Below are 45796 nucleotides of genomic sequence, written 5' to 3'. Positions count from 1 at the left end.
TTGCCGGCGAACCGGGCGCTGCGGTGTATCTGCCGCACGGCGTTATCGTTCTTCGCTGTAGGAGCCAGGCTTGCCGGCGAACCGGGCGCTGCGGTGTATCTGCCGCACGGCGTTATCGTTCTTCGCTGTAGGAGCCAGGCTTGCCGGCGAACCGGGCGCTGCGGTTTACCTGTTGCACCGCGTTATCGTTCTTCGCCTGTAGGAGCCAGGCTTGCCGGCGAACCGGGCACTGCGGTGTACCTGTCGCACCGCGTTATCGTTCTTCGCGGGCAAGCCTCGCTCCTACAGGCGAACCGGGCGCTGCGGTGTATCTGTCGCACCGCGTTATCGTTCTTCGCGGGCAAGCCTCGCTCCTACAGGCGAACCGGGCGCGGCGGTGTATCTGTTGCACCGCGTTATCGTTCTTCGCGGGCAAGCCTGAACGCCGCCCACTCCCTCCTACATCAACAAATGCCCCGTCACGTCCCCGATCATCTCCAAGTGCGAATAATCACGAAAGCTGAACCGCCAAATCCCGCCGACACACTCGAATTCATCAAAGTAGCGCCCGGCGGCGATGGGTTGCAGGGGCAGGGTGTCGGTGGCCTGAAGCACGGTGTAGCAGGAGCGAACCGTCGCGATTCCCGCGGCTACGTCGATGTCGATGATGGGGTTGCTGATGACGTGTCTGGTGCGGGGCGTGCCGCAGGGGTAGAGCTTGATTCGCTGTTGCCAGATGCCCAGCAGGGCTGTGTGATCAAGGAAGTCGCCCTGGCTTTGCACCTTGATGCGGGCATGACGAAACAGCTCGGCGGCCTCGACCAGTTGGCCGCTGTCCAGGCATTCGGCGTAACGGTAGAGCAGGTTGCTGATCTGTACGGCGCTGGTAGTCATGGTGATCCTCAAAAAAAACCGCTGGAACCTGACAAGGTTCCAGCGGCGCAGTGGTGTGGGGGAGAGGGTCAGGCAGTCGCGGCCTGGTTCGGTGCGAGCAGCGGGGCGGGGCTCTTCATGTGGTGGCGGTAACGCGGCAGCGCCAGGGTCAGGAACACGCTGGCCAGCACCAGCATTGACACCGACGAAGCCAGGGCATAGCGCAGGGATTCACTGCCCAGGGTCGGCACGAAGAAGTCGCTGAGCATGCCTACGAACAGCGGCCCGACACCGACGCCCAGCAGGGTCATGGACATGACGAAAATCGCCGTGGCCTGGGCCAGTCGCGTGGCCGGGAACAGGTGGGTAATGGCGCTCAGGCACGGTGTTGCCCACCACACACCGAAGAAGGCGAAGGCGCTGTAGAACAGGAACGCCTGTGGCACCGCGATGCTGCCGATATGGAACGCCAGGCCCTGGGGCCAGAGGAAGTACGCCAGGGCGAACGGGATGCTGATCAACGTGCCCAGGAGGGGCACGCCGATTTGCCAGCCGACATCGCGCCGCGCCATGCGGTCGGTGAGCATGCCGCACATCAGGGTGCCGACGGTCGCACCGGTACCGCCCACCACGCCCACCAGGAATCCGGCTTCTTGCAGGTTGAGGCCGTGGGAACGGATCAGGAAGCTCGGGCTCCAGGTGCCGATGGCGTAGCCGGCAATCGCCGCCGCGCCGCCGGTGAGTACCAGCCACAGGAACGAGGGCATGCGAAACAGCTCGACGAGGGTCTTGAGCCAGCCATCCTGTTGCGCCGCGACGTTGCTCAGCGGCACTGCGCGCTTGGGCGCCCGCACGGTCAGCAGCAGAAGCAGGCCAAGGAAGATGCCGGGCGCGCCGATAAGCAAGAACGCGTAGCGCCAACCGTGGTGCTGGGCGATCCAGCCGCCCAGGCCCAGGCCAACGATCGCTCCCAGGCTGGAACCGAGCATCAGCACTGACAGGGCAGTGGAACGGCGGTTCGCCGGGTATAAATCCGAGACCATGGCCACCGACGGCGCCGTACCGCCAGCCTCGCCAACGGCCACGCCGACCCGTGCCAGAACCAGGGTCAAAAAGCTGCCGGCCATGCCGCAGAGCATGGTCATCAGGCTCCAGGCAATGCAGCTGAAGGCGATCACCGGCTTGCGTCCGATGCGGTCCGACAGGCGCCCCAGCGGGAAGCCGAACACAGTGTAGAACACGGCGAAGGTCACCCCCGACAGCAGGCCGATGCCGGTATCGGAAATGCCGAATTCGAGCTTCACCGGCTCGATCAGGATTGCCATCAACTGGCGGTCGATGTAGTTGAACACATAGATGCTGGCGAGCACGAACAACGCGTAGTGCGTTCGCCATGTCACGGGGGATTGGTTCACTGCGGGTGCTCCCGGTTTTGTTCTGGTTGCCGCGATGTTCGGCTTGTCGCGGTTTTTTTTCATCGTCCGTTCAGACCATCTTTGCCGTTCCCGCAAGCGGTGTTTCAGATGCACCGCGTCGTCCTGTTCGCCGGCAAGCCTGGCTCCTACGTGCGTACAAACGATGCGGTATCGGGATCGCCTTGTCGATAGTGAACCTAGTCTTGTCGGACGATGTTTCGCTCGCGTTCAACGTCAATCATTCAGCCCATATTCGCTGGCGTGTCAGTGCTTGCCCAAGCTGCGGCAAGCGATTCGACAGCCTGAAAACAAAAAAGCTGAGGAATTGAAATGAGCGTCTTGTTCGAGCCGGTCACCCTGGGCGAGCTGCAACTGGCCAATCGCATTGTCATGGCGCCCATGACCCGCAGCCGTGCCCTTGCCGATGCAGTACCCGGTAGCGAGATGGTCGAGTACTATCGTCAGCGTGCCAGTGCCGGGTTGATCGTGGCCGAGGGCACCGCGCCGTCCGCGAGTGGCCTGGGCTATTGCCGGACCCCGGCCATTTACAGCAGCGAACAGATCGCCGGATGGCAACGGGTCACCGAGGCCGTGCATGCCGAGGGCGGGTGCATCGTCCTGCAACTGATGCACGTCGGCCGCGCGGCCAGCCAGCACAACAAACCGGCAGGCGCTGCGACGGTGGCACCTTCGGCGTTGCGTGCGCGGACCCAGGTGTTCAGTGACGCCGCGGGCCTGGTCGATACCGACGAGCCACAGGCGCTGAGCCTTCAGGGTATTGACGAGGCCATCGAAAACTATCGCCAGGCCGCATTGAATGCGCGCCTGGCAGGCTTCGACGGTGTCGAGCTGCACTGCACCAGCGGTTATCTGCCGATGCAATTCATGGCCTCTGGCAGCAATCAGCGCAACGATGCCTACGGCGGTGATGTGGCGGGGCGGGTGCGTTTTGCCAAGGAAGTGATCGAGGCCATGGCCAGCGCGATCGGCGCCGGACGCGTCGGCTTTCGCCTGTGCCCCGGCAATCCCTACAACGACATCGACGACCAGGATCCGGCTGCCACGGCGGCCGCCTTGTGTGAAGCCGTAGCGCCGTTGGACCTGGCTTACCTGCACATCATGCGCTCGCCATTGGCAGACCTCAATGCCTTCGCCCTGGCGCGTCAACACAGTCCTCATGCGTTGATTCTCAACGATGGTTTCGACGGTCCTTCGGCCAGTGCCGCTCTCGCGTCGGGCGAGGGGGCTGCCGTGTCGTTTGCTCGTCACTTTATTGCCAACCCCGATCTGGTGGATCGCTTGAAGCGTGGCCTCCCACTGAGCCGCTTCGACCGCAAGACCCTCTACACGCCGGGCTCGGCTGGCTACTCGGATTACCCCGCCTATCAAGTAATCGCCCAAGAGGTGGCGCAATGAATCTGAACGACTTGACCGGCGTCCTGCCGACCCAACCGGTGTCACGGGAACAGACCCAGGCGCTGCTTGACCAGCGCGCTGCCGCTGCCGGGAAGATCAAGCCGGGCGACCTCTACACCCTGGCCGACCGCCTGGAACATCAGGCACATGAACAGGGTGAGCGCCCGTTCCTGATCTACGGCGAACAGACCCTGAGCTATTTTGAGGTCGATGCGCGGGCCAATCAGATGGCTCACACGTTTTATGCCAACGGCCTGCGCGCCGGCGATGTCTGTGCCCTGTCCATGGAAAACCGCCCGGCGTTTTTTTGCACCTGGTTCGGCCTGGTCAAGCTCGGGGTCGTGGTGGCGTTCATCAACACTCAGGTCAGCGGCCGCCCGCTGCTGCATGCGTTGCAAACCACCGATGCCAAGGCGTTGGTGATCGGTGAAGAATGCCTGGCCAATGTGCAGGCCACCGAAGGCTTTCCGGACCTGCCATGCTGGCTGATACGCGACGCGGAAAATCCCTGGACAGGGCCGCTGCCCAAGGGCATCGACGGGCATTTCGATGCGCGCCTGGAGAAAGCCCCGCGCACACCGTTTCCCCGCGATATCCGCGCGCACATCGATGCCCAGACGCCAACCCTGTTGATTTTTACCTCGGGCACCACCGGCTTGCCCAAGGCGGCGCGCTACAGCCACATGCGCTGGATGTCCTCGGGCGATGTGATGGAAACCACCCTGCAAGCCACTTGCGAGGATGTGTTCTATTGCTGCCTGCCGCTGTACCACGGCGCCGCTGCCACGTCGGTGACCTCCACCGCGCTGCGGGTGGGTGCTGCCATCGTGGTGCGCCGCAAGTTCAGCGTGCGAGAGTTCTGGAAGGACGTCGCGCGTCATCAGATCAGCATCTTCCAGTATATCGGTGAGATCTGCCGCTACCTGCTCAATCAGCCGCTGCACGCGGGTGAGCGCGAGCACAGTCTGCGCTGCATGCTCGGCGCCGGGTTGTCACCGGACTCCTGGCAGCGCTGGCTGGAGCGCTTCGGTCCGATCCAGGTGTTCGAGGGTTGGGGCGCCACCGAGGCCAATACCACGGTAATCAACGTCGACAACTATTTCGGCTCTTGCGGCCGCGTGCCGGACTGGAACAAAACCAACCTGCGGCTGGTGCGGTACGACATCGAAAACGACTGTCACCCACGGGACGAAAACGGTTACTACCAAGTTTGCAAAGTGGGCGAGATTGGCGAGGCGATGGGCTTTATCGTCGATCACCCTGAGATCGGTGGCGGACGTTTCGAGGGCTACACCTCAAGCGAGGCCACCGAGAGCAAAATCCGCCGCAATGTGTTTCGCGAGGGTGATGCCTACTGGAGCTCCGGCGACTTGCTGCGCGAGGACGCCGACGGTTACTGCTACTTCGTCGACCGCATCGGCGATACCTACCGCTGGAAGAGCGAGAACGTGTCGACCCAGGAAGTGGCGGACGCGCTGAGCGATCTGTCGGGCCTGGAACTGATCAACATCTATGGCGTCCAGGTACCGGGCCATGAAGGACGCGCCGGCATGGCCGCGGTGCTGATGCAGGAGGGCCGGGCGTTTGATCCGGCCGCCCTGTACGCCCTCACCGAAGCGCGCCTGCCGCGCTATGCAGCCCCGGTGTTCGTACGGGTCACCCAGTCGGCAGACCTGACGGCCAGCTTCAAGCTGCGCAAGGTGGATCTGCAGCGCCAGGGCTACTGTCCGTCCCGTTGCAGCGATCCGCTGTTAATTCGCGACGAGCACGCCCGCACCTATGTGCCTTATTCGGCAGAGGCCCTGGCGCGGGCCGGCCTGTCGCCATTCGTGGTGGCCGACCATGGCTGATCTCGACGACAACGGTCACGAACTGCGCGGCGGCCTGCGGTATCCATGGCCCCAGGCGCCTGATTCCGGACAGGTGCGCGAAGTGGCGCCAGGTGTCTGGTGGTTGCGTATGCCGCTGCCGTTTCGCCTGGACCACATCAACCTCTATCTGCTGCGCCACACCGACGGCTGGGTGGTGGTGGACACCGGCATGAACACCGAGCAGACCCGCGAAGTCTGGGACCGGGTACTGAAGGAAGTGTGTGCCGGCCTGCCGCTGCTGGCAGTGGTCTGCACCCACTTTCACTCCGATCATGCCGGGGTGGCCGCATGGCTTTCGGAGCGCTTTCAATGCCCGGTGTACATGACCGCCAGCGAGTTCCAGTCGCTGCACCTCAAGTTTCCCGCCGGTCAACCACCGGGCTGGGACTTCCTCGACTTCTACCGCAAGGCCGGCGTGGTTGACGAGCAAAGCACCGAGATGTTCGCGGTGATGAGCAATGCCCATTTTCTGCCCGCGCCGCTGAACCATTACCGCCGTTTGCGCGAGGGCAGCCTCCTGAATATCGGTGGCCGCACCTGGCAGGTGGTCATCGGCCGCGGCCACTCGCCGGAACATGCCTGTCTGTATGCCGCCGATGACGGCTTGCTGATCTCCGGCGACCAGGTGCTGCCGCGCATCACCTCCACCGTCGGCGTGCATGCCACGGAGCCATTGGCCAATCCGCTGCGCGACTGGCTCGATTCCATCGAGCATTTGCGCAGCTTGCCCGACAGCGTGCTGGTGCTGCCGGCGCACGAGCGGCCGTTTTTCAATTTGCATCAGCGCCTGGATCAGCTGGACGCCCATCACCGGGGGCATCTGGCGCAGATGCTGGCCAACTGTGACGAGCCGCGCACCGTGCTCGAACTGATGGCCGTGTTGTTTCCCAGGTTGTCGGGTCGTTTCGACGAACTGATGGCGCTGGGCGAAACGTTGGCCCATGCCAACTACCTGGTGGCCGAAGGGTCGCTTGCGCGGGAAGAGGACCGGGGGTGTTTTCGCTACCGGCGTGCTGTAAGGGGAGCGTGCGCTGTTACTCCGCTCAACGTGTTTTGAGCGGATGGCACGGCAGCAGTGTTGAACATTCCAGGCAACCAACCGGTTGCCCTTGAGGAGAATCAGTGTGATCAACAACAAAAATAACTCTACGGTCATGGTTTCGAGCGCCTTTCAGGTCAGCGGCCTGGCGGCGGCGATTGCGCTGGTGTCCACGCCGGTATGGGCCGGTGAAACCTTCGAGTTCGACAACGGCGCGACCATCGACTGGTCGGTGACTACCAGCTACGGCATTGGTGTGCGCACCGGCAGTCAGAGCGATCGCCTGCTGACGGTCAACGCCGACGATGCCAACCGCAACTTCGACAGTGGCAGCCTCACCACCAACCGCGTGGGCGCGCTGGCGGAAATGATCCTGCGTAAGGACAACTACGGCGCCGTGGTGCGCGGCAGTACCTTCTACGACGACGTCTACCACAGCGGCAACGATAACGATTCGCCCGCCACCGTGAACAAAAACGGCAGCAACGACGAGTTCACCAGTGACACCCGTTATTACAGTGGCGGTCGCAGCAAACTGCTGGATGCCTATGTGTTCAGCGGCTGGCGCTTTGACAACGACACCATGCTGGACGTCAAGGCCGGGCGTCACATCGAATCCTGGGGCGAGAGTCTGTTCTACCCGGGTGTGAACGGCGTACAGAACCCGTCTGACGCGGTAAAAGCGTCCCAGCCGGGTGTCGAGGTCAAGGAAATACTCTTGCCGGTGGGCCAGTTCTCCGGCTCGTTCCGACTGAATCCCCAGCTGACCTTCGGTGCATACGTGCAATACGAATGGAAGGGCACCGAACTACCGCCGGTGGGTAGCTACCTGTCGAGCAGCGACGTGGTTGGCCCCGGTCGCGAGTTCATCTACGCCAATGGCCAGAAGATCGCTTACCGTGGCACCGACGAACCGCGCGATGGCGGCCAGTGGGGTGTGCAGATGCGCTACCGCCCAGTACCGGCCATCGAGCTGTCGCTGTTTCACGTCAACTACCACGACAAGAACCCGGCCACCGCCCTGGTCGGCTACGACCCGCTCCCAGTGGGCGGTGGCCTCAACGCCTTCGTCAGCAATGGTTACCGGATCAAGTACTTCGAAGACATCAAGCTGACCGGCATCAGCGCCTCGACCAAGATCGGCGACACCCAGGTCGGCGCCGAATGGTCGTACCGCGACGGTGCGCCGGTGATGGTCAATACCGGCCTTGGCGCGGTGCCGGCCAAAGGCAAGGGCCAGCAAATGCAGTTGTCGGCGATCCGTATCCTGGGGAACCGTCCCTGGGCCAGCCAGACCAGCCTGACTGCCGAAATCATTCGCGTGCAGGTCGACAGCGTCGAATCCGCTTCGGCGGCGCCCAACCTGCAAGGCGTGAACCTGTTGCCTTCCCTGGCACCTCTAGTGGCGTCTTCCGATGACTATACCTACAGCACAGCCGCGGGCTTCCGCACCAAGTCTTCCAGCGCCTACACCGTGGGCGCATCGTTCAGTTATCCGGGAGTTTTCCAGGGCTGGGATCTGGAAGTCCCCTTCAGCTTCTCCAACGTCTTCAGCGGCTCCACGCCCATGGCCGGCAGTATCTCCGGCGTCGCCGGCGACCGACGCCTGAGCGCGGGCACGACCTTCAAGTACCTGGGCAACCTGGAACTCGGCTTGAAGTACATCAGCTACCTGGGTGACGCGGACCCGGTCAACCGTCCGTTCGCCGACCGCGACTACGCCACGTTCTCGATGAAATACACCTTCTGATCGACTTCGCAAGGTCCGGATCGTCTGACGTACCCGGACCTTCAACACAACCTGGAAATCGCCGCAGCGTAACGCTTCGGCATGGAGGCACTATGGGGCTCAAAGGGCATGCGGCCATTGTTGGCACCGCACAATACAAACCGGAAAAATACGCGACCGCGCCCAAGATGTTCCACCTTGAGCAAGTTGCCGACCTGGCGGCCCAGGCCCTGCGCGATGCCGGGCTCAAGGCCTCGGACCTCGATGGGCTGGTGATCAACGGCCCGCATTTTCATGAAGCCTCGGTGTTCGTACCGGCGATGGCCGCCGAGTACCTGGGCCTGCGCCTGAACTTCGCCGAAGTGGTCGACCTGGGCGGCTGCACATCGGTGGGCATGGTCTGGCGCGCGGCCGCGGCCATCGAACTGGGGCTGTGCCAGGCCGTGCTATGCGTCATCCCGGCGCGCATGGCACCGTTGGGTCCTGACGAGGACCCCGGCTGGATGGCCCGGTCCATGCGTTTCGGTGGACACAGCACAGCGTTCGGCGCGCCCGAGGCCGAGTTCGACCTGCCTTACGGGCACATGGGCCAGAACACCGGCTACGCGATGATCGCCCAGCGATATGCCGCACAGTATGACTACGACCAGCGGGCGATGGCCAAGATCGCCGTCGACCAGCGCACCAACGCCCTGGCCAATCCGCAGGCGATGTTCTACGGCCAGCCGTTGACCATCGAACAGGTACTGGCCAGCAAAATGGTCGCCGACCCGTTGCACGTCCTGGAAATCGTCATGCCGGTGGCCGGTGGCGCCGCGATGATCATCACCAACAAGGAAGTGGCGGCACGGTCCCGCAAGCGTCCGGCCTTCATTACCGGGTTTGGCGAACACCTGGCGTTCAAGTCGCCGTCCTATGCCGAAGACATGCTGAACACGCCGATTGGTCCTGCTTCCCAGCGGGCCTTTGCGATGGCCGGGCTCAAGCCCAAGGACGTCGATGCCGCGCAGATCTACGACTGCTACACCATCACCACCTTGCTGACCCTGGAAGATGCCGGTTTCTGTGGCAAGGGCGAGGGCATGGCGTTCGTGCGCGAACACGACCTGACCTGGCGTGGCGATTTCCCTATGAACACCCATGGCGGGCAACTCAGTTTCGGTCAGTCGGCCTCGGCCGGTGGCATGAGCCAGGTGATCGAGGCGGTGACGCAGATCGCCGGCACTGCCGGTGAGCGTCAACTGGGGCGCTGTGACAGCGTCTACGTCTCCGGCACCGGCGGCGTGATGAGCGAGCAGGGCGCATTGATACTTCAGGGAGCATAAGCACATGTCCAACAACAAACCGATGCCGGTGGCGACGCAGATTTCCGCACCGTTCTGGGAGGGCCTGAAGGCTCGCCGCCTGTTGATCCAGCAATGCAACGCCTGTGCGCACTGGAACTTCTACCCGCGCCGGCATTGCACGGTGTGCCTGGAACATGACCTGGCCTGGCGCGAAGTCGACGGCACCGCGACGCTGTACAGCTACACCGTGACGCGCATTGCCACCTTGCCCGATTTTATCGATGAAATGCCGCAGAAACTGGCGGTGGTCGAGTTGGCCCAAGGGGTGCGCATCAATACCAACCTGGTGGGGCTTGATGAAGCCGAAATACGCATCGGCATGCCATTGCAGCCGGTGTTCGCCGAAGTCGACGCCAAGGGCAACCGCCTGCTGCGTTTTACCGGGGTGGACAAGGATGCGGTGGGCCTTGAATCTCTGCCCGCGCTGGACAGCGAACCGGCGCCTGTCGTGTCGCAGCAATCGCCCGTCCGGCAGATCGACCTCAACGATGGGCCGGCCTTGCAGGCCCTGGTCAGCGAGCAGTTCAGCGACTGGAGCAACGTGGTGCTGGTCGATCAGGCATTGATCGACGCCTTTGCCCAGTTGTCGGGCGATGATTACTGGATCCATACCGATCCGGAGCGGGCGCGCCTGCAAAGCCCGTTCGGCGGCACCATCGCCCATGGCGCGCTGGTCCAGGTGCTGCAGTCGCGGATGAAACTGGCGCTGGGCTTCGAGGTCAGCGGCTACACCACCCAGATCAACTACGGCTCCGATCGCTTGCGCTTCCCGGCGCCAGTGCCGGCCGGTTCGCGGATCCATTCGCGGGCCCGGGTGAAAAAAGTCGAGGTGTCAGCGCGCGGCACCCAACTGACCCTGGAACTCAATATCCATGTCGTGGGCCAGGACCGGCCGTCGGTGATCAACGAACTGGTGATCCTCTACATCGCCTGATCGCCCCGCCCCTGTTCGCGGGCAAGCCTCGCTCCTACAGGCGAAGAACGATGACGCGGTGTACCTGAGACACCGCGGCGTCTGGTTCGCCTGTAGGAGCCAGGCTTGCCGGCGAAGATCGATAACGCGGTGTTTCAGATAAACCGCAGTGCCTGGTTCGCGGGCAAGCCTCGCTCCTACAAATCTCTGCGTCGCACACACATCCCCGTCCTGTGCCATTTGCGCCAATGCATAAGCCATTTGGACGATGTGTCACCCCGCGCCTTGCGCCGACTATCCCCTCAGAGGCAAGCCATCTCGATTGCCTCGCATGCCCTGGCGCCTGACAAGAACAAGAGGATCGGCCCTATGACTTGCCCCATGCACACGTGCCTTAGACAGGAGCATTACTCATGCGCTCTGTGATCGGCTACGCGGTTTGCCTGGTGGTCGCCTTGACCATCGGCTACACCTTTTCCCCAAAATCCCCGCCGCAAGCGGAACTGTTGGCCACACGCCCGGACCGGGTGCAGATCAACGGCCTGCTCAATCTGGGCACGCGCGTGGTAGCCGTGGGTGAGCGCGGCAGCATTCTGCTCAGCGACGATCAGGGCGTCAGCTGGCAACCAGCCAGCGTCGCCACGCAGCGCAATGCCACCCTGACTGCCGTCGTGGCACTGGACGACAAGCGCTTGCTCGCCGTCGGGCATGACGGCTGGATCCTGCGTTCGATAGACGCCGGCAGCAGTTGGCAGGAAATACGTTACGACGCCGATCTGGGCGAACCGCTGCTCGGCATCTGGACCGGCGGTGGCGACAACGTCATGGCGTTCGGCAGCTTCGGCAAGTTCTATCAATCCGTCGATGCCGGGCAAACCTGGACGCCGCAGTCCCTGGACATCGACAGCGCGCACCTCAACAGCATGGCCGGTGGCGACGATGGCCGGCGCATGCTGGTGGGGGAGCAGGGCCTGATGCTGCGCACGGCCGATGCCGGTCAGCACTGGCAGACCTTGCCGGCGTTCTACAGTGGCTCGCTGTTCGGCATCGTGCGTCTGAGCGCGGATAACTGGGTGACCTACGGTATGCGCGGGCATGTGTTCGTCAGCCACGACTTCGGCGAGAGCTGGACCCGGATCAACGTGGGCAACCAGCTGCCGTTGTACGGCCATGTGGTGCTGCCCGATCACTCGGGGCTGGTGATCGTAGGCGCCGGCAGCTCGGTAGTGCGCCTGGATGCTCAGGGCGCGCTGGTGGGTGTCGAACGCCTGGCAGGGCTCGGTACGTTGACCTCGGCGACGATGGTCGGCTCGCGGCTGCTGGTGGGTGGCGAGCGCGGAGTATTGCAGGGTTCAGGTGGCAGCGTTGCTGCCCTAGTGGCCAAACAGGCCACCCGGTAAATGAGAGGCAGGCAATGAATCAAGGTAAACACTGGGTGACGCGTTGCGTTGAAACGTGCGCCGACCATCTGATGGCCTGGCGCAAGGGGCTGCTGTTGCTGTTCGTGCTGGTGACGCTGGGCCTGGGCTACAGCGCCACCCACACGCAGCTGGATCCGGGGTTCAACAAACAGATCCCGGTGACGCATCCCTACATGGTCAACTTTCTCAAATTCAGCCGCTACTTCACCGGCGCCAACCGCCTCCTGGTGAGCGTGCGCTGGAAAGGCGAGGGTGACATCTATAACGCCCAGTACCTCGAGACCCTGCGCAAAGTCACCGACGACGTGTTTTTCATTTCCGGGGTCAGCCGCCCCAGCGTGACGTCGCTGTTTACCGCCAATGTGCGTTACATCGAAATTACCGAGGAAGGTTTTTTTGGCGACGTGGTGGTGCCTCCGCGCTTTAGCGGCACCCTCGCGGACCTGGCGCAGGTACGCAGCAACACGGCGGCCTCCGGACAGGTAGGCCGGCTGGTGGCCAATGACCTGAAGTCGGCCATGGTCCGCGCCGACCTGCAGGACACCGACCCCAAGACCGGCCAGCCGGTGTCCTATGTCGATATCGCCAAGCGCCTGGAAGAAATCCGCGCCAAGTACAACAGTCCCGATATCGAGATCAACATTGTCGGCTTCGCCAAACTGGTGGGCGATGTGGTCGAAGGGCTGAACACGGTAATCGGCTTTTTTGTCGTGGCCTTCGTGATCACCGGGTTGCTGCTGTGGCTGTATTCCCGTTCCCTGCGCTTGACCGTGGTGGCGTTGGTGGTGGCGTTGCTGCCGGTGGTCTGGCTGCTGGGCCTGTTGCCGTTGCTGGGGTTGGGCATTGATCCGATGTCGATCCTGGTGCCGTTCCTGATCTTCTCCATCGGCGTGTCCCATGCGGTGCAGATGACCAACGCCTGGAAGCAGGATGTGCTGGCCGGCAGCACTTCCAGGGACGCGGCGCGTTCGGCGTTCTGCAAGATTTTCATTCCCGGTTCCCTGGCCTTGTTGATGAACGCCCTGGGATTTGCGGTGATCATGTTGATCGACATTCCCATCGTCCACGAACTGGGGGTGACGGCCTGCATCGGCGTGATGCTGATGATCATCACCAACAAACTGATGCTGCCCATCATCATTTCCTACCTGCGCCTGGAGCCCGCGCTATTGCGTCGGGCACAATCACGTCCTGCGGGCAGGCACCGCCTGTGGTGGCGCCTGTCGGCGCTGGCCGAACCGGGGCCAGCCCTCGGGGTGTTCGCCATCAGTCTGTTGCTCCTGGCGGGCGGGGCCTACAAGGCTCGCGACCTGGCGGTGGGCGATATCGGTGCCGGCGCGCCGGAGCTGCGGGCCGATTCCCGCTATAACCTGGACAACGGCAAAATCATCAGCAGCTATTCCATCGGCCTCGATGTGATGTCGGTGTTCGTCCAGGTCAAGGGCGTCGAAGAAGGCTGCCTGTCGCCCACCGTGATGCGTGCGGTGGAAGCCTTCGATTTCCGCATGCGCACTGTTTCAGGTGTGCAGTCGATCCAGAGCGTGGCGGATATGGGCAAGCGGGTAATCGCCGGTAATAACGAAGGCAATCCGCGCTGGGCGGCGATTCCAGGATCGCCCCGTGGCCTGAGTCAGGGCGCGCGGGCCTATGTGCCCGATGACGGGCTGGTCACCGACGGCTGCCAGCAGATGCAGATCCTGGTGTTCCTTGCCGACCACGAAGGCAGCACGGTCAGTCATACGATCAGTGAAGCCAAGCGGATCATTGCCGAGATCAGCTCGCCGCAAGTCGAATTCCTGCTGGCCGGTGGCAACGTCGGGGTGATGGCGGCCTCCAACGAGGCGGTCAAGCGCGCCGAAATCATCATGCTGGGAGCGCTGTTCGGTTCAGTCGCACTGTTTTGCTGGATGACCTTCCTGTCGATCCGCGCGGTGCTGTGCATTCTGGTGCCGCTGGCAATTGTCGCAATCTTGTGCAACGCGTTGATGACCATGCTCGGGATCGGCCTGAAGGTCGCCACCTTGCCGGTGATGGCGTTGGGGGTGGGCGTGGGCGTCGACTACGGCATTTATCTGTACGAGCGCATCCAGCATGAAATGCTGCGCGGATCCAACCTGCGCGAGGCGTTCTACGAGGCCATGTGCCAACGCGGCACGGCGGCGGTATTCACGGCCGTGACCATGTCCATTGGCGTCTGCACCTGGGCCTTCGCGCCGCTGAAGTTCCAGGCGGACATGGGTGTGTTGCTGTCGTTCATGTTCCTGGTCAACGTGCTGGGGGCGATTTTCCTCTTGCCGGCGCTGGCGGCCTGGTTCAATCGCGGTCGACCGTTGGTCAGCGAACGGCCACGCCAGCACCCGGCACCACAAGGCCGGTTTGAGCTGAAAAAAAGCCCGGCTGCGCGTGATTCTCAATAGCGAAAAAATAAACCTGTCGGGCCTATTGTGGAGTAGGCAGGCGACAGGGAAACTGAGGCGCGGGCCCTGTTTTCAGGGCCCCCGCAGGCCACTAGCCGAAAATATAAAAATAACAAGGGAAGGGCACCGTCCTTACCCGAGCGAGGAAAGACTATGCAAGATAGTGTCCTGACCCCGGAAGTCCTGGCGAGCCTTGGCCTGGATCTCACGCGCTACAACGAGTTGGTGGGTGAAATCTACGACGGCGCCCTCGATCCGAAACTGATGGCCCACGCCCTCAGAAGCTTTCTCAAACTCTACGAGGCCAACTACGTCACGCTGATCCTGCGGGTGCCGGACCAACCCGATACGGGCGTGATGATCCTCGTTGGCGATCGCGAAGGTGCCGGTGACGTCTGCTACATGACTTACCCGCAGACCAATACGCCGTTCGCCAACCAGCCACTGGACAAGGTGTTCACCGTCGATGACATCATGAGCTCCACGGAGTGGGAACACAGCGCCTACTTCAAGGCGTTCTGCGGTCCCAACGATGTGTATCACGTGATGTGTGCGGACATTTCCACCCCGGACGGCGGCAAACTGCGCTTTCGCGCTACCCGCCCGAAACACGCCCCCAACTTCTGCGCCAACGAGCGGGCGCTGTGCGCCAGTTTCCTGCCACACCTGCGCCGCGCCTCGCAATTGCATAACCTGCTGGACCGCAGCGAATCGCTGAGCGGGCTGTACTCCCAGGCCATCAGCCGGTTATCGGTGGCGACCCTGGTGCTCGACGAGAGCGGCAGCGTATTGCAGATCAACCCGGTGGCCCAGGAAATTCTCGCCCGTTCCGATGGTCTGAAACTGGTGGGCGGACGCCTGGAGGCGACCTATCCAAGTGACAACCGTGAACTGCAACGCCTGATTCGCGGCGCGTTCTGCCCGGATGCGCCGAAAAGTGCCGAGGCCATGTCGGTGACGCGGCCTTCAGGTCTGGTCAACCTCGGTGTGGTGGTCGAATCTATTCCGTCCCTGGACTGGGCCGAGGAGAAGGGCCAACCGACGGCGTTGGTGTACATCCGCGATGCGTCGAGCAAATCCCTGGCCAGCGAAGTGGTGACCAAGCAGCTGTTCAACCTGACCAAGGCCGAAACCGCCCTGGCCATGGAACTGGCCAACGGCCTGTCCCTGGAAGAAGCGGCCGAGGCCCTGAATATCCGGCGTAACACCGCGCGGGCGCACTTGCGCTCGATCTTCTCCAAGACCGGGGTGCGACGCCAGACCGAGCTGGTGCGCATCATGCTCAACAGCGTGGTGGCCTTGGGTAAACCCAAGCTGGTGTTGAAAGTGGGTGAGAAAATCAAGATCCCGCCACTGAAACTGGCCGTGCCCATCTATCGCCAGGCCTGAGCCCGTTTTGCTGTAGGAACCAGGCTTGCCGGCGAAGAACGGTGACGCGGTGTTACAGATACACCTCAGTGCCTGGTTCGCTGTAGGAGCCAGGCTTGCCGGCGAAGAACGATAACGCGGTGTGTCAGATACACCTCAGTGCCTGGTTCGCGGGCAAGCCTCGCTCCTACAGGCGAAGAACGATAACGCGGTGTGTCAGATACACCTCAGTGCCTGGTTCGCGGGCAAGCCTCGCTCCTACAGGCGAAGAACGATAACGCGGTGTGTCAGATACACCTCAGTGCCTGGTTCGCGGGTAAGTCGGGTCGCCGCACCGCTCGCTCCTACAGGCGAAGAGCGGTGACGCGGTGTTACAGGCACACGTAGTCCGCACAGACGATGCCGTCGCGTGATAGCCCTGTCGATACTGGGGGACCTATCACGGAGAATCACCATGCCAATTACAGCCATTACCGGGAGTGCCTCGGGAATTGGGGCCGCCGTATCTGCCGCCATGCGCGCCGCCGGGCACCATGTCATCGGTATCGATCGCAGCAACGCCGAAGTGGTCGCGGACCTGTCCACCCCCCAGGGGCGTGACGCGGCCATCGCGCAAGTGCTTGAACTCAGCGGCGGGGTGCTCGACGGGCTGATCTGCTGCGCCGGGGTCGGTGTCACGGCGCCGACCTGCGGCTTGATCCCGGCGGTCAATTACTTTGGCGTCAGCCAGTTGCTCGACGGCCTGCAAGGTGCGTTGGCCAAGGGGCAACAACCGGCGGCGCTGGTGATCGGCTCGGTGGCGGCGACGCATTCGGGGGCTGACGGCCAGCCGATGATTGACGCGATGCTCGCAGGTGATGAAGATCAGGCGATCGCGTTGGCCAACTCCCTCGACCAGCCTCACGTCGCCTATGCCGCCTCTAAATACGCCATCAGTCACCATGCTCGCAACCTGGCCATGAACTGGGGCAAGCAGGGCATGCGCTTGAATGTGGTGGCGCCGGGCGCGGTAGAAACCCCGTTGCACCGGGCTTCGCTGGAAGATGCACGGTTTGGCCAGGCAACCCGCGATTTCGTCGCGCCCCTGGGCCGCTCAGGGCGCCCGGATGAGCTCGCCGCAGTGGTGGCCTTCCTGCAATCGCCACAAGCGTCGTTTGTCCATGGCAGCGTGGTGTTCGTCGATGGCGGTATGGACGCCATGGTCCGCGCCTCGCGCTTCTAAAAGGAATCCTCATGAACAAGGTGGCATTCATCACTGGCGCCAGCCGTGGAATTGGCCGCGAGGCGGCGCTGGCGTTCGCCCGCGCCGGTTTCGACCTGGCGATCAGCGCCCGTACCCTCAACGAGGGTGAACAACATGAACATGCCTTGCGCGATGCTGCCGGGGCACCGCTGGCCGGCAGCCTCAACGGAACAGCCCAAGCGTTACGCGAACTCGGTTGCCGGGTACTCGTGGTGCCGATGGACCTGCTCGACAGCGCTTCGGCCCTGGCTGCCTGCGAGGCGGTGCTGGCCGAGTACGGGCGCATCGACGTGCTGATCAACAACGCGATCTACCAAGGCAGTGACCTCAACGCCGGGTTCATGGACCTGCAAGCCCAGACCCTGGAGCGGATGTTCCAGGGCTACATCCTTACCCCCTTTCTGTTGACTCGGGCGGTGGCCGAACACATGGTGGCGCGCGGCGGCGGGGTGGTGATCAACGTCACCTCCGGCGCCGGCGAAAGCGACCCACCGGTGGCGGCGGGCAAGGGTGGCTGGGGTTATGCCTACGGCGCGGGCAAGGCGGCGGTGTCGCGACTGTCCGGGGTGCTAACTACGGAGTTGGGTGAGGCCGGCGTTCGCGCCTATACCCTCAATCCGGGAGTAGTCACCACCGAAGCCCTCAAGGCCACCATCGGCGACAAAGGCCTGATCGCCCTGCGCGCCGGCAGTGCCCCACCTCACGTTCCGGCGGCCGTGATGCTGTGGCTGGCCACCGCCGAACAGGCGCCAGGGTTTCAATGCCGGACCATCGCCGCGCAGCCGTTTGCGTTGGAACACGGCATCGTCGCCGATTGGCGTTAACCCGAAGAACGATGCACCGCAGCGCCTGGCTCCTGTAGGAGCCAGGGTTGCCGGTGAAGAGCGATAACGCGGTGTGTCAGATAAACCGCAGTGCCTGGTTCGCGGGCACGCCTCGCTCCTACAGGCGAAGAACGATAACGTGATCTAACAGATGCACCCCAGCGCCCGGTTCGAGGGCACGTCGGATCGCCGCACCGCTCGCTCCTACAAGGGGGGTATCGACCGTTCCCGCATGACCGGAACGATCGTTGGTCTTTAGGCCTGCCGGCGCTGCCGGGCGAGGGTCATGGCGGTGTCTTCGATCATGTCTTCCTGGCCACCGACCATGCCGCGACGCCCCATTTCCACGAGGATTTCCCGGGCCGACACGCCATATTTCTTCTCGGCGCGCTTGGCGAACAGCAGGAACGAACCGTAGACCCCGGCGTAGCCCATGGTCAGGGCATCGCGGTCGCTGCGGATAGGGAAGTCCATGATTGGCACAACTAAATCTTCGGCGACGTCCTGGATGCCGAACACGCTGACGCCGGTGTCGATGCCCATGCGGTCGCAGACCGCCACCAGTACCTCCATCGGCGTGTTGCCGGCACCGGCACCGAGGCCCGCGCAGGCGGCGTCTATACGGTTAGCCCCGGCGGCAATCGCGGCGATTGAGTTGGACACGCCCATCGACAGATTGTGGTGGCCATGAAAGCCTATCTCGGTTTCCGGTTTGAGGGCCGCGCGCATCGCCGCCACACGGGCGCTCACATCGTGCGGCAGCAGGTAGCCCGCCGAGTCGGTCAGGTAGATGCAGTTGGCGCCGTAGCTTTCCATCAGCAAGCCTTGCTTGACCAGGCCTTCGGGGCTGTTCATGTGGGCCATCATCAGAAAACCGACGGTGTCCATGCCCAGGCCGCGGGCGTGGGAAATGTGCTGTTCGCTGACATCGGCCTCGGTGCAATGGGTGGCCACGCGAATGGTGTTGACCCCCAGTTCATGGGCCATTTTCAGGTGATCGACAGTGCCGATGCCCGGCAACAGTAGCGCCGAGACCTTGGCCTTTTTCATCAACGGGATCACCGCCGACAGATACTCCTCGTCGGTGTGGGCCGGGAAGCCGTAGTTCACCGAGCTGCCACCCAGGCCGTCGCCATGAGTGACTTCGATCAGCGGCACGCCGGCCGCGTCGAGGCCGCAGGCGATGTCTTTCATCTGCTGCAGGCTGATCTGGTGGCGTTTGGGGTGCATGCCATCGCGCAGGCACATGTCGTGAACGGTAATGCTCTTGCCGCGAAGATCCATGGTCGGCTCCTTATGCGTGGGCGGTTTGGGCGGTGGCGGTCAGCACAAGCTCGCCCTTGAGGATTTCCTCGGCGAACATCTCGGCGGTGCGCGCTGCGGCGGCGGTCATGATGTCGAGGTTGCCAGCGTACTTGGGCAAATAGTCGCCCAGGCCTTCGACTTCCATGAAGATCGACACCCGATTGCCGTCGAATACCGGGCCGTTGACCAGCCTGTAGCCGGGCACATAGCGTTGCACTTGCTCGATCATGGCCTCGATGGCGGCGGAGATCGCCGGCTGGTCGGGCTCGCTGGCGGTCAGGCAGTGCACGGTGTCGCGCATCATCAGCGGTGGCTCGGCAGGGTTGATGATGATGATCGCCTTGCCTTTCTTCGCGCCGCCGACCTTTTCCACTGCGCTGGCGGTGGTGCGGGTGAACTCGTCGATGTTTTTCCGGGTGCCGGGACCGACCGATTTGGAGGCGGCGGTGGCAATGATTTCGGCGTACTCCACCGGTTGCACGCTGGACACCGCCGCCACCAGCGGAATGGTGGCCTGGCCACCGCAGGTGACCATGTTGACGTTCATCACGCCCAGGCCCAGTTGGGCCTTGAGGTTGACGGGCGGCACGCAGTACGGACCGATGGCCGCCGGGGTCAGGTCGATCATCAACACGCCCAAGGCATTGAGCTTGCGCGAGTTCTGCGCGTGCACGTAGGCCGAGGTGGCGTCGAAGGCGATCTGGATCTGGTCTTCGAGGACATGGGGCAGCAGGCCGTCAACGCCATCGGCGGTGGTTTTCAGGCCCAGTTCGCGAGCCCGTACCAGCCCTTCGGAGGAGGCGTCGATGCCCACCATCCACACCGGTTCCAGCACCTCGCTGCGCATCAGTTTGTACAGCAGGTCAGTGCCGATGTTGCCCGGCCCGATCAGCGCGCATTTGATCTTTTTGCTCATGGTCTTTGGCTCCAGGAGGGAAAGGGGTTATCAAGGGGTTATCAAGGGACGAAGCGCAGGCTGGCTTCACCGAGCCCGGTCATTGACAGGCTGATACGGTCACCGGCCACCACCGGGACCAGCGGCGCCAGGGCGCCGGAGAGAATGATTTCGCCCCGGCGGAACGGAATGCCCAGCTCGCCCAGGGTATTGGCCAGCCAGGCCACGGCCTCACAAGGGTGACCTTGCACCGCCGAGCCCAGGCCCGAGCCTGCGGGCTGGCCGTTTTTCAGCAGTTGCATGTGCACCGCGGCGAGGTCCAGCGAACGCGGGTCGATGCGCTGAGTACCAAGGGCGAACACGCCACAGGACGCGTTATCGGCCACGGTGTCCTGGATGCGGATCTGCCAGTCGTCGATCCGCGAGTCGACGATCTCGAAGCATGGCGCCACCGATTGGGTGGCGGCCAGCACGTCTTCGGCGCTGATGCCCGGGCCTTGTAAGTCTTCGCCGAGGATAAACGCGATTTCGCCTTCGGCCCGGGGCTGGATCAAGTTGTAGCGGGCCAGGCTGACATCGCTGTCATCGTCGACCTGCATGGCATTGGTGAGGAAACCGAAGTCCGGTTGGTGGACATCGAGCATTTCCTGAACGGCACGGCTGGTGACCCCGATTTTTTTGCCGATCACCCGCTCGCCAAGGGCTTCGCGGCGTAGCAGGAACTGCAGGGAAATCCGGTACGCCTGCTCCAGAGTGATGTGCGGGTAGCGTCGGGTCAGGGGCGCCAGTGTCTGGCGGCTGCGCAGTGCGTTGAACAGCTCATCACCGAGCGCGTTGATCAAATGGGCGTCCATGGGAGGGCTCCAGATGGGTGGGAAGAAAAAAAGCCCGCCCCGACATCAACAGGGACGGACCCAAAGGAGTGGGTTCAGCCGGGCCAGACCGACGAGTCGGCACCGCCATCGACATCAATGATCTTGCCGGTCACCCAGGCCGAAGCGGGGCTGGCCAGGTACAGCGCGGCGGCGGCGATGTCTTGCGGGGTGCCCAGGCATTTGAGCGGGGTGTTGGTTTCCATGACCTGGCGCATGGCGGCCGGCATCACGCCGTTCAGCGCCTCGGTCAGGGTCGGGCCGGGGGCGACGGCGTTGACCCGGATCTGCGGCGCGAAGTCCTGGGCCAGCAAGCGGGTCAGATGGCTGAGCGCGGCCTTGGCCGTACCATAGGCGCTGAAATGGCGCTGGGCATAACGCGCCGCCACCGAGCTGATATTGATGATGTTGCCGCCACCGGCCTCGCGCATCAGCGGCACGCACAGCTGGCAGAAGGCGTAGCTGGTGGCGACGTTGAAGTTCAGCACCTCGGCGAATTGCTCAGGGGTCAGGGCCAGCGGATCGTTGGGCCCGCCCCCGCCGACGTTGTTCACCAGGTGAGTGATGCGACCCATGTTCTCAACGCCATGGCGCACCAGCGCCTGGCGTTGCTCGGCATCGTTGACGTCGCAGGCGAACGCCAGGGCGCGTCGGCCCAGGCGACGCACTTCTTCGGCCACGGCCTGTACCTCGTCCAGCGAACGCGCCGAGCATACGACATCGGCACCGGCTTCGGCATACGCCAGGGCAATCGACCGACCGATACCCCGGCCGCTGCCGGTGACTATGGCGACGCTGCCGTCCATTTGGAAACGCTGCAAAATACTCATGGGCCCTTGCTCCGTGGGGTCGATGGTTGATGGATTGAATATCGCTGCAACGGCCGGTGACAGCATCGTCTCAACGGACTAGCGCCGCGGGTGCCGCGGTCTTCGCCTGTAGGAGCCAGGCTTGCCGGCGAACCGGGCACTGCGGTGTATCTGTCGCACCGCGTTATCGTTCTTCGCCTGTAGGAGCCAGGCTTGCCGGCGAACCGGGCACTGCGGTGTATCTGTCGCACCGCGTTATCGTTCTTCGCGGGCAAGCCTCGCTCCTACGGGCGAACCGGGCACTGCGGTGTATCTGTCGCACCGCGTTATCGTTCTTCGCGGGCAAGCCTCGCTCCTACGGGCGAACCGGGCACCGCGGTTTATCTGTCGCACCTCATTATCGTTCTTCGCCGGCAAGCCTGGCTCCTACGGGAACCGGCCCCCCCCTAGTCCGCTTTGACGATGAATGATTGCTCGCTCGATCCGATGATCCATCACAACTCGCGCAGTGGCGCAGTGAGATCGGGAGAATCGAGTGATGCACAGCAAGCGAGAAAAGACCCAGGACGAACGTGATCTGCTGGATCGTGCGCGACGCCTGGTGCCGGCACTCAAGGCGCGCACGGCGCAGGCCGAGAAGGACTTGAAGGTGCCGCAGGAGACCATTGCCGAGTTGCAATCCGCCGGCTTGCTGCGGGCCTTGCAGCCGCGGGCGTTTGGTGGCTATGAAGTGGATCCCCGGACCTTCTTCGAAATCCAGACCATCCTCGCCGAAGGTTGCATGTCTACGGCCTGGATCTACGGCGTGATGGGGGTTCACCCCTGGCAGCTGGCACGTTATCCGATCGAAGCACAGCGTGAAGTCTGGGCCGATGACCACAGCACGTTGGTCTGCTCGACTTATATGCCGGCGGCCAGGGTCACGGTCGTGGAGGGCGGTTACCGGATCAGCGGGCGCTGGGGTTTCTCCAGCGGCAGCGAGCACTGCCAATGGGTGTTGTTGGGCGGCATCCTGCCGCCCGATGACGAACTGGCTGCCGAGCATGGCACTTTCCTGCTGCCACAACGCGACTATCTGATCGAGCGTAATTGGGACGTGATGGGCCTGCGCGGCACCGGCAGCCATGACATCGTGGTCGAGGATGTGTTCGTCCCGGCCCATCGCGTGCAACGCACCAATAACTGGACCCTGGAAGCGACGCCCGGCCGTCTGGTCAACACCAACCCGATCTACGCGATCCCCTTCGCCCAAGTGTTTTCGCGCGCTGTCTCGACCTCGGCCATTGGCGCATTGCAAGGCGCGATCAACGAGTTCCGCGACAACGCCGCCAGACACATCGGCAAGCACGGCGCCCGTACCGCTGACGATCCGGTGGCGCAAACCGCGGTTGCCGAAGCGATGATCACCGTCGACAGCCTGCGCCTGGTGCTGGAGCGCAACTACGAGCACCTGATGAGCCTGGCCCGTGCCGGCGAATACCCCGACACCGAGACCCGCCTGCTGTATCGCTACCAATCGGCCTACGTGACCAATATCTGCGCCGAGCGGGTGAACGACTTGCTGCGCAGCATGGCCGCCTCGGGCTTGTACAACACCAACCCGGTGGCGCGGCTGTTTCGCGACTTGCATCAGGCGCGTGGGCATATCGCCAACAACTACATGGCCTACGGGCGCAGTTTCGGCGCGGTGATGCTGGGCCTGCCCAATCCGGACCCGTACGTCTGAGGCCATGGTGCCCGTTTCGATACCCCTGGGTTTACACCTGCTCGTGATGCACGGGCAGGTGGTCATGAGTACCTGACCTATGAACAATTATCTTGCCCTGCGCGTGGCGCGAGTGATCGAGGAAACCGCCGATGCGCGTTCCCTGGTATTCGACGTGCCGGAGCATTTGAGCGAACACTTTCGTTATCAACCCGGCCAGTTCCTGACCTTGCGAGTGCCTTTCGAGGACGGCTGGTTGCCGCGCTGTTATTCGTTGTCGAGCACGCCGTTGCTCAGCGAACCCCTGCGAGTGACGGTCAAGCGCGTGCGTGACGGCCGGGCCTCGAACTGGCTCTGCGGCGAGCTGCAGGCCGGTCAAACCCTGGAGGTGCTGCCGCCCGCCGGGGTTTTTGTGCCCCGTAGCCTGGACGACGACCTGCTGCTGTTCGGCGGGGGCAGTGGCGTGACGCCGGTGCTTTCAATCCTGCGCTCGGCGTTATTGGCCGGCCACGCCAGGATTCTGTTGATCTACGCCAACCGCGATGAAGCCTCGGTGATCTTTCGCGACGAACTCAAGGCCCTGGCCAGCGCGCATCCGCAACGCCTGCAGATTGTCCATTGGCTCGACTCGGTGCAGGGCATTCCGACCGTCGAGCAATTGGCGGAAGTGGCGCGTCCGTTCACAGACGCCCAGGCCTTTATCTGTGGCCCGGGACCGTTCATGGATGCAGCGGTCAGTGCGCTGAAAAGCCTGGGCCTGCCCGGCGGCCGGGTCCATGTCGAACGCTTTGTCTCGCTGCCCGGCGAAGGCGAACTGCCCCTGGCGGTCAGCAGTGACGCGGCGATGGCGGCGCAGTTGTCGGTGCGCCTGGATGGCGAGGACCACAGCCTGGCCTGCGACAGCGGCGAAACCGTGCTGGCCGCGATGGAGCGTGCCGGCCTTAAACCTCCCAGCGCCTGCCGGGTGGGAGGCTGCGCCTCGTGCATGTGCACGCTGGACAGTGGCGAAATCGAGCTGCTGCACAACGATGCGCTGGACAGCGATGAACTGGCTGAAGGCTGGATCCTGGCCTGCCAGGCCGTGCCGACCAGCGCCCACTTGCGTATCCGTTTTCCCGAATGATGCAGATCACCGAGCCTACGATGAACCAGAGCCTGAAGCTATCCCTGCCGCTGAGCGAAGTGCCCACCACCATTGCCCGGTTGGTGTTCCAGAGCGCCGAACGTTTTGCCGGTCGCACGGCCATCGAAGACAACGGGCAATGCATCGACTACGCCGGGTTGCCCGAACGGGTCATGGGCTTTGCCCGGGGCTTGATGGCGCTGGGTATTCAGGCCGGCGACCGGATCGGTGTCTGGGCGCCGAACAGCGGTGACTGGATCCTCGCGGCACTGGGCATCCAATGCGCCGGCGCGGTGCTGGTGCCGATCAACACGCGCATGAAGGGCCGTGAGGCCGCGGATGTGCTGGAACGCAGCGGCTGCCGGCTGTTGTTTGTCCAGCAGCGCTTTCTCGACGTCGACTACCCGGTGCTGCTCGCGCCCCATCGGCCGGTCAACCTGGAACACCTGGTGATTATCGATGGCGATACTCCCGAGCGGTCTTCGGACCTGACCCTTGAACAGTTCCTGCGCGGTGCCGCCACCGTCGACGCCGAGGGTGCCAAACGCCGCGCGTTGGCAGTCGGCCCCGAGGCCATGTGCGACCTGTTGTTCACCTCCGGCACCACCGGCAAACCCAAGGGCGTGATGAGCGGGCATGGGCAGAACCTGCGAGCCTTCAGCGAATACGTCAAGGTCATCGGCCTGGTGCCGGGCGACCGCTACCTGATCGTCAATCCGTTCTTCCACGCCTTTGGCTACAAGGCCGGTTGGCTGACGTGCCTGATCGGTGGGGCGACCATCCTGCCCCACGCGGTGTTCGACGCAGAACAAGTCTTCCAGCGCATTGCCCGGGAGCGCATCAGCGTCTTGCCCGGCGCGCCGACCCTGTACCTGTCGCTGCTGGCCCACCCGCGACTCAAGCAGACCGACCTGTCGAGCCTGCGCATTGCGGTCACAGGTTCAGCCAGCATTCCACCGAGCCTGATCGAGCGCATGCGCAACGAGTTGGGATTTGCCGTGGTCACCACTGCTTACGGCCTGACCGAGTGCGGCGGGCTGGCGACGATCTGCGATCCCCAGGACTCGGCGCAGGTGATCGCCGGCACCAGCGGACGGCCGATTGCCGGGACCGAAGTGAGCATTCGCGACCCGGACAACCAGGCACTGGACGCCGGGCTTACCGGTGAAATCTGCCTGCGTGGCTTCCACATCATGCAGGGCTATTTCCAGAACCCCGAAGCGACCCGCGAAGCGATCGATGCCGAAGGCTGGCTGCACACCGGTGATGTCGGGCGCCTGGACGAGGCGGGCAACCTGATCATCACCGATCGCCTGAAGGACATGTTCATCGTCGGCGGTTTCAACTGCTACCCGGCGGAAATCGAAGCGGCGCTGATCAGGCATCCGGCAATTGCCCAGGTGGCGGTGATCGGCATCGCCGATGAACGCATGGGCGAGGTCGGATGTGCCTGCGTGGTGCTGCGCGAAGGTGCAGCACTTGACGAGGCGCAATTGATCGCCTGGAGCCGTGAGCAGATGGCCAATTACAAGGTGCCGCGCCAGGTGCGCTTCTTCAGTGCGTTGCCACTCAATCCGTCGAGCAAGGTGGCGAAGAACGAATTGCGGGCGGTGGTGGCCAGCAACGCTCAGGCATAAGGCGCACCCGTCTCACCAAACGGACGATGTACGCGGCACGGGCTTTTTTCATGCTGTGGCGACACAAGAAAAAACAATAACAAAAGGAGAGGAGCATGTTTACGCGAAACACTGTCGCGCGCCATTCGGGGAACCTGACCGGGAGCCGCTGCCTGTTGGCAACGGCCATCACCATGGCCAGTGCCACAGCCGGCGCCGCACCCACGATCGAACTGGGGGAAAACACCACCCTGGATTCGTCGCTGACGGTCAACTACACCGCCTCCATGCGTACCGCCAAGCAGGCCAGTCAATACCTCAACGACCCGAACAACGACGATGGCACGCGCAATTTCAAGCGTGGCTCGTTGATCAACAACCGCCTGAGCCTGTTCGGCGAATTACAGCTCAAGCACGACAACCTCGGAGCGGTGTTGCGCGGCAGTCAGTTCTACGACGATGTCTACAACCAGAAAAATGCCAATGACTCGCCGCTGACGGTGAATAAGACCGGGCACAACGATGGCTTCAGCGACGAAACCCGCAGGCTCAGTGGCAGCATGGCGCGACTGCTCGATGCTTATGTGTATGGCAACTTCGATGTCGGCGAGACTCAGTACCTGTCGCTCAAGGCCGGGCGGCACCTGGTGGCCTGGGGCGAGAGCCTGTTCTGGCCTAACATCAGCCAGGGCCAGGCCCCGGTGGACGCCACCAAGTTCAACGTGCCGGGTACCGAGGCCAAGGACTCGTACTTGCCGGTGGGGCAGGTGTCCGGATCGTGGTCGCTGAATGAAAACCTGGCGCTGGTGGGCTACTACCAGTACGAGTGGGAAAAGACCCAGCTCAACCCTGTGGGCGACTACTTCGGCAGCGATACGTTCGGCCCCGGCGCCGAGTTCTATCGCCTGGGTAGCGGTGCGGTCGACCGCCTGCCCAACGGCCTGGCGGTCGGTTATGCCGGTGAAAAAGATGCCAGCGACAGCGGCCAATGGGGCCTCGGCGTGCGCTACCGGATCACCGAAAACACCGAAGTGGGGCTGTTCCATTACCGCTATAACGAACGCATCGGCTCGATGTTCTTCGACTTCACCGGCACCACCCAATATTCCTCGCTCAAGAGCATCGGCCATGACGGCACCGCACCGTCCTATCGCCTGGGTTACTTCGAAGACGTCAAGCTGACGGGCATCAGTTTCACCTCCAAGGTTGGCGACTCGGTGCAGTACGCCGGTGACCTGAGCTACCGCGATGGCGCGTCGGTCTACCTGAACAACGGCGCGCCCACCACCGGACAGATCTGGCAAGGCAACCTCAACGCCATGTACATCCTGGGCCCAAGCCTGCTCGCCCATCAGACTACCTTCATGGGCGAAGTGGTGCATCAACGCATCGACGGGGTAGACAGCCTGACGATCACTGGCGGCGGGCCTGGCGTGGACGGCACGTTCGACACGTTCGAGTCGAAGATCCAGACCCGCGGTTCGACCCTGCTGGGCATTGGTGCCTACATGGATTACCCGTCCATCGCCACGGGACTGGACCTGAGCACCAAAGTGGTCTGGACGCAGAACGTCGACGGCAGCGCCTATCAGGGCCTGGGCCGTGACGAGAAGCGCCTGACCGTGGGTGGCGATTTCAAGTACCTGGGTAACTTCCAGATCGGCATGACCTATGTCGCTTACCTGAGCTCGCCGGATGCCGCCCAGGGCCGACTGCTGGCTGACCGCGATTACCTGTCGCTCAACGCCAAGTACACCTTCTGATGATCATGGCTGCGTCGCGAGATGGCGACGCAGCCTTCATTTGTAGCCTGATAACAACAAAGAGAGGCCTGTCATGAACCCTCGTCCGACCCCGTCACCGTTCAGCCCTATTGCGATTGGCCCACTGACCCTGAAAAACCGGTTTATCAAGTCCGCCACCAACGAGGGCATGAGTGCCCAGGGCGTGCCTTCCAAACAATTGGTTAAGTTGCACTCGGCCCTGGTCGCCGGGGGCACCGCCATGACCACCGTCGCCTATTGCGCGGTAAGCGATGATGGCCGCACCTTGCCCAACCAGTTGACCCTCACCCCATCCAGCGTGCCGCACTTCAAGGCCCTGACTGACGGTGTGCACCAGTCCGGTGGCCTGGCCAGCGCGCAGATCACCCACGGCGGCTGCTTTACCTTCATCCGCGAACGCTCGACCAAACGTCCGCTGTCAGCCAGCGGCGGCTTCAACAAGATCGGCTTGATGAGTGGCATGTTCCTCAAACAGGCGATGAACGAAGACGACATGCAGCAAGTGGTGAGCGACTTCGCGCAAGGCGCACGCCTGGCACGCCAGGCGGGTTTCGATGCCGTGGAAATCCACATGGGTCACGGTTACCTGCTCAGCCAGTTCATTTCGCCAATGTACAACAAGCGCCGCGACCAGTACGGCGGCAGTCTGGAAAACCGCCTGCGCTTTCCGCGCCAGGTGCTGCGTGCGGTGCTGGACGCGGTCGGCAAGGACATGGCGGTGATCTGCAAATACAGCGTCACTGAAGGCGTGCGCGCCGGTAACAGTGCCGAAGACGGGGCGCAGATCGCCCGCATGCTGGAAGAGGAGGGTGCGCACCTGCTGGTGCTCAGCGCCGGGATGAATGCCGAGTCGATCACCACCATGTTCGGCTCTTCCTTCCCCAAGGAAAACCGCGTGCAACAGAAGAACAAGATCATCGCCCTGGCTATGGCCATCCAGCGCCGCAAAGAGCCAACCGTGGAATTCCGTGAGCTGTATTTGCTGGAACATGCGCGCAAGGTGCGTGCCGCGGTGAAAATGCCACTGGCTTATCTGGGCGGCGCCAAGAGCCTGGCGAGCATCGAAAAGATCATGGCCGAGGGTTTCGACCTGGTCGCCATGGGCCGGGTGTTGCTGGCCGAGAATGACTACGTCAACAAGCTCGAAAGCGGTGCCAGCCGCGACTCGATCTGCACCGCCTGCAACCGCTGCGTGGCGATGATGTACACCCCTGGCGGCACCTCTTGCGTACTGGGCAAGCCCGGCGATGCCGTTTTGAACAGCCAGAAGGCGGCAGATCGCTAACCTGTGCGGGCCTGTAGGAGCCAGGCTTGCCGGCGAAGAATGATAACGCGGTGCAACAGATAAACCGCGGTGTCCGGTTCGCCTGTAGGAGCGAGGCTTGCCCGCGATGAACGATAACGCGGTGCAACAGATAAACCTCGGTGTCCGGTTCGCCGGCAAGCCTGGCTCCTACAGGCGATGAACGATAACGCGGTGCAACAGATAAACCGCGGTGTCCGGTTCGCCGGCAAGCCTGGCTCCTACAGGCGAAGAACGATAACGCGATGCGACAGATAAACCGCGGTGTCCGGTTCGCCGGCAAGCCTGGCTCCTACAGGCGAAGAACGATAACGCGGTGCAACAGATAAACCGCGGTGTCCGGTTCGCCGGCAAGCCTGGCTCCTACAGGCGAAGAACGATAACGCGGTGCAGCAGGTACACCGCGTCGTCCGGATCAACCGTTCTGCAGGAAGTCGATGCAGCTGCGGTTGAACAGTTCGCGGTGTTCCACCTGGACCCAATGTCCGCAACGGTTGAGCACGATGAACCGGGCGTTGGGCGCGCCGTCGATGATGCGCTGGGCGCCGCTGACCGGGTTGAATTGATCGTTGGTGCCCCAGAAACCGAGGATTGGGCACTGGATCTCGCCCAAGCGCGCTTCCATGTTCGGCACCATCATCGTGCTGAACAGGTTCTTGGGCTGGGTCACCGCCACCGCCACGCGTTCCTGCAACAGGCTTTCCGGCAGGATCGAATCATCGAACAACTGCAGGCGCATCATGCTGCGCATCTCGTCCATGCCGATGGGGCCGGCGTTGAACAGGCTGACCATGCGCACGATGCCGTCCATCTTGAAGTAGGTTTCCCGCTCCTCGACTCCGCCCGGTGCCAGCAGGATCAGGCCCTGAGGCAATTGCGGCAGACGCAGGGCCAGGCCCAGGGCAATCGCACCACCCAGCGAGTTACCCAGCAGGGTGCAGCGCTGTACGCCGACGGCTTGCAGGAACGCCGCTACGCAGTCGACGAAGAAATCCAGATTGTACTGGGCGTCCTCGGGTTTGTCCGAACGGCCGAAACCCGGCAGGTCGAGCACGATGTTGCGGTAGCCGGCGGCGGCGAATGGCGGGTAGTTGCCTTTGAAGTTGCTGAAACCGCTGGCGCCCGGTCCGCTGCCGTGCAGCCACAGCACCACGGGGCCCGCGCCTTCATCCAGATAGTGCAGGCGCAAACCGTTGTTGGGCAGCGTTGCGTAATGGCCGACGGGCAGAGGCAGGTCTACGGGTTGGTTCATGGGATTCTCCATTTTCTGCGGATTCATAAAGCACAACCGCGTCAGGCGCGACAGCGAATTGAAGGGGAATGCTGCACCTGACGTGGTGTGCACCCATGAATGCTGGGGCCGTGGGGGATTGCCGGCATCGTCCGTTCAGACCACGCGGCGATAGTCCCATCGGACGATGTGGGCCAAGGCACTTGCCGCTAATCATGCAGGTGACAGCTCCACTGCAAGGGCAGCGGGCTGCAGCGTATTTGCACATTCGGAGATTGCTGATGAAGTTACTCAATAAAGTCGCCTTTGTAACTGGCGCAGGGCAAGGCATGGGCCAGGCCATCGTCCGTGGTTTTATTGCCGAAGGCGCCAAGGTGGTGGCTGTCGACCTGAATCAGGCCGCCCTGGCCGAGAGTCTGGCGGACCTGGGCGACAAGGTACTGGCCCTGGCCTGCAACGTCGGTGACGGCGCCTCCGTGGCCGATGCCATGGGCCAGGCCGAGCAGCACTTCGGCGGCCTCGACATCTTGGTCAACAACGCAGGCGTGGGCGCGCTGGACAGCTTCCTCGAAACCCCGGACGAGAGTTGGGAGCGGGTGATCGGGGTGAACCTGGGTGGCACCTTCCTGTGCTGCCGCGAAGGCGCCAAGCTGATGGTCAAGGGCGGGCGCAAAGGGGCGATCATCAACCTCTCCAGCACTGCCGCGCTGACCGGCGACGGTCCTAGCCATTACTGCGCTTCGAAAGCCGGGGTAATGGGCCTGACCCGCTCGATCGCCCGTGAACTGGCGGCCAGCGGCATACGCGTCAACACCCTGGTGCCGGGACCGACCAACACGCCGATGATGTCTGGGATCCCTGACGACTACATGCAAGCGCTGCTGAAAAACGTACCGTTGGGCCGCATGTGCGAGACCGACGAAATCGCGCGCGTTGCGGTCTTCCTTGCCAGCGAAGACGCCAGCTTCATGACTGGCCAGAACATCGCGGTCAACGGCGGCATGGCCTTTATCTGATTGGAGAGTCACTGATGAGCAAGCGTTTACAGGGAAAAATCGCCTTTGTGACCGGCGCCGGTTCGGGCATCGGTGAAGCCACCGCGCTGCGGTTCGCCGAGGAGGGCGCCACCGTCGTGCTCTGCGGGCGACGCGTGGAGCCGTTGCAAGGGGTGCTGGAAAAAATCATTGGATTGGGCGGGCACGCTGAAATTGCCGTGGCCGACGTCAGCGATGAGCAGGCCTACGTCAGCGCATTGGAAGCCACCGCGCAACGTCACGGTCGCCTGGACATTCTGGTCAACAATGCGATGGCCTACACCTGGGGCAGCATCGACACAATGTCCACCGCCGACTGGCACGCCAACTTCGCCACTACCGTCGATGGCACCTTCTTTGGCACTCGCACCGCGATGCGCCTGATGAAAGAGCAGGGCGGCGGTTCGATCGTCAACATTGCCTCGATCTGCGGCCTGTTCGGCACGGCGTGGATGGCCGGTTACTCGGCGGCCAAAGCTGCGGTGATCAACTTCAGTCGCGCGGCGGCCAGTGAAGGCGCGCCAAACAACATTCGTTGCAACGTGATCATCCCCGGCGTGGTCGATACCCCGGCCACCGCCGGCATGCTCGCCGACGCCAAGGCCCGCACCAACACAGAGAAAGTCATCCCGATGAAACGGGTCGGCCTGCCGGTGGAGCTGGCCAACGCCATTCTGTTCCTGGCCAGCGACGAAGCCTCCTACGTGACCGGTGCCAGCCTGGCGGTAGACGGCGGACGGGGTTCCGACCTGTACACGGTGTTCGACTGATGGGCCTGGAATCCGCCGCGCTGCTGGAGCGCATCGACCGCCTGGAATCGCTGGACGCGATCCGTCAACTGGCCGGCAAGTACGCGTTGGCCCTGGACATGCGCGACATGGATGCCATGGCTAACTGTTTCGCCCCGGATGTGCGCGTGGGGCGCGACAAGACGGGCCGTGTACACCTCAAGGCATGGCTGGACGAAACCATGCGCAAGCAGTTTCACGGCACGTCCCATCATTTGGGGCAGCACATCATCGAGTTCAGCGATCCGGACCACGCCACAGGCGTGGTCTATTCCAAGAACGAGCATGAGACCGGTCCGGAGTGGGTGATCATGCAGATGCTGTATTGGGACGACTACGAGCGGATCGACGGACGTTGGTGCTTCCGTCGTCGCTTGCCGTGCTATTGGTACGCCACCGACCTTAACAAGCCACCGATTGGCGGCCTGAAACTACGCTGGCCGGGGCGCGAGCCCTATGCCGGTACGTTCCACGAGCTGTTTCCTTCCTGGGATGCGTTCTGGGCGCAACGATCGGACAAGGACGCGTTACCGGAAGTTGCCGAACCGGCACCGCTGGAGGGGTTTCTTGCAACCTTGCGGCGCGGGGCGGGTGATCCGAAGATTCGCGTTCGCTGAAGGGCGGTTCTTTTATCAGACCGCCTTCGCTGGCAAGCCAGCTCCTACATTGGATCTTTGCCGTGCATGGGGCTTGTGTACACCCCGATCATCTGTAGGAGCCGGCTTGCTGGCGAAGGCGGCGTGTCAGTCGACGTTATTGCCGGATGTCAGACCGTTTTCGCTGGCAAGCCAGCTCCTACATTGGATCTTTGCCGTGCATGGGGCTTGTGTACACCCCGATCACCTGTAGGAGCCGGCTTGCTGGCGAAGGCGGCGTGTCAGTCGACGTTATTGCCGGATGTCAGACCGCTTTCGCTGGCAAGCCAGCTCCTACAGTTGGCCAGTGTTGCGGCCAAGTATCGGGCTCACTGAAGTCGCGGTTGCCGCATCATTCCCGCGCCCGCGCCTCACGTGGCATCCCCAAGGCACGCTCGGCAATGATATTGCGCTGGATCTCATTACTACCGCCATAAATCGTATCGGAGCGGGTAAACAGAAACAGCGATTGAAGACGACTCAGCTGATAAGACTGGCCATCGAGGATTTCGGCATCGTCGCCCAACACATCCATCGCCAGCTTCCCGAGGTCTGAGTGCCAGGTTGACCAGGCCAGTTTGTAGATCATGGCTTCACGGCTGAGGCTGCCATCTTGTGGACCCGAGAGCATGCGCATGGAGTTGTAGCGCAACACCTTGAGCCCGGCCCATGCCTGGGCGATGCGCTGGCGCAGCAGCGGGTCGCGTGAAGCGCCATTGGCGCGGGCAACGCGAATGATCTCGTCGAGTTCATTGTGAAACTGCATTTGCTGGCCCAGCGTCGAGGCCCCGCGCTCGAAGCCGAGCAGGGCCATGGCGATTTTCCAGCCGTCGCCCGGTTGGCCGATCAGGTTATCGGCGTGGGTCACCGCCTGATCGAAAAACACTTCATTGAACTCGCTGGTGCCGGTCAGTTGCTGGATGGGATGCACACGGATCTGCGTCTGGGCCATCGGTACCAGCAGGAACGACAAACCGTGATGCCCTTGACTGCCGGGTTCGGTGCGCGCCAAAACAAAACACCAGTCGGCTTCGTGGGCCAGCGAGGTCCAGACCTTCTGGCCGCTGATCAGCCAGTGTTCGCCCGTGGCGTCGAGCCTGGCCCGGGTTTGTACATTCGCCAGGTCGGATCCGGCGCCGGGTTCAGAGTAGCCCTGACACCAGAACTCGCGGCCACCGAGGATGCCAGGCAACAGGCGCTGTTGCTGGGCCGCCGTGCCGAAGGTGGCGAGGGTCGGGCCGACCAGCCCTTCGCCGATGTGGCCCATGCGTCCGGGCCCGCCGGCGCGAGCATATTCCTCATGGAATATCACCTGCTGGCCGAGGCTCAGGCCGCGTCCGCCATGCGCCTTCGACCAACCCAGGCCAATCCAGGCACCTGCGGCGAGTTCACGCTCCCAGGCTTTGCGTTCTTCGGGAAAGCTGTGCTCGTCCCCGGGCCCGCCGCGAAAGCGCAACGGCGCAAACTCGCCACTCAGGTGTTCTGTCAACCAATGGGCGACCTCGCGACGGAAAGCTTCGTCGGCATTGCTGAAACCGATTTTCATGCGTCTTCTCCGAACAGGTGTGCCGCCAGGCGTTCGCGATGCAGTGCGGGGCTGCCCAGCATTTGCTCGCTGGCGCGGGCGCGCTTGAAGTACAGGTGCGGGTCGTATTCCCAGGTAAAACCCACGCCGCCATGCATCTGGATCGACTCGGCGGCGCAGTTGAAAAACGCTTCACTGGCGTGGATCTTCGCCGTGGCGGTGGCCATCAGCAATTCGCTGGCCACTGCTTTGTCACCGGCGGGGTCGAGGTGCTCCTGAGCCACGCAGGCGGCGTAATAGACCGCGGAGCGGGCGCACTCGACCTGCAACATCATGTCGGCGCAGCGGTGCTTGATCGCCTGGAAGCTGGCGATGGTGCGGCTGAACTGCCGGCGTTCGGCGATGTACGCCAGGGTCAGGTCGAGGACTTGTTGTGCGCCCCCGGCCTGTTCGGCAGCCAGGCCTACAGCGGCGATCTGCAAGCTCGCGCGCAGTACCGGCCAGCCCTGGTCGGGGGCGCAGAGCAATTGTGCATCGCTGACGAATACATTCTGCAGTTCGACCCGTGCCAGGCGCCGGGTCTGATCCAGGGTGGGCAGGGCAGTGCTCTCCAGGCCCGGTGTATCGGCGTCAAGGGCGAACAGGCTGATACCCGATTCCCCCTCGCTGCCAGGCGTACGCGCGGCGACGATCACCAGGTCCGCTTGCGCCCCGTCGATGACCTGGGCGTAACAACCGGTGAGGTTAAACCCTCCCGTACAGGCCCGGGCGACGGTTTGCACGCTGTGCGCATCCCATCCTGGGCCACTGGCGAACGCCAGGGTCGCGCGGGTTTCGCCACCGGCAATCGCGCTGAGCCAGCGCTCTTGCAGCGCCGGGTTGTGTCCCGACAGCAGGGTCGGGGTGGCCAGGCAGGTGGTGGCGAAGAGCGGCGAGCCGAGCAGAAAACGACCGCTCTGTTCCAGCAGGATCGCCAGCTCGACAAACCCCAGGCCCATGCCACCGAAACGCTCGGGGACCATCAGGGCCGGCCAGCACAGCTCCAGGCCGATGCGTTGCCAGACGTCGGGATCGTAGCCGTCCGCGCGAATCATGGTTGCGCGCACGGCCTGGGAATCACTGGCCGTGGCGAGAAAGCGCTCGGCGCTATCGCGAATCATCAAATGTTCCTGGGTAAAGGCGAACTCCATGGGGGTTGTCTCTGCTAGGCGAATAGATGAGCGAGTCTAGGGCGGCGCCGGTTTGCACCGAATCATTGAAACGGACTAGAACCCTGCCGCCGCCGCCCCTGAAACCGTTGTCTTGCTTAGTCTCAATGGACGATGAAGCAGGCCTCGGCGCTTTGCACAATGATCGCCATGCACCGAATCAGCCAACGAGGAACCCAGGCATGATCGACATTCGCGGTTTGAGCTATTTCGTCTCCCAGATCGAAAACCTCAGTCATTGGCAACGTTACGCCGAGGACGTGCTGGGCATGCAGGTACGTCCGGCGCCGGGCGGTGGCCTGTACGTAAAAATGGACGAACGTCCGTTCCGCATGCTCATCGTCGAAGGCAGCGAGGCGCGGTACCTGGCTTCCGGCTGGGAGCTGGCCGGCGAATCGGCGTTCCAGGCCGCACTTGAGCACCTGACCGCCGCCGGTATCGAATGGCAGCCAGGCTCTAGCGCCGAGCTCGAGCAGCGCGGTGTACAGGCGCTGGTCAAACTCAGCGACCCGTCGGGCAACAACCACGAGTTGAGCTGGGGTCATCGCTCCGACTGCCTGCCATTTATTTCGCCGCAGGGCGTGCCGCGTTTTATCACTGGTGACATGGGCCTGGGCCACACCGTGCTGCCGGCGCCGAACTTCGACGCCACGCTGGCGTTCGCCAGGGACGTGCTGGGTTTCGAACTTTCGGACATTTACAACTTCCGGCCGGACCCGTCGGCCCCTGCGATTCGTATTCATTTCCTGCATTGCCACAACGCCCGCCATCACAGCCTGGCATTAGCCGAATACCCGGTGCCATCAGGTTGCGTGCACGTGATGGTCGAGGTGGATTCGATGACCGAGGTGGGGCGCGCCCATGACCGTTTGCTGGCCCATGACGTGAGCCTGTCGGCCACCCTCGGCCAGCACCTCAACGACCGCATGACCAGCTTCTACATGAAGACGCCATCCGGTTTCGATCTGGAATACGGCTTTGGCGGATTGCAAGTCGACTGGGCCGAACATTCGGCATTCGAGTTCACCCGTGTGAGCATTTGGGGGCACGACTTTTCGGTCGGCCAACAGTAAGGAATTGTCATGATGAATAAACAACTCACAGCGGCCGATGCGGTCGCTCAATTGCGCGATGGCATGACCATCGGTTTCGGCGGCTGGGGACCACGGCGCAAGCCGATGGCGATTGTGCGCGAGATCCTGCGATCAAAGGTCAAGGACCTGACCGTGGTCGCCTACGGCGGTCCGGAAGTGGGCATGCTGTGCGCCGCCGGCAAGGTCAAGAAACTGGTGTTCGGCTTCGCCACCCTCGATGCGATACCGCTGGAACCCTACTACCGCAAGGCTCGCGAAGCGGGCGAACTGGAGTTGATGGAACTGGACGAAGGCATGTTCCAGTGGGGCCTGCGCGCCGCTGGCATGCGCTTGCCGTTCCTGCCGACCCGTTGCGGCCTGGCCACCGATGTGACGCGTCTGAACCCGCAACTCAAGACTGTCCAGTCGCCCTATGCCGATGGCGAGGTATTGCTGGCAATGCCGGCACTCAATCTCGACGTTGCGTTTCTGCACGTCAACGTCGCCGACCGCCTGGGTAACTGCCTGGTGACCGGGCCGGACCCGTATTTCGATCACCTGTTCGCCCGTGCCGCCGAGCAGTGCTTTGTCTCGTGCGAACGCCTGGAAGAACGTCTGGAGCTGAGCGCCGACATGGCCCGTTTCAACACCTTCGAGCGTTACCTGGTGAAAGGCGTGGTGCATGCGCCCCTCGGTGCGCACCCGACGCTCTGCGCCCCCGACTACGGCTGGGACATGAAGCATCTCAAGGGTTATGTCGCCAGCAGCCAGGCGGAAAACGGCTGGCAGGACTATGTGCAGACCTACATCGCCGGTGGCGAGCAGGCCTATCAGGCACAGAACGGCGGTGCCGACTCCATGGGCGCCTTGCCCCTTCCCGTGTTCTGAGGATTAGCGACTATGTCTGCAACCTGTGATTTTACCCTCGCTGAACTGATGATCGTCGCCGCATCCGAAGCCTGGCGCGGCAATGGAGAAGTGATTGCCTCAGGCCTTGGCGTGATCCCGCGCCTGGGTGCCAGCCTGGCCAAACTGACCCACAGCCCTGAACTGTTGATGACCGACAGCGAAGCGTTCCTGGTCGAAGAGCCGATCCCGTTGGGCCCGCGTGGCGACTACGTGCCGCGTTACTCGGGTTACATGTCGTTCGAGCGGGTGTTCGAATGCGTGTGGGGCGGACGCCGTCACGCGATGATCGGACCGACCCAGATTGACCGCTGGGGCCAGACCAACCTGTCTTGCGTCGGCGACTATCAAAAGCCCAGGACGGCGATTCTTGGCGTGCGCGGCTTGCCAGGCAACAGCATCAACCACCTCAATTCGTTCTTCGTACCCAGCCATAACAACCGGGTGTTCGTCAGTGGCGAAGTGGACATGGTCTCGGGTGTCGGCTTCAAGGCCGAGCGCTGGCCCGAAGGTGCGCGTCGCGACTTGATGGACATCCATTGCGTGGTCAGCGACCTGTGCGTCCTCGATTTCAATGGCCCGGAGCGTGCGGTGCAGGTGCGCTCGTTGCACCCCGGCGTGAGTTTCGAGCAGGTCCAGGACAACACCGGCTTCCCGTTGCTCAAGTCGGCGCAGTTGCACGAGACCGTGCACCCCACCCGCGAACAGTTGGCCCTGATCCGCCGACTCGACCCCCACGATTACCGCGCCACGGCGATCAAGGGCAACCCGCCCGGCATCCGTACGGCCTGAGGCGAGGACAGTGAACATGCACAGCAGCGAGAGTGAATTCGTCGTCCGCGAGGACACAGCCGTCTACGAAACAGACACACCGGTGCTGTACAGCGTGGCCGAGGGGATCGCCACGCTGACGCTGAACCGGCCGACCTTCAACAACGCGCAAAACTCGCAAATGACCTACGCGCTGGACGCCGCCTTTCGCGAGGCGGTGAACGACGACAACGTCAAGGTCATCGTCCTGCGCGGCAACGGCAAACATTTCTCTGCAGGCCACGATATCGGCACGCCGGGACGCGATATCGACAAGCCGTTCGAGCGTGCACACCTGTGGTGGGACCACACCAACAAGCCCGGTGGCGAGCAGTTGTATGCCCGCGAGCAGGAGGTGTACCTGGGCATGTGCCGACGCTGGCGCGAGCTGCCCAAGCCGACCATCGCCATGGTCCAGGGCGCGTGCGTGGCGGGCGGGCTGATGCTGGCGTGGGTCTGCGATTTGATCGTCGCCAGCGATGACGCGTTCTTTCAGGATCCGGTGGTGCGCATGGGCATTCCGGGGGTGGAGTATTTTGCGCATCCCTATGAAATGAACCCGCGTATCGCCAAGGAATTCCTCTTCACCGGTGACCGCATGAGCGCCACCCGGGCCTGGCAAGTGGGTATGGTCAACCGCATGGTGCCCCGCGAAGAGCTGGAGCAGGCCACCTATGCCCTGGCCGCCGGCATCGCCCGTCAGCCGCGCATGGGCCTGGCCCTGACCAAACAGGCGGTCAACCACGTCGAGGACCTGCAAGGCAAGCGCACGGCGATGGATGCGGTGTTCGCCTGGCACCAGTTTGCGCATGCCCATAACGAGCTGTTGTCGGGCGACAAACTGGGCGGCTTCGATGCCAAGGGCATGGCCCGGGCCAATAAGCAGGCAGAGGACAAGCGCCAATGAATCGCTGGCTGGATACGCCACTGACCGAGGCCCTCGGTTGCCGCTACCCGATTGTGCAAACCGCCATGGGTTGGGTTGCCGATGCCAACCTGGTGATCGCCACCACCGAGGCCGGGGGCTTCGGTTTCCTGGCCGGGGCGACCATCGCGGCCGATGAGCTGGAAGGCGAAATCCGCAAGGTGATCGACACCACCGGTGGCAGCAACTTCGGGCTCAATTTTCATATGTTCCAGGACAACGCCGCGCAGTGCGTCGACCTGGCGATCCAGTACCGCCTGCGCGCCGTGAGCTACGGACGCGGCCCGGACAAAAAGACCATCGCGCGTTTCAAGGCGGCCAAGGTGTTGTGCATTCCCACCGTGGGCGCACTCAAACACGCATTGAAGGCTGTGGAGCTGGGCGCCGACTTGATCACCATTCAGGGCGGCGAGGGCGGCGGTCATACCGGCGGCGTACCCAGTTCCATTCTGTTGCCTCAGGTACTGGCCGCGGTCAAGGTGCCGGTGATCGCCGCCGGCGGTTATGCCACCGGTCGTGGCCTGGCTTCGGTGCTGGCTGCCGGGGGCGCCGGCATCGCCATGGGCACGCGGTTCCTCATGACCCGCGAATCGCCAACACCGGCCGCGACCCTGGAGCGCTACCTGAAGGTCAGCGACCCGCAACAGGTGCGCGTGACCACGGCGGTGGATGGCATGCGCCACCGCATGATCGAAAACCGTTTTATCAATCATCTGGAGAAGTCCGGTCCGTTCGGTCGCCTGCGCATTGCCCTGGGCAGTGCCTGGCAGTGGAAGCAGCAGACCGGCATGAGCCTGGGGCACATGGCCTCGGTCTTTATCCGTGCGTTGCGTGAAGACCCCTCGCAGCTGTCGCAAGTGATGATGGCCGCCAACCAGCCGGTGCTGTTGCAGCGCTCGATGGTCGATGGCGCCCCGGACGAGGGCATCTTGCCCAGCGGCCAGGTGGCGGCGGCCATCGGCGAATTGCTCAGTTGTCGTGAAGTCATTGAAGGCATCGCCAGCGAGGCCCAGCAATGTCTGGACGCACTCCTGGCCCGCAGCCAGACCCACCCTTCGACCCATCCCGCCAGTATTGGAGAACCCCTGTGAACCAGGCATTTACGACGCAACTCAATCAGGGGATCGCTGAACTGGTGATCGCCAAACCTCCGGTCAACGCCCTCGACAGCCAGGAATGGCACGCTCTGGCGCGGCAGATCGAAGCCCTTGGGGCCAACCCCGACGTGCGGGTGATCGTGATCCGCGCCGAAGGCCGCGGCTTTTGCGCCGGTGTCGACATCAAGGAGCTGGACAAGTATCCAGAGCGGATCGTCGAGGTCAACGCCGGTAACTACGCCACGTTCAAGGCCGTGCACCGCAACCCGGTGCCGGTGATTGTCGCGGTCCATGGGTTTGTCCTGGGCGGCGGCATCGGCATCACCGGGGCGGCGGACATTGTCATCGCCTCCGAATGCGCGACCTTCGCCCTGCCGGAAGTCGACCGTGGCGCCATGGGCGGCGGTGCGCATCTGCAACGGCTGTTCCCGGTGCAAAAAGTCCGTTACCTGTTCTTTACCGGCGACAGCATCGGCGCCCCCGGAGCCCTGCAATACGGCTTTATCGAGCGCATCGTCAGCAAGGACCAACTGCGCGAAACCGCTTTGGGCATCGCGGCGAAAATCGCCGAGAAGAGCCCGGGCATGATCCGCATCGCCAAGGAAGCCTTGAACGGCATCGAAGACGGCAACCTGGAAGACAAATACCGCTGGGAGCAGGGCTTCACCATGCAGGCCTACAGCAGCCCGGACTCCGCGGAAACGCGCCGGGCCTTCGTCGAAAAACGCGACGCCAAGTTCTGAGAGAACGCCATGGAACTGACTTATACCCCCAAGCAAAACGCCTTCCGCGCCGAAGTACGCGCCTGGCTGGCGGCCAACCTTCCGCGCGAACCGCTGGCCAGCTACGACACCCGGGAAGGCTTTGAGCAGCACCGCGCCTGGGAAGCGAAGCTGTTCGAGAGCCGCTGGTCGATGGTGATGTGGCCCGCTGAACTGGGCGGTCGCGGTTGCGATTTGATCGAGTGGCTGATCTTCGAAGAAGAGTACTACGGTGCCGGGGCGCCGATGCGCGTCAACCAGAACGGCCAGTTGTTGCTGGGGCCGACCCTGATGGAGTTTGGCACCCCTGAACAGAAACAGCGTTTTCTCCCGCGCATGGCCGCCAGCCTCGACATGTGGGCACAAGGCTGGTCGGAACCGAATGCCGGTTCGGACATGGCAGCGATCACCAGCAAGGCCACGCTCGACGGCGATCATTACGTGATCAACGGCCAAAAAACCTGGTCGACCCGAGCGACCTTCGCCGACTGGCTATTCGGCCTGTTCCGCAGCGAACCGGGCTCCTCGCGCCACCACGGACTGTCGTTCGTGATGGTGCCACTGAATGCGCCGGGCGTGAGCATTCGTCCGATCAAGGCTCTCAATGGCAAGGACGCCTTTGCCGAAGTGTTTTTCGACGACGTCCGCGTGCCGGTGGCCAACCGCATCGGTGCCGAAGGGCAGGGCTGGCATGTGGCAATGGCCACCGCCGGTTTTGAACGCGGGTTGCTGCTGCGTTCACCGGCGCGTTTCCAGTACACCGCACGCAAGTTGGTGGAACTGTACAAGGCCAACCGCGACAGCGCCGACCGCGATCCGGGCCTGCGTGACGCGGTGCTGGACACCTGGATGGGCGCCGAGGCCTATGCCTTGTCGGCCTACCACACGGTCGGGCGCCTCGGCCGGGGTGAGCAGATCGGTGCCGAGTCGAGCATCAACAAGATCATCTGGTCGGAGCTCGACCTGAAAATGCACGAAACCGCCATGCGCATTCTGGGCGCCGGCGCCGAGCTGCTGCCGGATGCCGATACCGATGCTGCTGGTTGGCTGGAGGGTTTCCTGTTCGCCCAGGCCGGACCGATCTACGCCGGGACCAACGAAATCCAGCGCAATATCATTGCCGAGCGGATGCTCGGCTTGCCGAAATAAGGAACGGGCCATGGACTTCACTTTTACCGATGACCAGCTGACGTTTCGCGAAGCCATCAGTCGTTTCCTGATGACTGAAGCCGCCCCGGAGATGCTCCGGGAAATCTGGGAAACCGATGTCGGTCGCTCACCGGACCTGCGTCACAAGATCGCCGCTCAGGGCCTGACCGCCTTGTCGGTCCCCGAAGCCGAGGGTGGCCTGGGCATGGATGATGTGGCCTGGGCGCTGATGACCCAGGAGCTGGGGTATTACGCGATTCCCGATTCCCTGGCTGACACCGCGTATGTCGCCACCGGCTTGCTCGCCAGCCTGGCGACCGATCACCCGGCACGCAGCAGCTTGTTGCCACGGATCGCCGAAGGCACATTGCGCCTCGCCATCAACCACCCCGTCAACTCGCTGGTCAGCGATGCGCAACTGGCAGAAGTGTTGATCCTCATCGATGGCGACGACATTCACGTGGTGCCGCGTTCGCAGGTGGATGTGCAGCCGCGGACGAGCATCGATGCGTCGCGGCGCCTGGGTCGGGTGACCTGGAACCCGACACCGGCCACCTGTGTGGTCAGCGGCGTTGCAGGCCGTGCCTTGCAAGCCCGACTGCTCGACCGTGGCGCCTTGTCGGTGGCCGGGCAATTGCTCGGGCTGGCGCAACGCATGCTCGATTTGTCGGTGGACTACGTCGCTCAGCGCAAGCAGTTCGGCAAGCCCATCGGCAGTTTCCAGGCGGTCAAGCATCATTTGGCCGATGTCGCCCGGCAGATCGAACAGGCCAAACCCGTGCTGTACCGCGCCGCCCACGGCCTGGCCCAAGGCGACAGCAACGCCAGCGTCTGGGTTTCCCAGGCCCGCCTGGCCTGCTGCGAGGCAAGCGGGATCGCCGCGCGCAAGGGCATTCAGGTGCACGGCGCAATGGGTTACACCTGGGAAGTCGATCTGCAGATGTTCATGAAACGTGCCTGGGCGCTCGATGCGTCCTGGGGTGATCGGGGCTTTCATAAAACCCGTGTCAGCGACTACCTGTTCGCCGACGGTGCCCGCCTGGGCCCGGGCCATACTTTCGAGGAGTGAGTCATGCCAGAGGCCTATATTGTTGATGCACTGCGCAGCCCGACCGGCAAGCGCAAAGGCGCCTTGAGCGAGGTCCATGCCATAGACCTGGGTGCTCATGTGCTCAAGGCATTGGTGGAACGCAACGCTATCCCGGGCGAAGACTATGACGACGTGATTTTCGGCTGCGTCGACACCATCGGCTCCCAGGCCGGTGATATTGCCCGTACCAGCTGGCTCGCAGCGGGATTGCCGCTGAATGTGCCCGGCACCACGATCGATCGCCAGTGCGGGTCCTCGCAACAGGCGCTGCATTTCGCGGCGCAGGCGGTAATGAGCGGCACCCAGGATGTGATCGCCGTGGGCGGGGTGCAAACCATGACCCGGATTCCGATTTCCTCGGCCATGCTCGCCGGGCAACCCTTGGGTTTTGCCGATCCGTTTTCCGGTAGCGAAGGCTGGCGCGCACGTTTCGGTAATCAGCCGGTCAACCAGTTCTACGCCGCCCAGCGCATCGCCGATCATTGGGGTATCACGCGTGAGCAGATGGAAGCGTTTGCCCTGCAAAGCCATAGCCGCGCCTTGGCCGCCATCGAGAGCGGGCGTTTCGCCCGGGAAATCGTCGCTTGCAATGGCCTGTTTGCGGATGAAACCCCGCGCTTGACCAGCCTGGCAAAAATGGCCGAGCTGCAGCCGGTGGACCCGCAATTCCCCTCGATCACTGCCGCTGTTTCGAGCCAGACCTGCGACGCCTCGGCGGCGTTGCTGGTGGTGTCCGAGGCGGCGCTCAAGCGCTACGACTTGACGCCACGGGCGCGCATCCATCACCTGACGGTGCTGGGCGATGATCCGATCTGGCACCTGACCGCGCCCATCGCTGCGACACGCCGGGCCTTGGCAAAAACCGGCCTGCGCATGAGTGATATCGACCGGGTAGAGATCAACGAAGCCTTTGCCTCCGTGGTCATGGCCTGGACCAGGGAGCTGGACTACGACCCGGCGCGCACCAACGTCAACGGTGGCGCCATTGCCCTGGGTCACCCGCTCGGCGCCACGGGAGCCCGGCTGATGACCACGCTGTTGAACGAGCTGGAATGCAGCGGTGGCCGTTATGGCCTGCAAACCATGTGCGAAGGCGGCGGCCAAGCCAACGTCACGATCATCGAACGCCTCTAGGTTTTTCCCATCCGTGCCGCCGTCCGCTGGGCGTGCGGTCACGCAATCATAAGGAGTCATGCATGGCTATTTGTTCAGGCCGCACCGTGATCATCACCGGGGCCGGCGGCGGACTCGGTCGCGCCTACGCGCTGGCGTTCGCGGCGGCGGGCGCCAACGTGGTGATCAACGATATTCGCGCCGACGCGGCGCAGGATGTAGCGGGCGAGATCCGCGCCAACGGTGGCCAGGCCATCGCCAACAGTGACGACATCACCACCCTGGCCACCGCCGAGCGCATCGTCGAAGCCGCAGTGGCGGCGTTCGGTGAGGTGCATGTGCTGGTCAACAATGCCGGCGTCCTGCGCGACCGCATGTTCATCAGCCTCAGCGAAGAGGATTGGGACATGGTCATGCGCGTGCACCTCAAGGGCCATTATTGCCTGGCGAACCTGTTGGGGCGGCGTTGGCGCGATCTGGCCAAGGCCGGCACTCCGGTCGACGCACGTATCATCAACACCAGTTCCGGCGCTGGCCTGCAAGGTTCGGTGGGGCAGTCCAACTATTCGGCGGCCAAGGGCGGGATTGCCGCGCTGACCCTGGTGCAGGCCGCTGAGCTGGCGCGCTACGGCATCACCGCCAACGCGTTGGCCCCGGCGGCACGGACTTCGATGACCGAAAGCGCCATGCCCGACGTGGTCAGGAAACCTGAGGACGGCAGTTTCGACGCCTGGGCGCCGGAAAACGTCGCACCGCTGGTGGTGTGGTTGGGCAGCGCCGAATCGGCCCACGTCAGCGGCCAGGTTTTCGAGAGCCAGGGCGGCCGTATCTCCCTTGGGGACGGCTGGCGCACCGGGGTCACCCGCGACAAGGGTGCATTGTGGCGTGTCGAGGAAGTCGGCGCCGCCATCGATGCGATCCTTGCCCAAGCCCCTGCTGCGCAGCGGGTCTGGGGCAGCTGAGAGGCCTGCCCTGTAGGAGCCAGGCTTGCCGGCGAACCAGGCGCTGCCGTGTATCTGTTGCACCGCGTTATCGTTCTTCGCCTGTAGGAGCCAGGCATGCCGGCGAACCGGGCACCGCGGTTTATCTGTTGCACCGCGTTATCGTTCTTCGCCTGTAGGAGCCAGGCTTGCCGGCGAACCGGGCACCGCGGTTTATCAATTGCACCGCGTTATCGTTCTTCGC

The 45796-nt window shown here is 63.2% G+C and carries 38 protein-coding genes; 29 read left to right on the top strand and 9 right to left on the bottom strand.

All coding sequences use genetic code 11. The features are described 5' to 3' along the window. Positions 1 to 438: 438 nt before the first annotated feature. Entirely contained in the window at positions 439 to 873 is a 435-nt protein-coding gene (locus J2W17_RS30645) for a nuclear transport factor 2 family protein (protein ID WP_307343999.1), read from the bottom strand. A gap of 68 nt (positions 874 to 941) precedes the next feature. Next, positions 942 to 2267: a spinster family MFS transporter gene (locus tag J2W17_RS30640; RefSeq protein WP_307343996.1), complete on the bottom strand. Its 1326-nt coding sequence runs from the start codon at positions 2265 to 2267 to the stop codon at positions 942 to 944. 330 nt (positions 2268 to 2597) lie between these two features. Between J2W17_RS30640 and J2W17_RS30635 the strand changes: the two genes are divergently transcribed. The 11 genes from J2W17_RS30635 to J2W17_RS30585 all read left to right on the top strand — a co-directional run bounded on the left by J2W17_RS30635 (position 2598) and on the right by J2W17_RS30585 (position 17854). Beyond that, positions 2598 to 3683 carry an alkene reductase gene (locus J2W17_RS30635; RefSeq protein WP_307343993.1) on the top strand — a complete coding sequence of 362 codons (1086 nt, stop codon included), beginning with the start codon at positions 2598 to 2600 and terminating at the stop codon, positions 3681 to 3683. After that, complete coding sequence (locus J2W17_RS30630) at positions 3680 to 5533, top strand: long-chain-acyl-CoA synthetase (protein WP_307343990.1); 1854 nt, start codon at positions 3680 to 3682, stop codon at positions 5531 to 5533. Before J2W17_RS30635 ends, J2W17_RS30630 begins: the two co-directional genes overlap by 4 nt. Further along, complete coding sequence (locus tag J2W17_RS30625; RefSeq protein WP_307343987.1) at positions 5526 to 6611, top strand: MBL fold metallo-hydrolase; 1086 nt, start codon at positions 5526 to 5528, stop codon at positions 6609 to 6611. The genes J2W17_RS30630 and J2W17_RS30625 overlap by 8 nt, the downstream gene beginning before the upstream one ends. A gap of 67 nt (positions 6612 to 6678) precedes the next feature. Further along, positions 6679 to 8343 carry a DUF1302 domain-containing protein gene (locus tag J2W17_RS30620; RefSeq protein ID WP_373460070.1) on the top strand — a complete coding sequence of 555 codons (1665 nt, stop codon included), beginning with the start codon at positions 6679 to 6681 and terminating at the stop codon, positions 8341 to 8343. Between the two features lie 92 nt (positions 8344 to 8435). Beyond that, positions 8436 to 9647, top strand: a complete 1212-nt coding sequence (locus J2W17_RS30615; RefSeq protein ID WP_307343984.1) for a thiolase family protein — start codon at positions 8436 to 8438, stop codon at positions 9645 to 9647. A gap of 4 nt (positions 9648 to 9651) precedes the next feature. Continuing rightward, positions 9652 to 10602, top strand: a complete 951-nt coding sequence (locus J2W17_RS30610; protein WP_307343981.1) for a bifunctional OB-fold nucleic acid binding domain-containing protein/MaoC family dehydratase — start codon at positions 9652 to 9654, stop codon at positions 10600 to 10602. A 392-nt stretch (positions 10603 to 10994) separates the two neighbouring features. Beyond that, a complete protein-coding gene (locus tag J2W17_RS30605; RefSeq protein ID WP_307343978.1) occupies positions 10995 to 11981 on the top strand; it encodes a WD40/YVTN/BNR-like repeat-containing protein in 987 nt (328 codons plus the stop codon). A 14-nt stretch (positions 11982 to 11995) separates the two neighbouring features. Beyond that, positions 11996 to 14419, top strand: coding sequence for an efflux RND transporter permease subunit (locus J2W17_RS30600; protein WP_307343975.1), 2424 nt, complete (start codon positions 11996 to 11998; stop codon positions 14417 to 14419). Between the two features lie 153 nt (positions 14420 to 14572). Continuing rightward, on the top strand, positions 14573 to 15808 hold the full coding sequence (locus J2W17_RS30595; protein WP_307343972.1) for a helix-turn-helix transcriptional regulator: 1236 nt from the start codon (positions 14573 to 14575) through the stop codon (positions 15806 to 15808). A 433-nt stretch (positions 15809 to 16241) separates the two neighbouring features. Beyond that, positions 16242 to 17009 (top strand): SDR family oxidoreductase, encoded by a 768-nt coding sequence (locus J2W17_RS30590; protein ID WP_307343970.1) that lies wholly within the window; start codon positions 16242 to 16244, stop codon positions 17007 to 17009. 11 nt (positions 17010 to 17020) lie between these two features. Then, complete coding sequence (locus J2W17_RS30585; RefSeq protein ID WP_307343967.1) at positions 17021 to 17854, top strand: SDR family NAD(P)-dependent oxidoreductase; 834 nt, start codon at positions 17021 to 17023, stop codon at positions 17852 to 17854. A gap of 255 nt (positions 17855 to 18109) precedes the next feature. On the opposite strand, the gene dmpG is transcribed toward J2W17_RS30585, so the two are convergent. From dmpG to J2W17_RS30565, 4 genes are all read right to left on the bottom strand, one after another. Then, positions 18110 to 19138, bottom strand: coding sequence for a 4-hydroxy-2-oxovalerate aldolase (gene dmpG / locus J2W17_RS30580; RefSeq protein WP_095059605.1), 1029 nt, complete (start codon positions 19136 to 19138; stop codon positions 18110 to 18112). A 10-nt stretch (positions 19139 to 19148) separates the two neighbouring features. After that, a complete protein-coding gene (locus J2W17_RS30575) occupies positions 19149 to 20075 on the bottom strand; it encodes an acetaldehyde dehydrogenase (acetylating) (RefSeq protein ID WP_307343963.1) in 927 nt (308 codons plus the stop codon). A 41-nt stretch (positions 20076 to 20116) separates the two neighbouring features. After that, entirely contained in the window at positions 20117 to 20908 is a 792-nt protein-coding gene (locus tag J2W17_RS30570; protein WP_307343960.1) for a fumarylacetoacetate hydrolase family protein, read from the bottom strand. A gap of 74 nt (positions 20909 to 20982) precedes the next feature. After that, the gene (locus J2W17_RS30565; RefSeq protein ID WP_307343956.1) at positions 20983 to 21756 is read right to left on the bottom strand and encodes a glucose 1-dehydrogenase; all 774 of its coding nucleotides are present in this window, start codon (positions 21754 to 21756) and stop codon (positions 20983 to 20985) included. A 517-nt stretch (positions 21757 to 22273) separates the two neighbouring features. Between J2W17_RS30565 and J2W17_RS30560 the strand changes: the two genes are divergently transcribed. From J2W17_RS30560 to J2W17_RS30540, 5 genes are all read left to right on the top strand, one after another. Continuing rightward, positions 22274 to 23461: an acyl-CoA dehydrogenase family protein gene (locus J2W17_RS30560; protein WP_307343953.1), complete on the top strand. Its 1188-nt coding sequence runs from the start codon at positions 22274 to 22276 to the stop codon at positions 23459 to 23461. Between the two features lie 79 nt (positions 23462 to 23540). After that, entirely contained in the window at positions 23541 to 24563 is a 1023-nt protein-coding gene (locus tag J2W17_RS30555; RefSeq protein ID WP_307343950.1) for a ferredoxin--NADP reductase, read from the top strand. Between the two features lie 20 nt (positions 24564 to 24583). After that, positions 24584 to 26200 carry a FadD3 family acyl-CoA ligase gene (locus J2W17_RS30550; RefSeq protein WP_307343947.1) on the top strand — a complete coding sequence of 539 codons (1617 nt, stop codon included), beginning with the start codon at positions 24584 to 24586 and terminating at the stop codon, positions 26198 to 26200. 95 nt (positions 26201 to 26295) lie between these two features. Next, positions 26296 to 27942, top strand: coding sequence for a DUF1302 domain-containing protein (locus tag J2W17_RS30545; RefSeq protein WP_307343944.1), 1647 nt, complete (start codon positions 26296 to 26298; stop codon positions 27940 to 27942). 73 nt (positions 27943 to 28015) lie between these two features. Next, positions 28016 to 29248 carry an NADH:flavin oxidoreductase gene (locus tag J2W17_RS30540; RefSeq protein WP_307343942.1) on the top strand — a complete coding sequence of 411 codons (1233 nt, stop codon included), beginning with the start codon at positions 28016 to 28018 and terminating at the stop codon, positions 29246 to 29248. A 433-nt stretch (positions 29249 to 29681) separates the two neighbouring features. Here J2W17_RS30540 and J2W17_RS30535 read toward each other — a convergent pair whose 3' ends face one another. Then, positions 29682 to 30518 (bottom strand): alpha/beta fold hydrolase, encoded by an 837-nt coding sequence (locus J2W17_RS30535; RefSeq protein WP_307343939.1) that lies wholly within the window; start codon positions 30516 to 30518, stop codon positions 29682 to 29684. Positions 30519 to 30778: 260 nt separating this feature from the next. On the opposite strand from J2W17_RS30535, the gene J2W17_RS30530 reads away from it, so the two are divergent. The 3 genes from J2W17_RS30530 to J2W17_RS30520 are packed head-to-tail and all read left to right on the top strand — an operon-like array spanning position 30779 to position 32936. Then, complete coding sequence (locus tag J2W17_RS30530) at positions 30779 to 31513, top strand: SDR family NAD(P)-dependent oxidoreductase (RefSeq protein ID WP_307343936.1); 735 nt, start codon at positions 30779 to 30781, stop codon at positions 31511 to 31513. A 14-nt stretch (positions 31514 to 31527) separates the two neighbouring features. Further along, positions 31528 to 32301 carry an SDR family NAD(P)-dependent oxidoreductase gene (locus tag J2W17_RS30525; protein ID WP_307343932.1) on the top strand — a complete coding sequence of 258 codons (774 nt, stop codon included), beginning with the start codon at positions 31528 to 31530 and terminating at the stop codon, positions 32299 to 32301. Between the two features lie 5 nt (positions 32302 to 32306). Continuing rightward, positions 32307 to 32936, top strand: coding sequence for a nuclear transport factor 2 family protein (locus J2W17_RS30520; protein WP_307344001.1), 630 nt, complete (start codon positions 32307 to 32309; stop codon positions 32934 to 32936). Between the two features lie 370 nt (positions 32937 to 33306). Here the strand turns inward: J2W17_RS30520 and J2W17_RS30515 are convergent, their stop codons facing one another. Together J2W17_RS30515 and J2W17_RS30510 are read right to left on the bottom strand one after the other, a co-directional pair. Next, positions 33307 to 34500 (bottom strand): acyl-CoA dehydrogenase family protein, encoded by a 1194-nt coding sequence (locus J2W17_RS30515; protein ID WP_307343929.1) that lies wholly within the window; start codon positions 34498 to 34500, stop codon positions 33307 to 33309. Next, positions 34497 to 35669: an acyl-CoA dehydrogenase family protein gene (locus tag J2W17_RS30510; RefSeq protein ID WP_307343926.1), complete on the bottom strand. Its 1173-nt coding sequence runs from the start codon at positions 35667 to 35669 to the stop codon at positions 34497 to 34499. The genes J2W17_RS30515 and J2W17_RS30510 overlap by 4 nt, the downstream gene beginning before the upstream one ends. A gap of 200 nt (positions 35670 to 35869) precedes the next feature. Between J2W17_RS30510 and J2W17_RS30505 the strand changes: the two genes are divergently transcribed. From J2W17_RS30505 to J2W17_RS30460, 10 genes are all read left to right on the top strand, one after another. Then, entirely contained in the window at positions 35870 to 36760 is an 891-nt protein-coding gene (locus J2W17_RS30505) for a VOC family protein (protein ID WP_307343921.1), read from the top strand. Positions 36761 to 36772: 12 nt separating this feature from the next. Continuing rightward, positions 36773 to 37648: a CoA transferase subunit A gene (locus J2W17_RS30500; RefSeq protein WP_307343919.1), complete on the top strand. Its 876-nt coding sequence runs from the start codon at positions 36773 to 36775 to the stop codon at positions 37646 to 37648. Between the two features lie 12 nt (positions 37649 to 37660). Continuing rightward, a complete protein-coding gene (locus J2W17_RS30495) occupies positions 37661 to 38458 on the top strand; it encodes a CoA-transferase subunit beta (RefSeq protein ID WP_307343916.1) in 798 nt (265 codons plus the stop codon). Between the two features lie 16 nt (positions 38459 to 38474). After that, positions 38475 to 39383, top strand: coding sequence for an enoyl-CoA hydratase (locus tag J2W17_RS30490; protein ID WP_307343913.1), 909 nt, complete (start codon positions 38475 to 38477; stop codon positions 39381 to 39383). Next, positions 39380 to 40492 carry an NAD(P)H-dependent flavin oxidoreductase gene (locus J2W17_RS30485; protein ID WP_307343910.1) on the top strand — a complete coding sequence of 371 codons (1113 nt, stop codon included), beginning with the start codon at positions 39380 to 39382 and terminating at the stop codon, positions 40490 to 40492. Before J2W17_RS30490 ends, J2W17_RS30485 begins: the two co-directional genes overlap by 4 nt. After that, on the top strand, positions 40489 to 41241 hold the full coding sequence (locus J2W17_RS30480; RefSeq protein WP_307343907.1) for an enoyl-CoA hydratase family protein: 753 nt from the start codon (positions 40489 to 40491) through the stop codon (positions 41239 to 41241). The genes J2W17_RS30485 and J2W17_RS30480 overlap by 4 nt, the downstream gene beginning before the upstream one ends. Before the next feature lie 9 nt (positions 41242 to 41250). Next, positions 41251 to 42408, top strand: a complete 1158-nt coding sequence (locus J2W17_RS30475) for an acyl-CoA dehydrogenase family protein (RefSeq protein WP_307343904.1) — start codon at positions 41251 to 41253, stop codon at positions 42406 to 42408. A 10-nt stretch (positions 42409 to 42418) separates the two neighbouring features. Then, a complete protein-coding gene (locus tag J2W17_RS30470; protein ID WP_307343901.1) occupies positions 42419 to 43477 on the top strand; it encodes an acyl-CoA dehydrogenase family protein in 1059 nt (352 codons plus the stop codon). A gap of 3 nt (positions 43478 to 43480) precedes the next feature. Next, positions 43481 to 44632: an acetyl-CoA C-acetyltransferase gene (locus J2W17_RS30465; protein WP_307343899.1), complete on the top strand. Its 1152-nt coding sequence runs from the start codon at positions 43481 to 43483 to the stop codon at positions 44630 to 44632. A gap of 62 nt (positions 44633 to 44694) precedes the next feature. Continuing rightward, positions 44695 to 45573 carry an SDR family oxidoreductase gene (locus J2W17_RS30460; RefSeq protein WP_307343896.1) on the top strand — a complete coding sequence of 293 codons (879 nt, stop codon included), beginning with the start codon at positions 44695 to 44697 and terminating at the stop codon, positions 45571 to 45573. Positions 45574 to 45796 lie beyond the last annotated feature (223 nt).

The sequence above is a fragment of the Pseudomonas lini genome (assembly GCF_030812475.1).
GTDB lineage: Bacteria > Pseudomonadota > Gammaproteobacteria > Pseudomonadales > Pseudomonadaceae > Aquipseudomonas > Aquipseudomonas lini_A.
Note: the sequence above shows the minus strand (reverse complement) of the source record. Positions and strands in the feature narration are given on the sequence as shown.

What these genes read in the sequence shown, in the direction of transcription:
- J2W17_RS30595 (WP_307343972.1), top strand. Translation starts at nt 14,573, where the DNA reads ATGCAAGATAGTGTCCTGACCCCGGAAGTCCTGGCGAGCCTTGGCCTG.
- J2W17_RS30610 (WP_307343981.1), top strand. Translation starts at nt 9,652, where the DNA reads ATGTCCAACAACAAACCGATGCCGGTGGCGACGCAGATTTCCGCACCG.
- J2W17_RS30590 (WP_307343970.1), top strand. Translation starts at nt 16,242, where the DNA reads ATGCCAATTACAGCCATTACCGGGAGTGCCTCGGGAATTGGGGCCGCC.
- J2W17_RS30485 (WP_307343910.1), top strand. Translation starts at nt 39,380, where the DNA reads ATGAATCGCTGGCTGGATACGCCACTGACCGAGGCCCTCGGTTGCCGC.
- J2W17_RS30625 (WP_307343987.1), top strand. Translation starts at nt 5,526, where the DNA reads ATGGCTGATCTCGACGACAACGGTCACGAACTGCGCGGCGGCCTGCGG.
- J2W17_RS30600 (WP_307343975.1), top strand. Translation starts at nt 11,996, where the DNA reads ATGAATCAAGGTAAACACTGGGTGACGCGTTGCGTTGAAACGTGCGCC.
- J2W17_RS30475 (WP_307343904.1), top strand. Translation starts at nt 41,251, where the DNA reads ATGGAACTGACTTATACCCCCAAGCAAAACGCCTTCCGCGCCGAAGTA.
- J2W17_RS30460 (WP_307343896.1), top strand. Translation starts at nt 44,695, where the DNA reads ATGGCTATTTGTTCAGGCCGCACCGTGATCATCACCGGGGCCGGCGGC.
- J2W17_RS30495 (WP_307343916.1), top strand. Translation starts at nt 37,661, where the DNA reads ATGTCTGCAACCTGTGATTTTACCCTCGCTGAACTGATGATCGTCGCC.
- J2W17_RS30525 (WP_307343932.1), top strand. Translation starts at nt 31,528, where the DNA reads ATGAGCAAGCGTTTACAGGGAAAAATCGCCTTTGTGACCGGCGCCGGT.
- J2W17_RS30545 (WP_307343944.1), top strand. Translation starts at nt 26,296, where the DNA reads ATGTTTACGCGAAACACTGTCGCGCGCCATTCGGGGAACCTGACCGGG.
- J2W17_RS30515 (WP_307343929.1), bottom strand. Translation starts at nt 34,500, where the DNA reads ATGAAAATCGGTTTCAGCAATGCCGACGAAGCTTTCCGTCGCGAGGTC.
- J2W17_RS30540 (WP_307343942.1), top strand. Translation starts at nt 28,016, where the DNA reads ATGAACCCTCGTCCGACCCCGTCACCGTTCAGCCCTATTGCGATTGGC.
- J2W17_RS30635 (WP_307343993.1), top strand. Translation starts at nt 2,598, where the DNA reads ATGAGCGTCTTGTTCGAGCCGGTCACCCTGGGCGAGCTGCAACTGGCC.
- J2W17_RS30500 (WP_307343919.1), top strand. Translation starts at nt 36,773, where the DNA reads ATGAATAAACAACTCACAGCGGCCGATGCGGTCGCTCAATTGCGCGAT.
- J2W17_RS30470 (WP_307343901.1), top strand. Translation starts at nt 42,419, where the DNA reads ATGGACTTCACTTTTACCGATGACCAGCTGACGTTTCGCGAAGCCATC.
- J2W17_RS30530 (WP_307343936.1), top strand. Translation starts at nt 30,779, where the DNA reads ATGAAGTTACTCAATAAAGTCGCCTTTGTAACTGGCGCAGGGCAAGGC.
- dmpG (WP_095059605.1), bottom strand. Translation starts at nt 19,138, where the DNA reads ATGGATCTTCGCGGCAAGAGCATTACCGTTCACGACATGTGCCTGCGC.
- J2W17_RS30585 (WP_307343967.1), top strand. Translation starts at nt 17,021, where the DNA reads ATGAACAAGGTGGCATTCATCACTGGCGCCAGCCGTGGAATTGGCCGC.
- J2W17_RS30535 (WP_307343939.1), bottom strand. Translation starts at nt 30,518, where the DNA reads ATGAACCAACCCGTAGACCTGCCTCTGCCCGTCGGCCATTACGCAACG.
- J2W17_RS30605 (WP_307343978.1), top strand. Translation starts at nt 10,995, where the DNA reads ATGCGCTCTGTGATCGGCTACGCGGTTTGCCTGGTGGTCGCCTTGACC.
- J2W17_RS30575 (WP_307343963.1), bottom strand. Translation starts at nt 20,075, where the DNA reads ATGAGCAAAAAGATCAAATGCGCGCTGATCGGGCCGGGCAACATCGGC.
- J2W17_RS30510 (WP_307343926.1), bottom strand. Translation starts at nt 35,669, where the DNA reads ATGGAGTTCGCCTTTACCCAGGAACATTTGATGATTCGCGATAGCGCC.
- J2W17_RS30615 (WP_307343984.1), top strand. Translation starts at nt 8,436, where the DNA reads ATGGGGCTCAAAGGGCATGCGGCCATTGTTGGCACCGCACAATACAAA.
- J2W17_RS30560 (WP_307343953.1), top strand. Translation starts at nt 22,274, where the DNA reads ATGCACAGCAAGCGAGAAAAGACCCAGGACGAACGTGATCTGCTGGAT.
- J2W17_RS30645 (WP_307343999.1), bottom strand. Translation starts at nt 873, where the DNA reads ATGACTACCAGCGCCGTACAGATCAGCAACCTGCTCTACCGTTACGCC.
- J2W17_RS30570 (WP_307343960.1), bottom strand. Translation starts at nt 20,908, where the DNA reads ATGGACGCCCATTTGATCAACGCGCTCGGTGATGAGCTGTTCAACGCA.
- J2W17_RS30465 (WP_307343899.1), top strand. Translation starts at nt 43,481, where the DNA reads ATGCCAGAGGCCTATATTGTTGATGCACTGCGCAGCCCGACCGGCAAG.
- J2W17_RS30505 (WP_307343921.1), top strand. Translation starts at nt 35,870, where the DNA reads ATGATCGACATTCGCGGTTTGAGCTATTTCGTCTCCCAGATCGAAAAC.
- J2W17_RS30555 (WP_307343950.1), top strand. Translation starts at nt 23,541, where the DNA reads ATGAACAATTATCTTGCCCTGCGCGTGGCGCGAGTGATCGAGGAAACC.
- J2W17_RS30550 (WP_307343947.1), top strand. Translation starts at nt 24,584, where the DNA reads ATGAACCAGAGCCTGAAGCTATCCCTGCCGCTGAGCGAAGTGCCCACC.
- J2W17_RS30490 (WP_307343913.1), top strand. Translation starts at nt 38,475, where the DNA reads ATGCACAGCAGCGAGAGTGAATTCGTCGTCCGCGAGGACACAGCCGTC.
- J2W17_RS30630 (WP_307343990.1), top strand. Translation starts at nt 3,680, where the DNA reads ATGAATCTGAACGACTTGACCGGCGTCCTGCCGACCCAACCGGTGTCA.
- J2W17_RS30565 (WP_307343956.1), bottom strand. Translation starts at nt 21,756, where the DNA reads ATGAGTATTTTGCAGCGTTTCCAAATGGACGGCAGCGTCGCCATAGTC.